Origin of the sequence: Cryobacterium sp. TMT2-17-1, from assembly GCF_004402765.1 — a bacterium.
GTDB classification, from domain to species: Bacteria; Actinomycetota; Actinomycetes; order Actinomycetales; family Microbacteriaceae; genus Cryobacterium; species Cryobacterium sandaracinum.
The window spans coordinates 1-46,164 of the sequence record NZ_SOGC01000005.1 but is presented as its reverse complement, the minus strand read 5'-3'; the positions used below and the strand labels follow the sequence as shown (position 1 = coordinate 46,164).

Genomic DNA, 46,164 nt, shown 5'->3' with positions numbered 1-46,164 from the left:
GCCGCGATCCTTGCATCGATCGAGCACGGCCTCTCCAACGGCCGGATCGAATCCGTCAATACCAAGATCCGACTACTCACCCGAATCGCCTTCGGCTTCAAATCACCCGGCGCCCTCATCGCCCTGGCCATGCTCAGCCTCGGCGGCCACAAACCAGTGCTCCCCGGCCGGGTTTAACCCACAGAAGCAGCAGGAGAGCCAGAATCTCCGTCGAATTCGTTCGAGGCCGTGCGGGCGGGAACTGTGGATCAGGCTGCGTGGACCTGGGAAATTGCCCGAACGTGTCACTCCGAAGCGATGTGCCGGGCATGAACACAGGCGGCGCCCAGAACCTGGGTTCTGGACGCCGCCGCTTGTGCCGGAAGCACGTATTCGGTTCGGATCAGCGAGCGAAATTGCCCCGATAGTACTCGTATACCCAGCCGACGAGGCAGATGACCCCGATGCCCAACGCGATGATCGAGATCCACACGCCGACAGCCAGCCCCATGAAGAGCAGAGCAGCACTGGCAGCCAAGAGGATGGGCCACCAGCTCCACGGGCTGTAGAAACCAACCTCAGGGTCGCCGTCGTCGATATTCGCGTCAAGACGATCTTCAGGAAGCTCGCCACCCTGAGCACTGTGCACCCGGCTCAGGTAGAACGCGACGAAGCTGAAGAAGATCGCGCACAGGCCGAGTGTGAACGTCCCCGCCCACTCGATCTTGTTCTGGTTAGGGTCCAGAAGACCCCAGACCACATAGGCCGTCGTGACCACCACGAAGAACCCGCTCAGAACCCAAAGGAGATTGACGTTGGCTCTCATTTACTTCGTCCTTTTCGACGCTACGTCGTACGTGGGGGCATCCGGGGCGTCCTTCGCCGGCCCGATTCCGACTGTCATGGGCGCCTCCGGGTGGTTCAGGTCAAACGCGGGGCGCTCGGACCGGATGCGCGGGATGGAGGTGAAGTTGTGGCGCGGCGGCGGGCAGGAGGTAGCCCACTCGAGCGAGCCGCCGTGGCCCCACGGGTCGTTCACGGTGACCTGCGGTGCCTTACGGGCGGTGATATAGACGTTCAGGAAGAACGGGATCATCGAGATCGCGAGAATGACCGAACCGACCGTGGACAACTGGTTCATCCAGGTGAAGCCGTCTTCGGGCAGGTACGACGCGTACCGACGCGGCATGCCGACGACGCCCAGCCAGTGCTGCACCAGGAAGGTGGTGTGGAAACCGATGAAGAGGAACCAGAAGTGCCACTTGCCGAGGCTCTCATTGAGCATCTTGCCGGTCCACTTCGGCCACCAGAAGTAGAACCCGCTGAACATCGCGAATACCACGGTTCCAAAGATGACGTAGTGGAAGTGCGCGACGACGAAATAGGTGTCCGAGACGTGGAAGTCGAGCGGCGGCGAGGCAAGGATGACGCCGGTGAGGCCACCGAAGGTGAAGGTGACCAGGAAGCCGAGGGCCCACAACATGGGCGTTTCGAAGGTCAGCGAGCCACGCCACATGGTGCCGATCCAGTTGAAGATCTTCACCCCGGTCGGAACGGCGATCAGCATGGTCATCAGGGAGAAGAACGGCAGCAGGACAGAGCCGGTGACGTACATGTGGTGCGCCCAGACCGCCACGGACAGCGCCGCGATGGAGATGGTCGCGTAGATGAGGGTCTTGTATCCAAAGATCGGCTTGCGGCTGAAGACCGGGAAGACTTCCGAAACGATGCCGAAGAACGGCAACGCGATGATGTACACCTCAGGGTGACCGAAGAACCAGAACAGGTGCTGCCACAGGATGGCTCCACCGTTGGCCGGATCGTAGATGTGCGAGAGGAAAATGCGGTCGGACGCGGCGGCCAGAAGGGCTGCGGCGAGAACGGGGAAGGCCATCAGGATGAGGATCGACGTGACCATGGTGTTCCACGTGAAGATCGGCATCCGGAACATGGTCATTCCGGGGGCGCGCATCGTGATTACCGTGGTGATGAAGTTCACGGCGCCGAGAATGGTGCCGAAGCCGCTCAGCCCAAGCCCGACCATCCACAGGTTGCCACCGACGCCTGGGGAGAACGTCGTACTGGCCAGAGGCTGATAGGCGAACCAGCCGAAGGATGCGGCACCCTGCGGAGTGAGGAATCCACCGACGGCGACGAGACTGCCGAAGAAGAAGGCCCAGAAGGAAAAGGCGTTCAACCGGGGGAAGGCCACGTCGGGGGCGCCGATCTGCAGCGGCATGAGGGAGTTGGCGAACCCGAAGAACAGAGGCGTAGCGAACATCAGCAGCATGATCGTGCCGTGCATTGTGAAGAGCTGGTTGTACTGCTCCTTCGTCTGGACGACCTCGAGGCCGGGGGCGAAAAGCTGTGCGCGGATAACCAGTGCCATGACACCGGCAAGACAGAAGTAGACGAACGACGTGATCAGGTACATGTACCCGATGACTTTGTGGTCAGTGGAGGTGATCCACCGGACGATGACGTTGCCCTTGCGCTCGACACCGGTGGGCCGACGCGGGGCAGTGGGGGCTGCCGGCGCGGAAGGTGCCGTAGTGGTAGTAGTAGTCATGGACTAGTTGCCCTCCTGCTCGGTTGGTGCTGTCGTTCCTGGCAGATTTTGGTTGCGTGCGTAATCGAGGCCGAGCTGGCCGTCCTTGCCTGCAGCACGCAGGGAGTCGATGTACGACTCGTAGTCTGCCTCGGACACGACCTCGACCGTGAAGAGCATCAGCGAGTGATTCTCGCCGCACAGTTCGGCACACTTTCCGTCATAGGTGCCGATGCGCTCCGGGATGATCGACATGTAGTTGGTCTTGCCGGGGATCATGTCTTTTTTGTACAGGAAGTCAACGACCCAGAATGAGTGGATGACGTCGCGGGCGTCGAGCGCCAGTTCAACCTTCTGGCCGACCGGCAGGACGAGCGTGGGGATCTCGGACTGAACCAGCGAACCGGCGGGGCCGTCGACGTCGGGCTGGCCCTGGATGCCGGCACTGTAGACGTCTTCGTTGACGTAGTTGAAGTCCCAAGCCCACTGCTTGCCGATGACCTGGATTTTGACCTCCGGCTCATCGAAACGAGCCTCGATCTCTGCCTGGTCCCGCGCGGTGAAGGCGAAGAAGCCGACCACGAGAATAAGGGGAACGACCGTGTAGAAAATCTCGATCGGCATGTTGTAACGAAGCTGCACCGGAAGGCCGGTCTGACCCTTGCGGCGGCGGTAGACAACGACGGCCCAGATGATGAGCCCCCAGGTGATGAGCCCCACAATCATCAGAACGATCCACGACGTGGTCCACAGCCCGGAGATGCGCTCCGTCTGGTTGGTTACCGCCGGCTCACCCTCGATGAAGCCGGGGAGGTAGCCATGAAGCTGGGCTTGCGAGCAACCTGCGAGAACGAGGGCCAACGACGCTGCGATCGGAATTGCAGCCCATCGGAGACGATGGTTTTTGCGCACCAGTAACCTTTCGGTGAGACTCGACGACACTTAACTGGAAGTGCTTCTATAGACTTCCAGCCTACTGCGGGTGGCACGTTCCGTTGTGCAAGAACCGGCCTCCGAGATAACGAATTCGCCGCCAGTCATAGTATTTGCGGAGATACGAGCCCGTCGCGCTTTGTCTGGCGCCGGTGGGTCAGCTGAAGGAATCTCCACATGCGCAGCTTCCGCCGGCGTTCGGATTGTCGATCGTGAACCCCTGCTTTTGGATGGTGTCCTCGAAGTCGATGGATGCCCCGTCCAGGTAGGGGACACTCATTTTGTCAACGACGATCTCTACCCCATCGAAGTCGACGAGAGCGTCACCGTCGAGTAGCCTCTCGTCGAAGTAGAGCTGGTAGATGAGGCCGGAGCAGCCGCCGGGTTGAACGGCAACGCGCAGGCGAAGGTCCTCGCGGCCTTCCTGGGCGAGCAGGGTGCGTACCTTGTCAGCGGCGGTGGCGCTCAGGCCAACGCCATGGGCGGCTGTGCTGGCGACGACTGTGTCGGTCATGGTGCTCCTCAGTGTTCGAGTCGTTTTCACACGGTTTTTCGCGGCGGCTGGATGTCCGGTGGTGGCCACGAAGATTGTACTGACCACAACCGGGAATACACCCTCTGCATTCCCGGATTTCTGCGCTCTCGGTCGGGTCAGCTCCCGGTGCGCTGATTCAGACGGCCGAGTAGGAAGGCCTCACTGAGGATGGCCCGCTTGAACACTCCGAGATGCAGAGATTCGTTGGGGCTGTGCGCCCTGGAATCCGGGTCCTCGACCCCGGTGACCAAGATCTGAGCATCCGGAAACACCCGCACCAGGTCGGCGATGAAGGGGATGGACCCGCCGACGCCGATGTCCACCGGGCTTTCGCCCCAGGCTTCGGCCATGGCGCTCCGCGTCTCAGCGACGGCCCAGCCGCCCGTGTCGACCAGGAAGGCCTCCCCCGTGTCGACGTCATCGATGTCGATTCGGGCGCCGAATGGAGCCTTGGCGTGCAGATGCGCCTCGAGCGCACGGAACGCTTCGTCCGCCGACTGACCGGGAGCGATCCGGGTGCTTAGGCGAACGGTGACGGCCGGGGTGAGCGTGTTCGACGCGTTGGCCACGGACGGCGCGTCGATCCCGGTGATTGTGATGGCCGGCTGGGACCAGATCCGGCTGAGCACCGAGCCGTGACCGATCGGGCCGACGCCGTCGGTGAGCCCGGTTTCCAGGCGGAGCTGCTCCACCGAGTAGTCCGGAGTCGGAACATCGATGCTCGTCAGCCCGCGGACCGCGACGGCGCCGTCGTCGGCGTACAGGCTGTCGAGCAGACGAACGACGGCCATCATTGCGTCGGGAACCGCTCCCCCGAACATGCCCGAGTGCGACGCGTGGTCAAGGGTGCGTACCGTCAGTCGGAACGTGACATTGCCGCGCAGCGCCGTGGTCAGTGCGGGGGTGTTGATGTCCCAGTTGTTCGAATCTGCGACGACGATGGCATCCGCGCGCAGGGACTCCCGGTTCTCCTCCAGGAAGGTGGTGAAGGACCGGCTGCCGAACTCTTCCTCGCCTTCGATGAAGAGCGCCAGGCCGAGGTCGAAATCGGGTCCTTCTGCTTCCACGAGAGCTCGGATCGACGCGATGTGGGCCATGACTCCCGCCTTGTCGTCCGCCGCACCGCGTCCGTAGAGGCGGTCGCCACGCACGGTCGGTTCGAACGGGTTGGAGTCCCAGTCCGCATCCTGGCCGGGGGGTTGCACATCGTGGTGCGCATAGAGCAGAACCGTCGGGCGCCCGTTGCGTGCCGCGCGGGTGGCCAAAACGGCCGGATGGCCGAGTTCGGCACCGCCCGGGATCCCGGCTCGCTTGATCTCGACCGATTCGAACACCCCGAGGTCGCGGACCAGGACCGCGACGGCATCCGCGCTGGTGGCCACCTGAAGTGCGTCGAAGGCATCCCAGGAGACGGAGGGAATCCGCACCAGGGAGCACAGGTCGGCAATGGTCGTGGGAAGGCCGCGTTCGACTGCCGCACGAAGAGCCGGGGCGGCCGGTGAGATTGCCGGGGGCGCTGTTTCTTGAATATCGGTCATCAGGTAATCTTAAGGCAACCAATTGCAAGGAACTGATGTGGCTAAGCCTGTGAACCCAGACGCACAACCATCCATGGAGACCCCGGACGAGACCAGGTCTCGCCTCGCGGCCACCCACCCTGTCGGCAAAGGGCAGGCGACGCCCAGCCGCAAGCAGCAAGAGGCTCTGAATCGGCGCCCGCTTGTTCCAGATGACCGCAAGCTCGCGGCCAAGCAGGCCAGAGGCAAGGCCGCCGAGGCTCGCGAGCGCGCCCGGGTGGGTATGGCTGCCGGAGATGAGAAGTTCCTCCCCGTGCGCGACCGCGGTGTGCAGAAGCGCTTCGTGCGCGACTTTGTCGACGCCCGCTTCAACGTGGGCGAATTCATGATTCCGGTGATGTTTCTGGTCATCCTGCTCAGCGTATTCCCCGACGCGGCCGTGCAGACGTACGGAATCCTGGGCCTGTGGGCCTTCGTCATCGTCGCCGTTGTCGACTCCGTCATCCTGGGCTTTATCGTCACGCGCAAGCTCAATGCCAAGTTCGGCGCTGAGAAAGCCGAGCGTGTGCGCTGGTACGCAGCGATGCGTGCACTGCAACTGCGTGTGCTTCGCCTGCCGAAACCACAGGTCAAGCGCGGCCGCTACCCCGCCTGACGCCGGAACTTCTCACGCGCTCAGGCGGAGAAGGTCCCCGACCTGATCAAGGGCACGCGGAGTTCCTCGTCCGTCAGCGATCCGTGCTGACCGACCATCGAACGTGCGGACTGATTCGGCTCGCGGGAGTCGTAGTAGGCGATGAGCTTGCGTGCGGCCACGATCACGTCGCCGATGCGAGGCAAAACCTCGGGTGCAACATCGCCGAACAGCCCGGACTCGACTGCTTCCGCGCGGCTGAAGACCCAGGCGCGGTGGCCTTCAATACCGCGCCACGTATCGGCGAGGGCCGCGCCTGAGTCGGAACCGAGTTCGGGTTCGAGGTAGAGGTGCAGGCACCGGGGATCCCCGCCGATGTGGCGGACGCCGCCGATGAGTTCGGGGACCGTGTCGAAGAGCACGTGTCTGGTCATCGGGACGTCGATGATTCCGTGGTCGGCCGTGACCAGGAGACCCTCATCGGCTTTCAGTGCGGCTGCGAAGCGGGCGGCCGCGCCGTCGAGGTTCTCCAGCGCGGCCAACCACCGTTCGGACTCCCAGCCGTGCGCGTGGGCGGCCACATCCAGCTCGGGGACGTAGACGTAGACGAGGGCGCGCGGCTCGGTGTCCAGAAGGTGTCGCGCGGCGGCAAACCTGTCGGACACGCTCTCCGCGGGTACGTAGTGCGCGCCGCGAAGCGCCGCCTGGGTGAAGCCGGATGTGGTGTACCGGCGGGGTCCGATGGCGAAACCGCGGATGCCGGCATCCGCGGCCCGTTCGAAGACGGTGCGCGCACGCTGCCAGGTCTCCGGTCGCATGTCGTCGTCCCAGCCGGTCAGCTGGTTCACCACACGGTCCCGGTCGGCGTCTCGGACCCGGTAGCCGACGAGTCCGTGCTGCCCGGGTGCGACACCCGTGGTAAGGGTCGTGATGCCTGCAGCCGTGGTGGATGGGAAGACGCCGTCGACCACGCTGGACTTGGTCAGTAGCGAGTTCAGGAATCGGGCGTGCCCAGGACGGGCTCGGAGGGAACTGACGCCGAGGCCGTCCGCCAGAAGGACGACCGCCTTGTTCGTCTGGCCGAGGTCCAGAATGTTGGAAAGGCCCTCGATCGATGACAGGGAACTTGTGAGAACGTCGGCAAGGCGCAGGGTGCCGAATTGGCGGGCCGGTAGCATGGGGGGCATCGTGCCAAGTCTGACATAGACAGGGCCGGATCGATCCAGCGCCTACCCGACAGCGCGCGTCCCTCAACGCACGCCTCACCAGAATTCACGAATGAGCCGTTCAGACAGCACCACGCCCGCCACGTTCACCGAGCGCATCGAAGACGTCGATGTCTCCACCGAGATGCAGGGCTCGTTCCTCGAATACGCCTACTCGGTCATCTACTCCCGGGCGCTCCCGGACGCCCGGGACGGGCTCAAGCCAGTGCAACGGCGCATCCTTTATCAGATGAGCGAGATGGGGCTCCGCCCCGATCGCGGCCACGTCAAGTCGGCGCGGGTCGTCGGCGAGGTCATGGGAAAGCTGCATCCGCATGGCGACACCGCGATCTATGACGCTCTCGTGCGCATGGCGCAGGCGTTCACGCTCCGGGTCCCTTTGATCGACGGCCACGGCAACTTTGGCTCGCTCGATGACGGGCCGGCCGCCCCGCGGTACACCGAGGCCAGGCTGGCCGCGCCGGCCCTGGCCATGACGGAAAACCTCGACGAAGACGTCGTCGACTTCGTACCCAACTACGACAACCAGCTCACCCAGCCGGACGTTCTCCCGGCCGCCTACCCCAACCTGCTCGTCAACGGCGCGAGCGGTATCGCCGTCGGCATGGCCACCAACATGGCTCCGCACAACCTGATCGAGGTCGTCGGCGCGGCGCGGCATCTGCTCGCCCACCCAGACGCGACCCTCGAGGACCTGATGGAGTTCGTCCCGGGGCCTGACCTGCCCACCGGCGGCACGATCGTCGGGCTGACGGGAATCATGGATGCCTACGCCACCGGGCGCGGCAGTTTCAAGACCCGGGCGCGGGTATCCGTCGAAGCCATCACCGCCCGCAAGGCCGGTCTCGTGGTCACCGAACTTCCCTATCTGGTCGGGCCCGAGCGGGTCATCGAGAAGATCAAGGACGGGGTCAATTCCAAGAAGCTCAGTGGCATCTCCGATGTCACCGATCTGACGGACCGCACCAAGGGACTCCGTCTCGTCATCGGGATCAAGACCGGTTTCAGCCCGGAGGCCGTGCTCGAGCAGTTGTACCGGGTGACCCCGCTCGAGGACTCCTTCAACATCAACGCGGTGGCCCTCGTCGACGGCGGCCCGCAGACACTGGGTCTGCGGGAACTCCTGCTCGTCTACATCGGACACCGAATCGAGGTCGTGACCCGGCGCTCGGCCTACCGACTGGCCCGACGAACGGAGCGTCTGCATCTCGTCGAAGGCCTACTGGTGGCAATCCTGGACATCGACGAGGTGATCCAGGTCATCCGCGCCAGCGACGACAGCGAGCAGGCGCGCGCCAAGCTGATCGACGTTTTCGACCTGAGCCAGATTCAAGCCGAGTACATTCTCGAGCTCCGCCTGCGGCGCCTGACCCGCTTCTCACGCATCGAACTCGAAACCGAGCGGGATCAGCTGCTGGCGGAGATCGCGGCGCTGAAGAAGCTTCTCGGCAGCAGGGCCTCCATCCGCACCCTGGTGTCCGACGAACTGGCCTCGGTGGCCGAGCGTTTCGGCACGCCGCGGCGAACCCTGTTGACCGAGGCCAAGGCGAATGTCGCCGGCGCCAACAGCGCCGCCGCCAAGCGGAAGGCCGCCATCCTCGAGGTGACGGACACCCCGACCCGGGTCTACCTCAGCGTGACGGGCAAGATCGCCCGGGTGGAGATTCCGGCCGGCACCACTGTCCAGCCGGAGCGGATCACGCCGGCTCAGAGGCGCAGCAAGCATGATGCCGTCCTGTCCGTTCTGGACACGACCAGTCGCACGGAGATCGGAGCGGTCACCAACCTGGGACGGCTCATCCGCTTCTCCCCCGTCGACCTCCCCTTGCTGCCGCCGACCTCGGTCCAGCTCGGGGCCGGCGTACGCGTGCGCGACTACCTGGCCCTGCCCAACACGGCGGAGAAGATCGTCGCGCTCGTCGCGCTCGATTCCAAGCATTCGATCGTTCTCGGGACCAGACAGGGCATCGTGAAGCGCGTCACCCCCGGCGACTGGGCAAACAAACCCGATTTCGAGATCATCGCGCTGAAGCTCAATGACATGGTGGTCGGCGCGGCGCAGGGTGCGGAAGACGACGAACTCGTCTTCATCGCCTCCGACTCACAGCTGTTGCGTTTTCCTGCCGGGTCGGTGCGCCCGCAGGGGCGCACCGCCGGCGGTATGGCGGGCATCAAACTGGCCGCGGACGCGCACGTGGTGTATTTCACCAGCGTGGAAACGCACGGCGCTGCGGCGCTCGTGGTTGCGACCGTCGCGACCGGCAGCCACACCCTGCCCGGAACAGACCCGGGCAGCGCCAAAGTGTCCGACTTCTCCGAGTACCCGGCGAAAGGCCGGGGAACGGGTGGGGTGCGCTCCCAGCGGTTCCTGAAAGGCGAGGACACCGTCTCCGTCGCGTGGGTGGGGCCTCTGCCGGCCCGGGCGGTCGCGTCGGACGGCACACCCCGCATGCTTCCTGAATCAGGGTCGCGACGTGATGCGTCCGGGGCCATGCTCGACTCCGTGATCGGCGCCATCGGCGCCCGGATCGGCTGACGCCCGAGCGCGATCTCCAGCCATGTGCGGAGGGTGGTGCGTTATGGTGGCCAGATGACACACCTCGACGATTCCGCCATTCTCGTCCTCGGCGCCTCGGGGGGTCTGGGAAGTGAAATTGCCCGACTTCTGGCTGCCGGCGGCGCCCGACTCGTCCTGAGCGGGCGCAACCAGGCGAAACTTGAGGCGCTCTCGATTCCCGGAACCCCGCTCGCCGCCGACCTCACCGATCCGGACGCAATCACGACTCTCGTCGCCGACGCGATCAGCGTGAACGGACGGCTCGACGGCATCGTCAACGCGTCGGGGGTCGTTGCCTTCGGACCGGCGATCGAGGTGAGCGATGAGACGCTCGCCGAGCTGTTCGCCGTGAACACGCTGGCACCGATCCGCCTGCTCCGTGCGGCTCGGGCCGCGCTGAGCGAATCCGCAGAGCAGGGGCGAGAGCCCTTTATCGTCACCCTCAGCGGCGTCGTCAGCGAGAGCCCCACTGCCAACCTCGCCGCATACTCGGCGTCCAAGGCCGCCCTCGCTGCCTTCGGCCAGGCCGCCGGCCGGGAACTGAGGCGTAGCGGCATCCGCATTCTGGACGCGCGGCCCGGTCACACCGAGACCGAACTCTCCACTCACCCGATCTCCGGAATCGCCCCCCGCCTGCCGGCCGGCTACCCTCCGGTCGTCGTCGCCCAACGCGTCGTCGACGCCATCATCAACGGCGAACGCGACTTGGCGAGCACATCGTTCCACTCGTAGCCCCCCCCGGTCGGGGCGTCACACGTCGATACGGTCGCGACTCAGTTTGTCCGAGCTCTCGATGATGAATTCCTTGCGCGGCGCGACGTCGTTGCCCATCAGAAGCTCGAAGACGTTTCCGGCCATCTCCGCGTCGGCGACCCGCACGCGGCGCAGCGTGCGATGCGCCCGCTCCATCGTCGTCGTCGCGAGCTGGTCGGCATCCATTTCGCCGAGGCCCTTGTAGCGCTGGATCGGATCCTGGTAGCGCTTGCCGCTTTTCTTGAGTCCGGCGAGCACGGCCTGAAGCTCCACCTCCGAATATGTGTAGATGGTCTCGTTCGGCTTCGTGCCCGGGTTCATCACCACGACCCGGTGGAGCGGCGGTACGGCCGCGAAAACGCGTCCCTCCGTGATCATCGGGCGCATGTAGCGGAAGAACAGAGTAAGCAGCAGCGTGCGGATGTGCGCGCCGTCGACATCCGCGTCGCTCATGATGATGACCTTGCCGTAGCGCGCGGCTGACAGGTCGAAACTTCGTCCGGACCCGGCGCCGATCACCTGGATGATCGACGCGCACTCGACGTTCGACAGCATGTCGGCAACGGATGCCTTTTGCACGTTCAGGATCTTGCCGCGAATGGGGAGGAGTGCCTGGTGCTCGCTGTCCCGGGCGAGCTTGGCCGTGCCCAGGGCGGAATCTCCTTCGACGATGAAGAGCTCGCTCGTCGAGACATCATTGCTGCGGCAGTCGACCAGTTTCGCGGGCAGGGACGAGCTCTCCAGCGCGTTCTTCCGGCGCTGGGTTTCCTTGTGGGCGCGAGCCGAGATTCGCGATTTCATCTCGGCCACGATCTTGTCCAGCACCACCGCGGCCTGCGTTTTGTCGTCGCGCTTCGTGGACACGAAACGCTCGTTCATGGCTTGGGCGACTACGTTGGCCACGATGGCGCGAACCGCGGGGGTGCCGAGCACCTCCTTGGTCTGCCCCTCGAATTGAGGCTCGGGAAGCCGCACGGTGAGCACTGCTGTGAGGCCGGCCATCACGTCGTCCTTCTCCAGCTTGTCCGACCCCATTTTGAGCCGTCGAGCGTTCAGCTCGACCTGCGCACGCAAGAACTTGAGCAGGCCCGCGTCGAACCCGGCCTGGTGCGTTCCGCCCTTCGGGGTGGCGATGATGTTCACGAAGCTGCGGACGACCGTATCGTAACCTGTCCCCCAACGGAGGGCGATATCCACGGCACAGTCCCGGACCAGCTCGGTAGGCACCATGGCACCCGTCGGGGTCAGCACCGGGACAGTCTCCCGGAAGGTCCCGTTTCCGGTCAGTCGCCAAGTGTCGGTGATCGGGCTGTCGGTGGCGAGGTGATCGACGAACTCCGAGATCCCGCCCTCGAACATGAAGGACTCGAGCACGTGCACGTCTGTGCGCTCGTCTACGATCTCGATCCCCAGGCCCGGGACGAGAAAGGCCGTCTGACGCGCTCGCTCGAGCAATTCCTCGGTCTGAAACGACGCACCCTTCGTGAAGATCTGACGGTCGGCCCAGTAGCGCACCCGCGTCCCGGTCACACCGCGCTTGACCTTGCCGATGACGCGTAGTTCGCTCTGCTTCTCAAAGGGCGTGAACGGCGCGTCGGGGCTCTTCTTCCCCGAGTCCGCGAAAATCCCGGGTTCGCCGCGGTGGAACGACATGGCCCAGGTCTTGCCGTCACGGTCGACCTCGACATCGAGGCGCTCGGACAGGGCATTGACGACGGATGCGCCCACGCCGTGGAGGCCACCGGACGCGGCATACGATCCGCTGCCGAATTTGCCGCCGGCATGCAGTTTGGTGAAGACGACCTCGACGCCGGTCAGTCCCGTCTTCGGCTCGATGTCAACCGGAACGCCCCGAGCCGTGTCGCGCACCTCCACGCTCTCGTCAGCATGGAGCACGATGTCGATGCTGGTGCCGAAGCCGCCCAGTGCCTCGTCGACCGAATTGTCGATGATCTCCCAGAGACAGTGCATGAGGCCGCGCGAGTCGGTGGACCCGATGTACATGCCCGGGCGTTTGCGAACCGCTTCCAGTCCTTCGAGGACTGACAGGTGGCGGGCAGAATAATCAGAAGAACTCACAACGATCAAGAATACCGAACCAACGCCCTCCCCCCGGTCATCAACACCCGATTGAAGTGCGCTACGCGGTGAGCGAAATAACGGGCAACCGACTCGATAACCTTGCCAGACCGTGTTTCCATTAGGTACAGGTTAAATTGGTATCAGTTGGTATCAGTCTGGAGGAGGAAACCATGTCCCAGATCGCAGCCGCAAATGGTGCCGTCAACAACGAGAAGGCTCCCCACCAGCTCACCGCGGCAGACCGCTGTGATGCATGTGGAGCCCAGGCCTACATTCGTGTGGTGGTGAACAACAGCGAACTGCTGTTCTGCGCGCACCACGGCCGTAAGCACCAGGAGAAGCTCGCCGCCATCGCGGAGAGCTGGCACGACGAGTCGAGCCGCCTCCTCGAGGACCAGCGCTCCTAGCGGTATCGGTCGGCCTCAGGCAGCTCTAGCGGTCCTGCGACCGGCCGATGGGCTTCTATTCCATGGGGAGTCCGAGCCGCACCGCAATCTGATTGCGTGCGGCTCGTGCCATGTCGTCGGCAGCCAGTGAATCGTCACCGGGCAAATACTCGTGACCGATACGAGCGAAGGCCGCACGCAGCAGGTGGTCGGCCAGTCCGGGGTTTTTGGCGAGAACGGGACCGTGAAGATGGGTCCCGACGACGCTACCCATGACCAGTCCCTCCGCACCCGCGCCATTGCCCGATCCGGAGAGCACCTGGCCGAGCGGCGCCGCCTCGCCACCGTCATAGCTGCGCCGATGATTTTCGAAACCGATCAGACGTCCGAACCGGGAGGCGACCACGATGTCATCCGTGGCCCGTGCCGACATCGGGACGGCGCGACCGGCCACGATGCCCAGCCCCTCGACAACGGATCCGTCGGCGAGTTCGATTCCCCAGCTCAGAAGTTCCCAGCCGGTTCCGACCAGGAGGATGGGGACACCCGCGGTGGCCCAGGTGCGTAGCTCCGTGGTCATCGTCCCGAGGATGTCCCTGGCGCGCACCATGTCGGAGTCGGAGCCCGATCCGACGACGACGGCATCGACTTGGTCCGGCAGATCGGCCGCGGAGCGCACCTCCACGACCGTGGCGTCGGCACCGGCCCATCGGGCCCGCTGGGCGAGAACGCGGGCGTTGGCGGCATCGCCGTTGGTGCCCAGGAGTTCGGGAAGCAGCGACACGATCGAGAGCGGACGGGTCATTCCTGCTCCTCCTTGTTGGTGACGAGCCCCAGATGCGTCCTGGTGCGTCGCATGGAGTCTGCGGAGAAGATGATCGTCTTCAAACCCGCCAGCGGTTCGGGCAGGGCCAGGAAATCGTCCAGGGCCAGGCCCAGGTTCGGCTCGATGCGGTCGACGATGACGTCGTCGTATACCAGCTGAAGGGCAATATCGTGCGCCTTCGAACCGGATGCAATACGGACCCGGCCCAGACCCGAGGTGTTGACGGGCCAAAAGTAGGACGGGTCGCGCACGTCTGACCCGATTGCGATGAGGATCTGCTCGGTCTTCGGCTCGAGGCTGTCGACGTTCAGCTGAAAACTGGCCGGGTTCTGCACCAGTACGAATTCCACCTGCTGGCCTCGAACCGTGACGATCTCACCACGGCCGAAGACCGGTGGGATGGCCGAGATGGCGTTGATGGCCAGCACCGGATCGAAGCGGTCGCCGAGCGCGGCCTGCGCCGTGCACAGCGCGGTCAGGGCGTCGACGGCATAGTGCGTTCCGCGGGCGGGCAACCCGAGCGGGTAATCCACACCCGCAATGCTTACGGTGGCGCGGCGGCCCTGCACCGAGGTGAGGAGCATCCCCTCCCCCGCGTCCAGCCTGGTGGCGGTGGTCGCACTGTAGCCTAAGCCCCGCGGATTGTCGGCGAGAACGTCGGCGGACACGCCGTAGCGCGCGACTGCCGAGGAAACGGGCAGGCGTGCGGCGAGGTCGGTCAAATACTGGTCGTCCGCGTTGACCACGACGGTTCCGGTGGCTCTGGCGGCGATCTTGGCGAGCATGGCCGCGACCATGTTCGAGTCATGAAATCGGTCGATCTGGTCGACCATGACGTTCGTCAGCGCAACGACGCGCGGCGTCAACGTACCAGAGATCAGGGCTCCGTGGCCCTCATCCATCTCCAACACGGCGATGTCGCCCGCGATATGACCGCTCAGGCTGGCCTGCTCGAGCAGCGCGGAGGTAAGACCCTGGCTGATGTTGGCCGTGGACTGGTTGGTGAAGACAACGGTACCGTGAGCGCGGAGCGCTGCGACCAGCATCTTGGTCGTCGTTGATTTGCCGCTGGACCCGGTGACGATGACCAGGCCGCCCGGAAAGCTGTTCAGGCTGCGCGGAAGGAATCCGGGTGCGATCCTGTTGACCACGAGACCCGGGATCGCGGATCCGCCGCCCGGCTTCCGCCACCGGGCCAATTTCCGTACGATGCGTCCCAGAAGAATCGCCGGTGCATAGCGCAAAACGAGCTCTACTCGAGGTAGTCGCGTAGGGACTGCGACCGTGAGGGGTGACGCAGTTTGGCCATGGTCTTCGACTCGATCTGACGGATGCGCTCACGCGTCACGCCGAACGTGTCGCCGATCTGGTCGAGGGTCTTCGGCATGCCGTCCCCGAGGCCGAAGCGCATGCGGATGACGCCGGCTTCTCGTTCGGAGAGCGAGTCGAGCAGGCTTTCCAGCTGCTTCTGCAACATCGTGAACCCGACGGCGTCCGCAGGCACAACGGCTTCCGTGTCCTCGATCAGGTCGCCGAACTCGCTGTCGCCGTCCTCACCGAGCGGAGTGTGCAGGGAGATGGGTTCGCGGCCGTACTTCTGGACTTCGACGACCTTCTCCGGGGTCATATCCAGTTCGCGGCTCAGCTCTTCCGGGGTGGGCTCCCGGCCGAGGTCCTGAAGCATCTGGCGCTGGACGCGGGCGAGTTTGTTGATGACCTCGACCATGTGCACTGGAATACGGATCGTGCGGGCCTGGTCGGCCATCGCACGCGTGATCGCCTGACGGATCCACCAGGTCGCGTAGGTGGAGAACTTGAAGCCCTTGGTGTAGTCGAATTTTTCGACGGCACGGATGAGGCCCAGGTTGCCCTCCTGGATCAGGTCGAGGAATTGCATGCCGCGGCCCGTGTAGCGCTTGGCGAGCGAGACGACCAGGCGAAGGTTTGCCCCCAGGAGGTGGCTTTTGGCGCGGGCGCCGTCTTTGGCGACCCACATGAGCTCGCGTCCGAGGGCGCTCTTCTTCTCGGCGTCGCTCATCTGGGACATCTTGTCTTCGGCGAAGAGCCCGGCTTCGATTCGCATCGCGAGCTCGACCTCTTCGGCGGCGTTCAGCAGGGCGACCTTGCCGATCTGCTTCAGGTAGTCCTTGACAGGGTCGGCCGTCGCGCCCGTGATTGCACTGGAGTAAACCGGCACCTCGTCGTCGTCGTCGACCAGTGACAGTACCAGGGCGCCGCTCGGGAGCGCCTCGGTGGATGCTGCGCGCTTCTTTTTGGCCTCGTCGGAGTCGTCGTCGGCATCCGCGTCATCTCCGCGGGCGGCCTCATCGTGTTCGTCAGATGCCGGCTTGGCCTTCGCCTTCGTGCTGGCGGCGCGCTTGCGCGGCGCGGGCTTCTCTTCACCGCTTACTGCGGCCGCTGCCGCAGTAGCGGCCTTGGCCAGAGCGGCCTTGGTCGGCTTCTTCGCGGCGGCCTTGGCTGCCGGCGCAACTGCGTCTGAAACCTCAGTGGTGCTCACGGTGAGTTCTTCGGTCTGCTCGATTTTTTTGCGGGTTGCCATTCGAACACCTCTCATGCCGTGGCGCGGGAGCCTGCGGCGCTGCCAAGCGGGTCCCGACCGGGTGGGTCTAGCGGGAGAGGAGCCTGGGCAGTTTGGATTTTGGGCAGTACTAGGACCCATGTCAAGTCCCGGGCTATTCACACCGACACTGCTGTCGTTGCTCCCAGGACCAGAACGGGCCCTATTGACAATTATTGCATGCTTTGTGTAGGAGACAAGCCAGGCGCGCAGCTATTCAGGCTGCTGCCTCCGGCGCCATGCCCGCGCCACGGCGACCCAGAGCGGCGCGACTTCCACTCCCTCGTCGCGGGACAGCTGGCTGCGGGTGCGGGCCCGGGCGTGCAGCAGGAAAATCACGCCGAGTCCCACAACCAGGAACTGCACAGAAAACGCAACCCGAAAGGAGTCGAGCGAATACAGATCGCTCACCTCCCCCCTGGCGGTGCGCCAGCCGTCCTGCAGGTCAAGCAGTAGCCCGATGAGGTAGACCATCACGAAACTGGCGGTGAAGCCGCCCACGTTCACGACGCCGTTCGCCGAGCCGTGGCTGCGCTGGGGGTTGAAGGTGCGCGCGAAATCGAAGCCGATCAGTGAGCCGGGTCCCCCGATGCCAAGTGCGACGAGCAGCACCAGCATCAACCAGAACGGCGGCTGCTCCGGCCACAGCAGCACCGCGGCCCAGGCCGCGCCCATCAGCGCGACGACGCCGAGCACGATGGTGCTGCGGCGCAGCGGAAAGCGCGCCGTCAGGATCCCCAGGATCGGCCCGCACACCATGCCGGCACCCACCAGGACCATCAGCATCGCCGCGGCGAGGGACGGGTCGTAGCCAAGTCCGTACACCATGAAAGGGAATCCCCAGAGCAGGGTGAAGACGGTTCCGGAGGACTGTGTGACGTAGTGCGACCAGAAGCCGAGCTGGGTTCCAGGCCGCTTGAAACTGTGTGTGAGCTGCAGTAGCGCGCCACGCCAGCTGGTGGTCCGGTTCTGCATGGATGCGCGCTCCGGCTGGTCCGTCACCACGACGATGACCACGATCAGGGCCAACACGGCAACCGAGGCGGCGGAGAGGAACGTCGGCGTCCACCCCCAGGTGTGCAGCACCCACGCCAGCGGTAGGGCGGACAGCACCTGGCCGAGCTGACCGATGTTGCCCAGCCACTGCGAGAGCTGAGGAACGATGCGTCCGGAGAACCACGAGGCGATGAGACGAATCATCGAGATGAAGATGGCGGCGTCGCCGGCACCGACGAGGATGCGCCCGAGCACGGCAATCGGGATGTCGGGGGCGAAGGCGAGCGTGGTCTGGCCGACCACCATCAGCCCTGTCCCGGAGGCCACCAGCACGCGAGGCCCGTACCGATCGATCAGGACGCCCACCGGAATCTGTGCCGCCGCATAGACGGCGAGTTGCACGACGGCGAGGCTCGACAGCAGCGCGGCAGACCCGCCGAACCGTTCGGTGGCGGCGACACCGGCGATCCCGAGGGAAGAGCGCTGCAGGACGGCGGAGAGGTACGCGAACGATCCGACGTAAAAGATCAACCAGGATCGGCGCGAGTTCATTGCCCCAAACTTACCCGCGCCGAAGCATCCGGATTCACGGCGACGCGCGGCGGATCAGGCCGGCGAACCGTCGTCTCTGCTGCGCCGGGTGGCGAGGAAGTTCTCCAGTTCGGCGGCGATCTCATCGGCGCTGGGCAATTCGCCGGCCTCGTCGGTCAGTGGGGAGCGCAGCGTGCTGCCCTCCATATAGGCGTCGTAGCGCTCTTCGAGCGTGCCGACGAGCTTGCCCAGCTCGGGGTTGTCCCGCACTTGCTCGTCGATGCGGGCGACGAACTCGCGGTTCTTCTCTCGCACCCGATCGGTGGGGAAGATCAGCCCGGTGGAGGCACTCGTGCTGTCCAGGGCTGCGAGGGCGGCGAGGGGGAATTCCGTGTCGGCCAGATAGTGCGGGATCAGCAGTACGAACCCGACGACGGAGGCGCCAGCCTCCTGCAGCCGGTATTCCACCAGGTGCAGCGCGTTCGCCGGAACCTGGGTGTTCGGACGCCAGACCGACATGCTCTCGACCAGATCGGACCGGTTTCCGCTGACGGTCACGCCGATCGGACGGGTGTGCGGGACCGGCATCGGAATCGCGTGCACCCAGGTTGTGGAGGCCACCTTGAAGCGGCGCTCAAGCTGCAGCACCGCGGCGGTGAACTGTTCCCAGCGGAAATCCGGCTCGAAGCCGGTCAGAAGCAGGAACGGCTGGCCGATCTCGTCCCGGGCCTGGTACACCCTCAGGGCGGGAGGCTGATAGTCGGTGAGGTGGTCCTGGTCGAACTGGATGATCGGCCGCCGCGCCCGGTAGTCGAGCAGCACGTCGGCGTCGAAGGTCGCGACGACGGTGTGGTCAAGGGTTTCCAGAAGGTATTCCGTGAATTGCGAGACGGCGCCACCGGCATCCGCGAAGCCCGTCAGACCCGCCACAAGGTGGAGCCCCTCCGGGACGTTTTGCGCGTCCGCAGTCAGCTCGTAAATGTCGCCAGAATCCCGCATGACATTAACTGTAAGCGCCAAATTCCGGGCGGTGCGGGAATCGACGACCCCGCCGTGATGCCGAGAGCGAACACACCCGGAGCGTACGATCGGGGGATGAACGCACCCCGTCTGACCATATCCGCAGCACCCGCCCTCGAATCGGAGGTGGACGTTCTCATTGTCGGGGCGCTCCAGTCCGGCGACTCCGCCGCCCTGTTCGCTGACGCCGCCTTCGCCGGCCTCGCGGACCAACTCGCCCCCCTGGGTATCACGGGTGGTCGCGATCAGGTGGTGCGACTGCCTGCGTCGATCGGCAACGCCCGCAGCATCGCCGTTGTCGGAATCGGCAAGGAGGTCACGGTCGATGCGCTGCGCCATGCTGCCGGGTCGGCCGTTCGCCAGCTGACCGGCGTGACCTCGGTTGCCTTCGCCTTCCCCATGACCACGGATGCCCAAGCGGAGGCCGTCCTTGAGGGTGCCGCGCTCGGTGCGTACTATTACACCGCGTACCGGCAGAACTCGCTCGCCGCGACCAAGATCCCGGCGCAGGAGATCACGGTGCACACCGCCGCGGAGGCGGCCGGAGCCTCCACCCGCGTCGGAGTCATCGCCGAGGCCGTCAACCTGGTCAAGGACCTGGTCAACATGCCGCCCTCCGACCTCTACCCGGAGGCACTCGCGCGCCTGTCCATGGACGCCGCCGCGGGCCTTCCCGTCGCCGTGCGCGTCTGGGACGAGGCGGAGCTGGCCGCGGATGGTTTCGGCGGGATCGCGGGCGTCGGCCAAGGTTCCAGTCGGCCGCCGCGCCTGGTCAAGGTCAGCTACACGCCGGAGGGCGCGACGCAGCACATTGCCCTGGTCGGCAAGGGCATCACCTTCGACACCGGCGGACTCTCACTGAAGCCGCCGGCATCCATGGTCGGTATGAAATACGACATGACCGGCGCGGCGACCGTGCTGGCCGTGACCCTGGCGGCCGCCCGCCTGGGGCTCAACGTGCGCATCACCGCCTGGCTCTGCATCGCGGAGAACATGCCGTCCGGCTCGGCCATCCGACCCAACGACGTGTTGCGGATCCGCGGAGGCCGCACGGTCGAGGTGCTGAACACGGATGCGGAGGGTCGCCTGGTTCTTGCGGACGGTCTCGTCGCGGCCGGCGAGGAGTGCCCGGATGCGATCGTGGACGTGGCGACGCTGACCGGCGCCGCCCTCGTCGCACTCGGCACCCGCTACTACGCCGCCATGGGTGAGGATGCCCTGGTCGCCCGGGTGCTCACCGCCGGCAAATCGGTGGGTGAGCTGGTGTGGCCGATGCCGCTTCCCGAGGAACTGCGCCCTCTACTCAACTCGGATGTCGCCGACATCGCCAACGCGAAGATCGGCAGCACCCACGGCGGCATGCTGCTCGCCGGAGTATTCCTGCAGGAGTTCATCGGAACCCGCGGCAACGGGGACGGCACCGAGACGATCCCGTGGGCCCACCTGGACATCGCCGGGCCGGCCCACAACACCGGCAGCGGGTGGGGATTCACGAATGCCGGGCCGACCGGAATCTCGGTTCGGACTCTGCTCCGACTGGCCGAGGACTTTTCGCGCCCGTAGTACAGTCGAGTGGGCGAGAAATCTCGCCCACTCTCGCCTGCCCGGATGCGTATCCTCGCTGCGGGCAGACCGGGTTGTGATGTATGAGGGAGTATCTGGGTGTCGGAACAGAATTTTGACCTTGTCGTTCTCGGCGGCGGAAGCGGTGGCTACGCGGCCGCATTGCGTGCCGTTCAGCTGGGGCTCACCGTTGGCCTGATCGAAAAAGGCAAACTCGGCGGAACCTGTCTGCACCTCGGTTGCATCCCGACCAAGGCACTTCTGCACTCGGCCGAGGTGGCCGATTTCAGCCGCGACGCCGCGAAGTATGGTGTCAAAACGCAGTTCGAGGGCATCGACATGCCCGCCGTGAACGCGTTCCGCAAGAGTATTGTGGCGTCGAAGTTCAAGGGGCTGCAGGGTCTGATCAAGTCGCGCGGCATCACAGTGATCGAAGGTGAAGGTCGACTGATTTCGCCGAACACCGTGCAGGTCGGTGCCGACACCATCGTGGGTAAGAACATCGTCCTCGCGACAGGCTCCTACTCCCGCTCCCTGCCGGGGCTCGCCATCGGCGGTCGAGTCATGACCAGCGAGCACGCCCTCGAGCTCGAGTTCGTCCCGAAGAAGGTCGCCGTGCTCGGCGGCGGCGTCATCGGCGCCGAATTCGCGAGCGTCTGGAAGTCCTTCGGTGCCGACGTCACCATCATCGAGGCACTTCCCCACCTGGTTCCCAACGAGGAAGAGTCCATCTCCAAGCAGCTGGAGCGCGCCTTCCGAAAGCGTGGCATCGAATACTCGCTCGGCATCCGGTTCCAGAGCGTCACTCAGCACGAGAACGGCGTCGTCATCACCCTGGAGGACGGCACCGTCATCGAGGCGGAGATTCTGCTCGTCGCCGTCGGGCGTGGCCCGTCGACCGCCGGACTCGGCTTCGAGGAGGTCGGCGTCACCATGGACCGCGGCTTCGTCCTGACCGACGAGCGCCTCGCGACCAACATCCCCGGCGTCTTCGCCGTGGGCGACATCGTCCCCGGCCTGCAGCTCGCGCACCGCGGATTCCAGCAAGGCATCTTCGTCGCCGAGGAGATCGCCGGTCTCAACCCGATCGTCGTCGACGACCTCAACATCCCCAAGGTCACCTATAGCGACCCGGAGATCGCCTCCGTTGGCTACTCGGAGGCCAAGGCTGCCGAAAAGTTCGGCGCCGACCAGATCTCCACCGTCGAGTACAACCTGGGTGGAAACGGCAAGAGCTCCATCCTCGGCACGAGTGGCTCCATCAAGCTCGTCCGGGTCAAAGACGGCCCCATCCTCGGTGTCCACATGATCGGCGCCCGCGTCGGCGAGCTGATCGGTGAGGGACAGTTGGTGGTGAACTGGGAGGCCTACCCGGAAGACATCGCCCCGTTCCTGCACGCGCACCCCACCCAGAACGAGGCACTCGGCGAGGCCTTCCTGGCGCTGGCCGGCAAGCCGCTTCACGCGTAGCCGTCGAACCTCTGCATTCAGACACTCAGTACTCTAATTACAGACAATTCGTTTTGAAGGAGACAATCGCATGAGCGAATCCGTTAACCTCCCGGCACTCGGTGAGAGTGTCACAGAGGGTACGGTCACCCGCTGGCTGAAGAACGTGGGAGACCGCGTCGAAGTCGACGAGCCGCTGCTGGAAGTATCGACCGACAAGGTGGACACGGAAATCCCGTCCCCCATTGCCGGCGTGATCGAGGCCATCCTGGTTCAGGAAGATGAGACCGTCGAGGTCGGAACTCCGCTGGTCACGATCGGTGACGGTTCCGGTGCCTCCGCTCCCGTCGCGGAAGCGCCTGCGCCGGTGGACGCTCCCGAGCCCGTCGCGGAAGCGCCGGCACCGGTGGCCGCCCCCGCACCCGTGGCGGCACCCGCACCCGTTGCAGCACCCGAACCGGTCGCGGCACCCGCACCGGTCGCTGCACCCGCACCGGTGTTCGCGCCCACACCGGTCGCGGCACCCGTTGCTGCTGCGGCTCCTGTCGCTGCCCCCGTCGCCGCCCCAGCACCTGCCGCTGCCCCCGTGGTCGCGCCGGAGCCGGCCGTCTCCCGCGGATCGCACGCGGGAACATCCGGCTACGTCACCCCCATCGTCCGCAAACTCGCGAACGAGGCCGGTGTCGATCTGTCTCGCGTGGTCGGAACCGGTGTCGGTGGACGCATCCGCAAGGAAGACATCGCGCTCGCCCAGGTCAGCGCTCCCGTCGGGACGACTGCAGCAACAGCTCCGGCCGTGGAGGTTTCCGCCCTGCGCGGGACCACCCAGCCCATGTCGCGTCTGCGCAAGGTCGTCGCCGAACGCGCCGTCATCTCGATGCAGTCATCGGCTCAGCTGACCACGGTGGTCGAGGTCGACGTGACCCGGGTCGCGATTCTTCGCGACCAGGTGAAGGCCGATTTTCACGCCAAGACGGGTAACAAGCTGTCCTTTCTGCCGTTCTTCGCTCTCGCTGCAGCCGAGGCACTTCAGGCCAACCCAATCATCAACGCCACCATTAACGGCGACACGATCGTGTACCCGAGCCAGGAGAACATCAGCATTGCGGTCGATACCGAACGCGGCCTGCTGACCCCGGTCGTGCGCAACGCGGGCGAACTCGATCTGGCCGGATTCGCCGCTCAGATCGCCGATCTCGCTCAGCGCACCCGCGACAACAAGCTCAAGCCCGACGAACTGTCTGGTGGAACGTTCACGCTGACCAACACCGGTTCGCGCGGTGCGCTCTTCGACACCCCGGTCGTCTTCCTGCCGCAGAGCGCCATCCTCGGCACCGGGGTTGTCTACAAGAAGCCCATCGTCGTCAGCCAGGGTGGCCTCGACGCGATCGCGATCCGCTCGACCGTGTTCCTGGCTCTGTCCTATGATCACCGCATCATTGACGGCGCGGATGCTTCACGCTTCCTCGTCACCATGAAGCAGCGTCTCGAGGCAGGTGCCTTCGAAGCAAACCTCGGCATCTAGTCGATGTCGTCCGTGAGACCGGACCTTGACTAGTAGTCGAAAATATCCCTGATTCGCCAGCCGGCCTCGCCCTTGATCACAAGGACCGAGGCCGGCTGTCGTTCTGCATCCGGGGCCTGAAGCGACACGAGCGCGACATCCCCCATTCGCTCCACCAGAACCGCCGCCCACGACGACCAATCCTCGAATTCGGCGACCTCGCCGCCCTGTTGCATCATGCGCAGGGTGTAGCTGTCGGCCGCCAGAGCCGCCGATTGCGCCTGGTGCACGGCATCGAGGCAGACCACCGAAACCTCCGCAAGGCACCGGCTGCGGACCCGCAGCAGGGCCGGAAGCGCGACCACCGGGTCGTCACCGGTCACCACGGCTTCCTCTCGGGGAGACCCGTCGCCGCCTACTTCGTCGCCGTCAGCGGTGGTCGACCCGGCCAGCTTTGAGGAGCCCTCCGGCCGCGCTCCGTCGGTGTGTGCGGATCCACCCGCGGCCAGCGCCATCACCGCCAGTCCCGTACTCAACAGGGCCACGAGGGCCACGAGGAGCAGCGGCCCACGGCGGAGGCGGAACCGCCGGCCCAGCAGCGACTTCAGCCCACCGGCCGGGTGACCTTCCCACAGCCGGCCAACCGCCGTGCGAGCACGCGAGACCCGGCTGCCGAGCATCCGTTTGGCCCGGGGATCCTCTGCGGCAAAGCGGACCTTCTCCGTGGGAGCACATCCGACGAAATCGTCACTCAGAGGTCTCCGGAGCCAGTCGACGGCCGGTTGCGGCCCGCTGACGGCCTCGGGGCTCCGACCCAGCCTCACCGGCCTGGCCTCGGCCCAGGCGAACAGGAGATGCTCGACCTCGCCCCAGGTGCGGGCCGCCGAGCCAGCGGCCGGCACCGCACACCACCGTTCCAGGTCGCGGAGGACCGTCGGGACCGGCACGACGGGATCGACGTGGTCGAGCACCGTCCGGATGACCTGCGCGAGCCGGCCGTGCACCAGGGCGAGCGCCTCGGACCGCCCGCGACCGGCCTCGGGCAGCGCCCGGAGCTCTCCCAGCCCGGTCAGGACCGGGCGCCCGCTGGAGTCGAAGAGAATGCTCGCGAGGCTGACGGCCGGATGGATCAGGCCGATGGCCTGCAGCTCCGCCAATGCGGCCGCGATCGGCGCCAGGATCGTGACCGCCTCCCCGGGAAGCAAGTGGCTGCGGCCCTCCAGAAAGCCGCTCAGCGACCCGCCCGTGAGCTGTTCCAGTACGAGGCAGGTGCGGCCATCGGCCAGGGTGCCGACATCGACGAGCGTGGTCAGCCGTCCGACCGTCAGGGTGGTCAGGGCTTGGACCTCCCGTTCGATCGAGAGGTCATCCGTTCCCGGATGGAAGACCTTGAGCACGACGGACGTCGTGGAGCCACCCTGCTCCCACCCCCGCGCCTCATCCCCGGTCGAGGTCGACGGGGACGGCGCCACGCCCACATACAGGTCGGCCCGGTCGGTTGACGCCAAGCGCCGCAGAGCGCGGTAGCCTGCGACCAATGTGGGGCCGCCGCCGGGTACCGAGCCGGTCGAGTGCGGCGGGGACGCGGGCCCCGGATTGCGGACGCGTCGACCGCGAGTTCTCATACCGGACATGCTGGCCTCGCCGCTCCCCTCCCGGCCGACCCGGACTCGGTTCGGGGACAACCGGGCCGCCAACCCCGTGGGGAGGAGCGCCGGGGTTTAGGATGAGGGCATGCTCGACTTTGTCGTCGCGGGGCTAAGCGCCAACTCCGTGCCGTATGTTGAGGGCCTTGAGCTCCAACGCGCAGTCCATCGTTCCGTCGTCTCCGGGGAGAGGTCGGACACCGTCATCTTTCTCGAACATCCGAGTGTGTATACCGCCGGGAAGCGCACAGCTCCTGAGGAGCGTCCCCGAAACGGAACCCCCGTCATCGACGCGGACCGCGGTGGGAAGATCACCTGGCACGGCCCCGGGCAGCTGGTCGGGTATCCGGTTATTCGCCTCCGGGAGCCCGTCGACGTCGTCGGCTACGTGCGCCTCCTCGAGGGGATCCTCATCGACGCCCTCCTGGGCTTCGACATCGTCGGCTGCCGAATCTCGGGCCGTTCAGGAGTCTGGGTCGGCCCGGAGGGCCGGGAAGACAAAATCGCCGCCATCGGAATCCGCGTCGCGGAAGGAGTGACCATGCACGGCTTCGCCCTCAACTGCAACAACTCGCTCGAACCCTACGACCACATCATCGCCTGCGGGATCAAGGACGCCGGCGTCACCACCATCTCGAGAATGGTCGGCCACGACGTGAAACCGGCCGACCTCATCGCCCCCATCACGGCCCAGTTCGAGACCGTCTGGGCGGTGTCCGCATGAGCGCGGCGCCCGAGGGACGCAAGATGCTCCGCCTTGAGATCCGCAATATGGAAACGCCGATCGAACGTAAGCCCGCCTGGATCAAGACGGTGGCGAAGATGGGACCGGAGTACCGCAAGCTCCAAAACCTGGTGAAGGGCGAAAACCTGCACACCGTGTGCCAGGAGGCCGGCTGCCCTAACATCTTCGAATGCTGGGAAGACCGCGAGGCGACCTTCCTGATCGGCGGGTCACAGTGCACGAGGCGGTGCGACTTCTGCCAGATCGATACCGGCAAACCTGCCGAGTACGACACTGATGAGCCGCGCCGTGTCGCGGAATCCGTCGTCAAGATGAATCTGCGCTACGCCACGGTGACGGGCGTCGCCCGCGACGACCTGCCAGACGAGGGCTCCTGGCTCTACGCGGAGACCATCCGGCAGATCCATCAGCAGAGTCCCGGAACCGGCGTCGAGATTCTGGTCCCGGACTTCTCCGGCAACCCGGACCACCTCGGCGAGGTTTTCTCCGCCCAGCCCGAGGTCTTCGGCCACAATGTGGAGACCGTCCCGAGAATCTTCAAGCGAATCCGGCCGGCATTCCGCTACGAACGGTCCCTGGACGTCCTCACCCAGGGCCGCGATGCGGGACTTATCACGAAATCGAATCTGATCCTGGGCATGGGCGAGGAGCGCGCGGAGGTCAGCCAGGCCCTCCAGGACCTGCACGACGCCGGGACCGACATCATCACGATCACCCAGTATCTGCGGCCGAGCGCGCGTCATCTGCCCGTGGCCCGCTGGGTGAAGCCGGAGGAGTTCGTCGAACTCAAGGAGGAAGCCGAGGCCATCGGTTTCCTTGGTGTGCTCTCCGGCCCGCTTGTGCGCTCGTCCTATCGGGCCGGCCGGCTCTGGGCCCAGTCCATGCTGGCGACCGGTCGCGAAGTTCCGCCGCAACTGCGCCACCTGGCGGACGCATCCCTCGGGTTCGCGCAGGCGGTCTCCTGATCAAAAATCGGTCACGAGACATTCGGGTGACTGGGTAGTCTTGGAACCATGGCACGCAGCAAGGACAAGACTCCCCGCCCCCCCAAGAAGCCCGGCCGCATGAAGCAAATGTGGCAGGTGTTCCAGATGACACGCCGCTACGACAAGAAGATCGTGTTGTTCATGGTTCTCGGCTTCGTGGTGCCCGTCGCGGTCGCGCTGGGACTTGCCCTTATTCTGTCCCCCGGAAGCATCCTCAACATCGTCTTGTGGACGATTTCGGGTGTGCTCACCGGAATCCTCGTCATGCTCATCATCCTGGGCCAGCGGGCCGAGAAAGCCGCATACACGCAGATCGAGGGCCAGCCCGGCGCCGTCGGCGCGGTGCTGCGCGGTTCGCTGAAGCGCGGTTGGGTGGGAAGTGAGATGCCCGTCGCCGTCAACGGCAAGACTCAGGATGCCGTGTACCGGGCTGTCGGCCGCGGCGGCGTGGTGCTGATCAGTGAAGGGCCGCGCACCCGAACGGCCCGCATGCTCGAGGAAGAGCGCCGGATGGTGACCAGGCTCGGCGGCAGCATCGCTGTCACCATCATCAGCGTCGGCCCCGACGCCGATGCCGTGCCGCTGCACAAACTGGCCCGGCGCCTCACCCGGATCAAGCCCACCCTGACCAAGGCCGAGGTGCTCGCCGTGAACAACCGGTTGAATTCCATGACCAAGAAACTGCCGATCCCCAAGGGCGTCGACCCGATGAAGGCGCGTCCGCAGCGCGGAAACTAGGCTCTTCCCCTCGCGGCTCAGGCTAGGAGCGGATGAGCACCGTTCCCGCGACCTTGTCGTGGAAACCGCGCTGGTCCGAGTCCCAGACCAGAGCGGGGACCGCCAGCCCGAGCAGCAGGGACCGCACGACGGGGCGCCACAACCCCACCCAACCCGGCTGGAGCGGAACGACCCGGAGCCCGACCAGACGGTGGCCGATGCTGCCGCCAATGGTCGGGATGAACACGATCTGGAGCCCCACGAAAATGGCGGTCACAGCGAAGCCGTTGACCACGCCGCTCGTGCTGAAGAACAGTGCCGCCGCCCCGTAGGCCAGGGCCCAGTCCAACGCGAGGGCGCCGATCCTGCGGCCGACGCGCCCCACGGAACGGGTTCCCTCGTTCGGCAGGCCGAGGCGCTCCCCCGGCCAACGGCTCGGTGGAAGTTGTCCAAAAGTGGTCGAATTCGAGGCTGCGGCAGACACGGGCTGAGTCTACCGATCGGGCCCCGCTGTAACATGTGTGAAACATAAGCGTCACTGCCGGGTAATGGCATCCCAGTAGCCTCGAAGAAGCCGCAGCGCGCGACTTACACGTTCTATGCCCACGTCATTTGGAGAAAAAACCGCATGTTCCGCGATTCGTCAGAAGTGCTCAAGTTCATCAAAGACACGGACGTCAAGTTCCTTGACATCCGTTTCACCGATTTGCCGGGTGTTCAGCAGCACTTCAACATCCCCGCGTCGACCGTCGATGAGGAGTTCTTCACGGTCGGGCAGATGTTCGACGGTTCGTCGATCCGCGGTTTCGCGTCGATCCACGAATCCGACATGCAGCTGATCCCGGACGTGACCACGGCCTACATCGACGCGTTCCGCACCGAGCGCACCCTCATCATGCTTTTCGACATCTACAACCCGCGCAACGGCGAGATCTATTCGAAGGACCCGCGTCAGGTTGCCAAGAAGGCCGAGAAGTACCTGGCTTCGACCGGGATCGCGGACACCGCATTCTTCGCTCCGGAGGCCGAGTTCTACATCTTCGACGATGTTCGCTACGAAGTGAACCAGCACTCCAGCTTCTACTCCGTGGACTCCAGCGAGGGTGCCTGGAACTCGGGCAAGGAAGAGGTCGGCGGGAACCTCGCCAACAAGACGCCTTTTAAGGGCGGCTACTTCCCCGTCAGCCCGGTCGACCAGCACGCCGACCTGCGCGACGACATCTGCCTCAAGCTGATTGACGCCGGACTCATCCTGGAACGCAGCCACCACGAGGTCGGCACCGGCGGCCAGGGCGAGATCAACTACCGCTTCGACACCATGGTGCACGCAGCCGACGATCTGCTCAAGTTCAAGTACATCGTCAAGAACACCTCGGCCGAGTGGGGAAAGACGGCCACCTTCATGCCGAAGCCTCTGTTCGGCGACAACGGCTCCGGCATGCACACGCACCAGTCACTGTGGGCCGACGGCAAGCCCCTTTTCTACGACGAGTCCGGCTACGGCGGACTGTCCGACGTCGCCCGCTGGTACATCGGCGGTCTGCTCAAGCACGCACCGGCCGTACTCGCCTTCACAAACCCGAGCGTCAACTCCTACCACCGTCTGGTGCCGGGGTTCGAAGCTCCCGTCAACCTCGTCTACTCGGCGGGTAACCGCTCGGCGTCCATCCGGATCCCGATCACGGGCACCAACCCGAAGGCGAAGCGCATCGAGTTCCGCGCTCCCGATGCCTCGGGCAACCCATACCTCGCCTTCGCCGCCCAGCTGATGGCCGGCCTCGACGGCATCAAGAACCGGATCGAACCGCACGAGCCGGTCGACAAGGACCTCTACGAGCTGCCGCCCGAAGAGGCCAAGAACATCCCGCAGGTTCCCGCATCGCTCGGCGAGGCCCTCGTAGCCCTCGAGAACGACCACGACTTCCTGCTTGCCGGTAACGTCTTCACGCCCGAACTGATCGAAACCTGGATCGACTACAAGCGTGAGATGGAAATCAAGCCGCTCGCGCAGCGTCCGCACCCGTTCGAGTTCGAGCTCTACTACGGCGTCTAGACCGTAGCCCCGGCAACCGGCTGGGTATAGGCAGGAGGACCTCATCCCCTCGGGGATGCGGTCCTCCTGTCTGTACCGGACCTACCCGCCGAAGGGGCCGGTGCGCTCCACCGGCCCGTAGAACAGGCGCTCGAACACCGCGCGGGCGCGGCGGGTCACCGAGAGGTATTCCTCCTCGAGCTGGTTGGCAGAGCCCGGCGGGTATTCCATCACCCGGGCGACGCCCTCGAGCTGCACGCGGTCGGTCGGGAGGACATCCGCGGTCTTGTTGGTCCAGAGGGTGATCGCGGACCGGCAGCGGGACGCGAAGAGCCACGCGGTGGTGAGAGTTTCGGCATCCGTCTCGTTGACCAGGCCCGCGGCGACGGCCGCGCGGAGGGCGCCGAGCGTCGACGAGGTACGCAGCTCGGCGATGTCGGCCGCATGCTGCAGCTGAAGCAGCTGCACGAACCACTCCACGTCGCTCAGCGACCCTCGGCCGAGCTTGAGGTGCCGGTTGGGATCGGCGCCCTGCGGCAGCCGTTCGTTTTCGACTCTGGCCTTGATCCGCTTGACCTCACGGATCGCCTGTTCGCTGATCGATGACGGATACCGCACCTCGTCGGCGACGGCCTCGAAGTCGGCCAGGAGCCGGGCGTCGCCGGCGACTCCTCTCCCCCGCAACAGCGCCTGTGCCTCCCAGGTGAGCGACCAACGCCGATAGTAGGCCTCGTAGGACTCGAGGGACCTGGCAACGGAACCGTTCTTCCCCTCAGGGCGCAGCCCGATGTCCAGGTCCAGAGGCAGGCGGTTGTCATCGGTGAGCCGCGACAATTCCTTGACGATGAACTTCGCCCGGTCGTGGGCTGCCTCGCCGGTGAGGGTGCCCGGGCGAAAGACGTACATCACGTCGGCATCCGAGCCGAACCCCAGTTCCGAGCCGCCGAACCGGCCCATGCCGATCACGGCGAATTCGATCCCGTCGGCGTCCTGACCGTCTTCGGCACCGTCGAGCGTGGTGCCACGGATGGCGGCGAGCACCCCCTCGATGATGGTGGCGGTGACGTCGGTGAGCCCCGTCGCCAGCTCGTCGATGCTGACCTGGCCCAGGATCGCCGAGAACGCCAGCCGCAGCATTTCGCGGCGCCGGGCCGTGCGCAGGATCGAGGCGGCCGCCTCCGGGCTCTCGTGCCGTGCCAGCACGGCGCGGGCCTCCTCACGGAGGGTGGCCGCGCTGCGGGGCCGCAGGTCGTCCTCGTCTTCCAGCCAGGCCACGGATTCGGGAATCGTCTCCAGGAGCTCGCCGACGAAACGGGATGAGGACAGCACCCGGGTGAGTCGCTCGGCGGCCCCGGATGAGTCGCGGAGCATGCGCAGGAACCAGTAGGTCGTACCGAGACTGTCGCTCAGGCGCCGGAACGCGAGCAGCCCGTAGTCGGGGTCGGGTCCCTCGGAGAACCATTGCAGCAGCACAGGCAGTAGATTGCGCTGAATCGTCGCCCGTCGGGACACCCCGCCGGTGAGGGCCGCGATGTGACCGAGGGCGCCCTTGGTATTGCGGAATCCGATGGCGGCCAGCCGGGCCTCGGCCTGGGCGCTGGTGAGGCCCAGCCCGTCCGCGGGAAGCGCGGCCACCGCCGACAGGAGAGGGCGGTAGAACAGGCGCTCATGCAGGCCGCGCACCCGGTGCTTGGTGTTCAGCCACCGGACGCTCAGCTGGGCGGCGTTCGGGGCGAGCCCGGTCGCCCGGGCGAGGACGCGCAGGCTCGACTCGTCGCGCGGGACAAGGTGGGTGCGCCGGAGCTTCTCCAGCTGCAGGCGGTGCTCCATCAGCCTCAGGATGCGGTACTCCTGAGCGAACTCGGCCGCTTCAGCGCGCCCGACATATCCGCTCTCGGCCAGCGCGGTCAGCGCTGGCAGGGTGCCGGCCTGCCGAACCGCCGGATCCGCCTGACCGTGCACGAGCTGCAGAAGCTGCACGGTGAACTCGATGTCGCGGAGGCCGCCGGGGCCGAGCTTCAGCTGCACGGCGACTTCGTCCTCCGGAATGTTCTTGGTGACGCGCTCGCGCATCCGCTGCACGGACTCGACGAAATTCTCCCGGCTGGCACTGGTCCACACCTTCGGGGACACCGCCGCCACATACCGGCCCCCGAGCTCGAGGTCGCCCGCCAGCGGTCTGGCCTTCAGCAGCGCCTGGAACTCCCAGCTCTTCGCCCAACGGTCGTAGTAGGCCAGGTGAGACTCAAGGGATCGCACCAGGGCGCCGGACTTGCCCTCGGGACGGAGGTTCGGGTCCACTTCCCAGAGCTCGGGTTCGACGGCGGGCTGATTCAGGCCCCGCATCAGCAGGATCGCGAGCCGGGTGGCGATATCGACCGCGCGCGGCGCTTCCAGGCCGGCGGCCGGGTCACCCTCGGCGACGAAGATCACGTCGACATCACTGACGTAGTTCAGTTCGCCGGCGCCGGCCTTGCCCATGCCGATCACCGCGAGCCGGGTGGCGCGCACCTCTTCCTCCGGGAATACGCCTCGCCCCGCGACCAAACCGGTGGACATGCTCCGCGCGACGGCTAAGGAGGCCTCCAGCGCGGCGGCCGCCAGGTCGGCGAGCGTGCGGGCGACGGCGTCCAGGCCCGCGACCGGGTCGGCCTGCTCGAGGTCGTAGGCGGCCAGCTGCGCCAGGCGGCGCCGGTAGCGCACCCGCAGGGCGACCCAGCCCTCATCGTCGACGAGGCTGGCGAACCCGTCCCGGGTACCGACCGCATCCAGCAGGTCCTCGATCAGTTCCGGCAGGTCGGGAAGGGTCGTGAGCGGCTGGGCGAGAACCGTCAATTCCTCCGGATGACGCAGGAAGAACTCGGTCAGTCCGCTCGACGCGCCGACGACCCGCAGCAGCCGCTGGGTCTGCTCCGGGTGCAGCAACAACGCCCGCACCTCGTGCGGTGCCTGGCGCAGCAGCGAAACGAGGGCCGCGAGGGCGGCATCCGGGTTGGCAGTCTTGCCGAGCAGCGGCAGCAGTGCGGCCGATTCGGGTCCGCCCAGGTCACCGACCTCGTCCAGCCGAAAACGCACCTCTCGTAGCTCGACGAAGCCTACCCGGGCGAGCTCGGTCAGGGTCAGCTGTTCCCGTGCCATCGGGTCTCGTCTCCCGCTGTTAGAGCATCTCGAGGTTCTTGTCGAGCTCGAAGGGAGTGACCTGCGAGCGGTACTCCTTCCACTCCTGGCGCTTGTTGAGCAGCACATAGTTGAACACGTGCTCGCCCAGCGTCTCGGCGACCAACTCGGACTCCTCCATGTACTGGATCGCGTGGTCCAGGCTCGCTGGAAGCTGACGGTAGCCCAGGGCGCGCCGCTCGGTGTCGCTCAGGCCCCACACATTGTCCTCGGCCTCGGGGGGAAGCTCGTAGCCCTCTTCGATTCCCTTGAGCCCGGCGGCCAGCATGAGGGAGTACGCGAGGTACGGATTCGCTGCCGAGTCGATGGCCCGGTACTCGACGCGGGCGCTCTGCCCCTTATTAGGCTTGTAGAGTGGCACCCGGATCAGGGCGGACCGGTTGTTGTGACCCCAGCACACAAAGCTGGGGGCTTCGTCCCCGCCCCACAGGCGCTTGTAGGAGTTCACGAACTGGTTCGTGACGGCGGTGATCTCCGGGGCATGCTTGAGCAGCCCGGCGATGAACTGGCGGCCGGTCTTGGAGAGCTGGTATTGCGCGCCCGCCTCGAAGAACGCGTTGGTGTCGCCCTCGAACAGGGACAGGTGCGTGTGCATTCCTGACCCGGGGTGCTCCGACATCGGCTTCGGCATGAACGTCGCGTAGACGCCCTGCTCGATGGCCACTTCCTTGATGACCGTGCGGAAGGTCATGATGTTATCCGCCGTGGTCAGCGCATCCGCGTACCGCAGGTCGATCTCGTTCTGACCGGGACCTGCCTCGTGGTGGCTGAATTCCACCGAAATTCCAAGGTCTTCGAGCATCCGCACCGACCGGCGGCGGAAGTCGTGGGCTGTGCCGCCGGGAACGTTGTCGAAGTAGCCGGCGTGGTCCACCGGCACGGGGCCGTTCTTGCCATACTTGGACGACTTGAGCAGGTAGAACTCAATTTCGGGGTGGGTGTAGAACGTGAAACCGCGGTCGGCTGCCTTGGCCAGCGTGCGCTTAAGCACATTTCGCGGATCGGCGACGGCCGGCTGACCGTCCGGCGTCATGATGTCGCAGAACATGCGGGCGGTCGGGTCGATCTCACCGCGCCAGGGCAGGATCTGGAACGTGGTCGGGTCCGGGTGCGCGAGCACATCCGCCTCGAACGACCGGGTGAGACCCTCGATCGCCGAACCGTCGAAACCGAGACCCTCGGCGAATGCGCCCTCAACCTCCGCGGGTGCGATGGCCACCGATTTGAGGGTGCCGACGACATCCGTGAACCAGAGTCGGATGAACTTGATTCCCCGCTCCTCGATGGTCCGAAGAACGAAGTCGCGCTGCTTGTCCATTCACGCCCTTTCTTGTCGCTCCCTAGGCTACTGTCTGGCGCCGGCTCTCGGGCGAAACCGGCCGCCGATCGGCCTGAACGCGCCCTGACTACACTTGAGGCATGCCAGAGTCGACCGTTCCGGATGAACCCCAGCCCGTCAGCGAGCTGAATCCCTTCGTTTCCGTGCAGTCCGGACCCAAACGGGTGCGCACGCGCCATTTTCACAACGCCAAGCAGCAGGGCATCCCGATAACGGGGCTCACCAGCTACGACATGCTCACGGCCCAGATCTTCGATCAGGCCGGCATCGACTTCCTGCTCGTGGGCGATTCGGCCGGTAACAACGTGTTCGGCTACGAGACCACCCTTCCGGTGACGGTCGACGAACTCATCCCGCTCACCCGGGCCGTCGCGCGCGCCGTGACCCGCGCACTCGTCGTCGCGGACATGCCCTTCGGTTCGTACGAGACTGGCCAGAGCGAGGCCCTGCACACCGCCGTGCGTTTCATGAAGGAAGCGCAGGCCCACGCGGTCAAGCTTGAAGGCGGGGTTCGCAGCCACAAGCAGATCAAGCGCATCGTGTCATCGGGGATCCCCGTCATGGGGCATGTCGGCTTCACCCCTCAGAGCGAGCACGGGCTGGGCGGACACATGATCCAGGGCCGCGGCGAGGCCGCGGAACAGCTGATCGAAGACGCCCTCGCGGTGCAGGACGCCGGCGCCTTCGCGGTCGTGCTCGAGATGGTCCCGGCGACGGTCGCGGCACTGGTCACCGCACGGCTCGACATCCCCACGATCGGGGTGGGTGCTGGGCCCGACGTGGACGGCCAGCTGTTGGTATGGACGGATTTCGCCGGCATGACCGAGGGGCGGGTGCCCCGATTCGTTCGGCAGTACGCCAACCTGCGCGGCGTGCTGACGGATGCTGTGCACCGGTTCAAGGACGACGTCGGCTCCGGCGCGTACCCCGGGCCGGAACACAGCTACGAGTAAAACTCGCCGCTCGCGGGACTAGCGGTCGTTCTCGGCCTCTTCCGCGGCCCATTTGGCGCTGTTCGCGCGCAGCTTCTCCAGCGCGTGGACGGCCTCCTCCCGGGTGGCGAACGGCCCGACGCGGTCCGTGGAGGGGGACTGCATCCCCTGTTCGACCGCGCCCGTGCGCATGTTGTACCAGAACTGATGATCGGTGCCTTCGGACATAAGCTTGATCCTATGCCTAAGGATTCTGTTGGTCACCTCCTCCCGGGCGCGGTTTCTCCGCTCCGCTCCGTTCCCCGCCACATCGTGCGCCCGGAGTACGTCGGCAAGGGGATGCCCTCGCCCTACACAGGATCGAATCTGTACTCCTCCGAGCGCATCGAGCTGATCCGGGAATCAGGCCGGATTGCGGCCGGGGCCATCGAAGCGGTCGCACAGGCCATCCGCCCCGGCGTGACGACAGAGGAACTCGACCGGATCGGCCACGAGTTCATGATCGAGCGTGACGCCTACCCGTCGACGCTCGGCTATCGGGGGTTTCCCAAATCACTGTGCAGTTCCGTGAACGAGGTCATCTGCCACGGCATCCCGGACGACACCGTTCTTGAGAACGGCGACATCGTCAACATAGACATCACCGCCTACAAAAACGGTGTGCACGGCGATACGAACGCCACCTTCATCGTCGGCGAGGCACGGGACGAGGTCAGGCTTCTCGTCGAACGCACCCGGGAGGCTCTCGCCCGCGGTATCAGGGCCGTCGCTCCCGGACGCCAGGTGAACGTGATCGGCCGCGCCATCGAGTCCTACGCCAAGAGGTTCGGCTACGGGGTCGTTCGGGACTTCACCGGACACGGCGTCGGCGAGGCCTTCCACTCCGGCCTCATCATCCCGCACTACGACTCCGCTCCCGTCTACGACACCGTAATGGAGGTCGGCATGGTCTTCACGATCGAACCGATGCTCACCCTGGGCGGGACCGACTGGGACATGTGGGCGGATGACTGGACCGTGACGACCCGGGACAAGAGCATCACCGCCCAGTTCGAGCACACCCTCGTGGTGACCGACCGCGGCGCCGAGATCCTCACCCTCTCCTGACAACCGGTAGGTTTTGACTATGAGTTCAACCATGGCCATCGGCATTGACATTGGCGGCACCGGGATCAAGGGAGCGGTGGTCGATCTGTCCACCGGCAAGCTCCTGTCCGATCGTGTGAAGCTTCCCACGCCTAAAGGCGGCCGACCAGCCGACATCATCGAAACGACCAGGACCCTCCTGACAACCGTTTCCGCCGAGGAGGGTGCCGGCGCGCTGCCGGTGGGCATCTGCTTCCCCGCCGTCGTCAAGAACGGCCACACCATGTCGGCCGCCAACGTCTCGGACAAGTGGATCGGCCTCTCCGCCGAGAATCTCTTCCAGAAGGGTCTCGGCCAGCCCATTCACTTCGTGAACGACGCGGATGCCGCCGGCTACGCGGAGGCGCAGTTCGGCGCTGCGAAGGGGGTGAAGGGAGTGGTCATCATGACGACCCTCGGCACCGGAATCGGAACCGCACTGCTCAACGACGGTTTGCTGGTGCCGAACACCGAACTCGGCCATCTGCAGATCGAGGGCGTCGACTACGAAACCAAGGCCGCGTACTCCGCCAAGGAGCGGGAGAACCTGAGCTGGGAAAAATGGGCCGGTCGGCTGCAGAAGTACTACTCGACCTTGGAAGCACTGTTCTCGCCGGACCTCTTCATCGTTGGCGGCGGCGTGTCCAAGCACCACCAGGACTTCCTGCCCCTTCTGCGACTGAAGACAGCCATCATCCCGGCCGTGCATCGCAACAACGCGGGAATCCTCGGGGCCGCCGCACTCGCCGTCAAGCATCAGGACTGACCTGCCCGGGGCGGCAGAGCACCCCGGCGCAGAACCCGGCGGCCGGAAGGTGGAATGGGCCGGCTATTACGCCGGGTTCTGTCCCGATGCCGTAGCACCCTGGACGGCCATCTATCTCGGGACTACGTTGCCGCAGCCCTCTAGCGGTCTACCCGGAAACTCGGCGAGCCGCCTTGGCGTTTCCTGTCTGACCTTGCTCCGGACGAGGTTTACCTAGCCGACCAGGTCACCCTGGCCTCTGGTGGTCTCTTACACCACCGTTTCACCCTTACCACCGGCCGAAACCGGAGGCGGTCTACTTTCTGTGGCACTGTCTCGCGGGTTACCCCGGGTGGGCGTTACCCACCATCCTGCTCTGCGGAGCCCGGACGTTCCTCGGCATCCGCTGACCCGAAGGTAGCGGATGACGCGACCGTCTTGCCGACCCATTCCACAGTCCAGAATACAGGCCGCCGGCGGGGCCCGGCTCCACCTAGATCCCGGACTCCTCCGTGCGAACCAGGATCGCCCCGCAGTCCGGGCAGAACAGGACCTCGTCGGCCGGCGAGGAACGCACGGCATCGAGGTCGCTGCCGGTGAGCGTCATCGTGCAGCCGCTGCAGGTGCGCGCCCGCAACAGGGCGGCAGCGTTGCCCCGCCCCGTCACGAAGCGCTTCTCGTACAGCGTGGCGAGGTCCTCGGCGACGCTGCCGGCGACGGCGGCCCGGTCCCGGCGGAGTTCGCCGAGCTGCCGGTTCAGATCGGCGAGGCTTTCGTTGCGCGCCTGCTCGGCGTCGTGGATCCGGAGCGCGATCGCGTCCCGCTCCGCCTCCACCGCGGAGACGGTCGCATCGCTCTCCTCGAGCCGTTCCATCACCGCGATCTCGATCTCCTCGAGCGCCAGGAGGCGCTTGCGCAGCGCCGCAAGCTCCGTCTCCAAAGCCTGCACGTCTTTCACCGAGGAAGTGTGCTGAACCCGGTCGGTGTCCCGCGCGATGCGCTTCTCGACCACTTCGACGTCGGATTCGATCCGCGCCAGCTCGGTGCGCACGTCATCACGTTCGCCGACGCGGGTGCCGAAGGCCATCCGAGTGGTGTCGAACAACGTGGTGAGTTCCCGGATCTCGGCGTGCTGGGGCAGGGCCTTCGTCTGATGCTCGACCTGCTGCAGCCGGATGTCGAGGGCCTGAAGCCGGAGAAGCTCTTTCTGTTCTACTGGGGATGCCTTCACGATGTCCTGACCTTTGCGAATAGAAATATGAACGAGCGTTGGGGGTGGATCCGAACTTCATCGGCAGGCTACTGCACGATCGCGAAGTCCCAGGGATCCGTGCGCAGGGAACTGCTGGTGATGCGCACACCGGGCAGAAGAGCCCGCAGCTGTTCGGCGGCCGGCTCGATCCAGAGCCATTCACTGGCCCAGTGCGACACGTCGATCAGGGCAGGGGTGCCCCCCGACAGCCCGGACTGCTCACGGGCCTCCGACGCCGGGTGGTGACGGAGGTCGGAGGTGATATAGACGTCGGACGCCTGCACGGCGGGATGAGGGAGAAGGGAATCGCCTGCACCACCGCAGAGCGAGACGGTTTTGACGACACTGCCGTACTCCCCCGAGACCCGGACGCCGGTGGCGGTCGCCGGCAGGAGCTGGGCGAGCCGGTGGGCCAGTTGGCCCAGGGTGGTCGGGTGCGCGAGCCGGCCGACCCGGCCGATTCCCGTTCCCGCCGCGGCGCCCGCCGTGATGGGGGTTGCGTCAATGAGGCCGAGTCGGGTGGCGAGGATGTCCGAGACGCCGTCTACGACGACATCCGCGTTGGTGTGGGCCGCAAGGAGAGCGCAATTCGCTCGGATCAGACGACCGATCAGGGCGCCCTTGTAACGGTCTTCGGCGACCGACGTGACGCCGCGCAGCAGGAGCGGATGGTGCACCAGGAGCAGGTCTGCGTCATGTCCGACCGCCTCGTCCACGGTTGCGGAGACGGCGTCCACGGCCAGGTGGATCGATTCGACGGGCTGGCCGGGGTTGCCGCAGACCAGACCCGGGGCGTCCCAGACTTCGGCACCGGACAACGGCCACAGTTCATAGATGATCCGACTGACATCGGCGAGTGAGACGGGCACCTCGTCAGCCTACCGGTGACGAGGCGGTGCGCCCTCCTGACGACGGTTGACCGGAATTCCGAGGAACTGCAAGCGCGGTCACCGCCACCAGAACCAGCCCGAGCCCGGCCCAGCCGGACGGTGGCAACCGCTCGCCGACGATCAGGACCGCCAGCAGCGTAGCCACGAGAGGTTCGACCAGGGTGAGGCTGGTCGCCGTGCTGCCGCAGACCGTGCGCGGGCCGCGGCCGAAGAGCAGATAGGCGGCGAACATGGGCCCGATCGCGCGAGCAGCCCGAGCAGAACGCCCAGAGGAGCGGACCCGGCGGCCTGGTCCGACTGCCGGCCGGTGATCAGCAGAATCGTGCCGAGCAGAGCCACCAGTGTGCACAGTGTCCAGAGCCGTGTGACTGCCCTTGGTCGCCAGCGGGCTGGCGCTGACGGGCAGGAAGTGCGCGGCCGTGCCCGTCGTTCCCCAGAGCAGCGCAGCCAGAAAGATGGGGGCCACGCTGAGCCGGCTCGTGACGGTTCGCGGCGGCGTCACCATCCGAGAGTGCCGGGAGCCCCCTTGAACGGTCCGACGACCCGGGAGGTGATCCAGCCGCCGTAGAAGTCGCCCGGCTGAGGCAGCACCGCTTCCCCGTTCACGGTAACGAGGTCCATCCGTCCGGGGTACAGCGCGACGCGGTTCGCCAGATCCTCGAAGCCCCGCGTCGGCGACGGGTAGTACCACCCGGCCGCCTCCTCCACACGCCCCGGGGTGACCACGCTCAGGTACGACGCCTCGCCCTTGTACTCGCAGTACGATCGGCCGGTCACCGGTTCGAGGCTCCCCGCCCGGAACGCGGAGCGCGGCAGGTAGTAGACCGGCGGATGGCTGGTCTCGAGCACCCGGACGGCATCGTCGGTGTCGACCAGGACCAGGCCACCGAGGGTGACGACGACCCGGTCGGCACTCGTCTCCACGCGAGGCGGTCGCGGGTAATCCCAGACCGATTCCTGGCCGGGTCCGGGCACAACCCGGTTAGTGCGAAACGGCTTCATCCGGCCAGCGTACCGGGAGCGGCCGGGTGAATTCGAACATTGGACGAACCCTCCTGGCGCTGCAACTCCACCCCGAAGACGGCGGCCTGGGTGCGGCGCTCCATGCCGAGTTTGCTGAGCACCCCCGACACATAGTTCTTCACCGTCTTCTCCGCCAGGTCAAGGTGCTCGCCGATCTGGCGGTTGGTGAGGCCCCGGGAGATCAGATCGAGGACTTGCCGTTCCCGCGTCGTCAGCGCGCGGGCGGCAGGGTCGCCTCGGTCCAGCCCCAACGAGGTTGCCACCCGGCCGGCCAGCAGCGGGGTGAGCAGCGACTCCCCCCCTGCCACACGCCGGATTCCCTGCACCAGGCGATCACCGCGGATGTCCTTCAAGACATAGCCGGACGCCCCAGCCAGGACGGCGGCGCGGCTGGCCATGTCGTCGTCGAACGCCGTGAGCATCAGGCACCGGATGCCGGGATCCCTCCCCCGGATGTCCCGGCAGGCGTCGATGCCGCTTCCGTCGGGCAGCCTCACGTCAAGGACCACGACGTCCGGCCGGGTGGCGGCGACCCTCGCCACGGCCTGCCGCCTCGTTGCCGCCTCCCCCACCACTTCCAGGTCAGCTTCGGCGTTGATCAGGGCAGCCAGGCCGATACGGACGACGTCGTGGTCGTCGACCACGAACACGCGCGTCATCGGGAAGTCTCTGCGGAAGCGTCGCTCACGCGCGCCGTCCAACGCAGTTCGGCACCGCGCGGCGCCCGGTCGCGCAGCGACACCATCCCCTGCCAGCGTTCGGCTCTGACCGCCAGATTAGCGACGCCGCTGCGCCGACTTGCGCCGGTCAGACCGACGCCGGTGTCGCCGATCTCGACCGTGAGGATGTGCGCTGCGACCGAGACGCGCACTTCAGCCTCCCGGGTTCCGGAGTGCCGGACCACGTTGGTCAGCCCCTCGCGCACGACCGCCACGACATCATCAGCCAGCGAGGTGGAAACGAGCAGATCGATCGCCCCGGAGAACACCACCCGCGGCGGGTGCGCAAAGAGAGGTCCGACCTCGTCGAGCAGGTCGACGATGCTGCGGCGAAGCCCGTGCCGGTCGGGGTCCGCCTGCGTCGACAGCCCGAAGATCGCGGTGCGGAGGTCGGCGATGACCGCGTCGAGCGCTCCCACCTGGTCGGCCAGCCGCCGCCCGAACACCGGGTCGGCGGTCATCCCGCCGAGGGCGCGCACGGCGAGCCCGACAGCGAAGACCCGCTGAATGACCCGGTCGTGCAGCTCACGTGCGATCCGGTCGCGATCGGTGAGCACCGCCAGACGCGCCCGGTCCGTGCTGCTCCGCTCGAGGTGGCGGCCCGCATATGCCAGTCGGGCGAAATCGACGGCCGAATCGAGGTCCACGGCAGTGAACGGGGGCGCCCCGCTGGGCCGGGAGGCCGTGAGCACCACTGCGGACGGGCCGGTTTCCCCGGCTTTGCCCAGCGGGACCACCAGGGTCGACCCGAGTATCAGGAGCGACTCGGGGCCCGCAGCCTCGCGCTCTTCCCGGCCGACAAGGACCGGCCGGCCGGTGGCCATCGCCCGGCCGCACAGGCTCCCCGCTACGGGGAAGGCCAGGCCGTCCAACGGTCGAATGGCGCTGCCATGAGCCGCGTGGACGACAAAACCGTCCCCCACTCCCGAATCAACACCAGGCGGCCCGATGACGCAGACTAGGTCCGCATCCGCAGCCGACGCGAAGATGTCTGCCAGCAACATCAGTGGGTCACCCGTTCGCTCACCCCGCAAACCCTCGATGAAATCGGCGGATGCGGCCACCCACCGCGACCGGCGCGGGAGGGGCAGGTGCGCCGGCAGGTCGATCACTGTCTCCGAGCGAGCCTCGGGACGTTCGTTCAGGGTGACCGGGATAGTTTCGTGGGGCATGACCGAGGACCGCCTCTCGTCTGGTAGCGGGGATACTACCCGCACGGGACCTTCGGCCCTGTCCCGGTCCGGCAGGCACTGCGATCATAACCTGGGGCGGACTGTCCGGTGCGATTCCACCCCAGAGCAGGAGTCACACCCATGGTTGAAAAAGTGATCGTCGCCATTGACGGTGGGGCCGCGAGCAAGGCGGCCCTGGAGTGGGCCCTCGACCGGGTCGTGACGCTCGAACGGATGCAGGGCACGCCCGTGCAACTCGAACTCACCACAGTGGTGGAGCTGGGCTGGTACCCCGCTGAGGGATCGGACTATTCCAGTCAGCCTGCCTACGAGCGCCCGCTCGCGGAAGCCCTTCGACGGGTCGAACAGGTGGCACCCTCCTGCCGGAAGACGAGCTACATCCGCCATGGCGTCCCGGTCGATGAGCTGGCGCGGGCATCGGCGACCGCCGACCTTCTGGTCATCGGCACGAACAAGACCGGTGTTCTCGCCGGGACGGTCTTCGGCACCCTTCCCCTTCGCCTCGCGGCCCACGCCCGTTGCCCTGTCGTCGTCGTCCCCGTCAACTGGCAGGCACGTGGCGGCCACATCGTCGTGGGCATGGAGAACGACGTCACGGCCCTGGTCGCCGTTGACTTCGCGGCCCGCGAAGCCGAGCGTTACAAACTCCCTCTCGATATCGTCCACGCCTGGACCATTCCCGCGACCGTGGCCGTCGAATACGGTGCCGTCCTGCCCTACGAGGAGATACGGGACGCCCACGCGCGCATCCAGTCGGGGGCAACGAGGAGGGTTCGCGACGCGCATCCGGCGCTGCATATCGCCGAGGTTCTGAAACAGGGCACCGCGGCATCCGTGCTCGTGAATGCCTCCCAAACGGCGTCCCTCGTCGTCGTCGGCACACACGGCCGGGGTGCCGTCGGCAGCCTCTTTCTCGGTTCGGTCAGCCACGACGTGCTGATGAACCTGCCGTGCCCGGTCGCTGTGGTCCCCCGCCCGGCCGGTGAACGCGCCGAGTCCCGACCGGACTCCACGGAAGGTGTGAAGAAGCGGTGAACACCTCCTACATCGGATTCGACGGGTCGCCCGTGGTCCTGGTGCACGTCGTCGACGATGAGTGGGGGCTGCTGGGTCCCGACTACGCGCGGGAGGCCGAGCGCCGGGCGAGCAGTCTGCTCACGCAGGAGATCACCGCGGCGAAGACGCATCCCGGGCTGGACATCGGCGCGCTCGTCCTGCACGGGTCTCCCGCTTGGACGCTCGCCGCGGTGCCGACATCCGACGATGTTTTGGTCGTCGGAACCCACAAGACCGGTTCCCTGAGCGGACGCGTGCTCGGCTCGCGCAGCGTTCAGATCGCCGCGGCGGCCGGCTGCACCGTCGCCGCGGTGCCGGAATCGACCACAGACAGCCGAAGCGGAGTCGTCGTGGATGTCGACCGTTTCGAGGGATCCACCTCGGCCGTCATTATCGGCGCCCAGGAGGCGCGCCGCCTTGGCCACGAACTCATCCTCGTGCATGCGCCCTCGACTTTGCGTGCGGAGCCCAGAGCTCGCGACTGCCGCGACCCCCGGCGCGTTCGTGAATCCCCGGCTGGTGCACCGGCCGCCGGCCGAAGCTCTGCTCGATGTCGGCAGCGAGGCTGCCATACCGTGCTCAGAGTTTCACATCCGAGGCCCGTGACCCAGTCGGTGATCGATTCAGTCACCCACGACGTCCTGATGAACATCAACGTGCCTGTGCTGATCGCCCGGTCCGACTGACACCCTCCGATTCGCACGCTCCGATGCGAGCGCTGTGGATAACTTAGACGGGTTCGCTGATCGGTCCGGTCTCGGTGCCGGCGACCCTGATCACGGCGACTGGGCAGGGCATGGTCAAAACGATCACATGACTGACCGAACCCAGCCAGAAGCGAGCGAACCCGTGGCGACCGTGGCTGCCCACAACGAGAAGCCGCGCACCGGTCGCCGCCGACACAAGTGCGTCCACCGGCAACCCGAGGTCGAGCCGCAGGTCGAGCACCAGGTCCGGATAGCGTTCGGCCAGTCCCACCACCGCTTCGGAGAGGACCAGGCGGTCCGCCTCATCGGGCACCATCGGCCAGTCGATCATGGCGCGCTCTTCGGTCCAAGGGGCCGGCGCACTCCAGCAGTACAGCGCCGTCAACCGCTCGCCCGGGCGGTCCGCCTGATCCGCGGCGAATGTCACAGCGGCGAGGGATGCCTCGGAACCGTCCACCCCGACGACGACGCCGGTGCCGCGCTGTTCCTCCCGCTCGGGCACGACGACGACGGAACCGGCGGCGTAAGCCGCGATCTGCGCGGCTTGGGTGCTGAAGACATAGTCCCGAAACCGGACCAGGGCGTGCGAGCCCACGACGAGGAGTTGCGCGCCGACGGCCCAGTCGGTGAGGGCCCCGGTGGGCGAGCCCTCGAGGACCGTCGTGCGAAAAGTCAGGTCAGGAGCGACACTGCGGGCCTCCTCACCCTCACGGGCGAGCAGCAGTTCGGCCTGCTCGCGGGCCGAGTGCAGAAACCCGGCTGGGGTCGTGCCGAAGGTCGCGTCGACGACGTGCACCAACTCGATCTCCAGGCTCCGGGGACGCGCATAGTCGAGCGCCCACTGGAGCGCAGCCCGAGCCGGCGGCCGACCGCTGACGCCCACTACAACACGGTTGTCCACGACGACCTCCTCCGCTCCCCGTCACAGCGGGCAGAACGGGGTCTACGATGTCGCGCGCCGATCCGACAGAACAGGGCCGAAAGTCCCGGCGTCGGTCAGGACGTCAGTAGTCGAACTCGTCGAACTGTGGCGAATCCAGCCCGTCGCCCGTCCACGAGGCTCGGCCCGAGGCCGTGCCGACCAGGGCCTTATGGCGGAGAGTGTCCACCGTCTCCGGCTCCAACAGCTCTGACCGTGCGGAACCGGCAGTAACGCAGACCAATCGGCCGGATCCGCCGATCAGGATCTGGATGCGACCCAGCAGGCCCGTCTCTTTGACGATCGGGATGTCGACGACATCGACCTGGGGACGGAGACTCAACGCCTCGGCATAGTGCATGACGGCATCCGCAAGGTCATCGCCCGTGATGACCGATCCGCCGGGGTGAAATAGACGCTTCATGGTAGACCCCTGATTGTTCACGAAATGGACATGTGCAGCCAAGGTCTGGGGCATGTTCCGATTCTAGACCGTGCGGGGTTTACAGGTCGAGAGTTCGGTTCACAACCTGTTCGGCAACCTCGACCAGCCACTGGCCGTTGTCGCGGGCATATTGACGCAGGGTCGCGAAGGCCTCTTCCATGTCGACGGTGTGGGTGAAAGCGACGACGCCCTTGGCCTGCTCGATCAGAACGCGGCGACTGAGCGCGCGTTGCAGCTACGCCCGAGCCACGCCGCTCTCCCTGATGGCGCGTTCCTGAAGAATGCCGATGGTGGCGGTGTCGGCCAGCGCCTGGACCGTGCGCAGGTCCCCCGCTCCCAGACCGCCGAGGCGATCCCAGAAGACATTGAGCGATCCGATGGTCGTCGCTCGCAGCCGCAGGGGGACCGAATGCATCGACTTGAAGCCAAGTTCGAGCGCTCCCGCCCGGAACCGTGGCCACGCCGGGGCGAGGACATCGAGGTCGGGAATGGCCACGGGTAGCCGGTCGTGTAGCACTCGACGCACGGCCCATTGCCGGCCCGCAGCTGCGATATTTCAATCAGGCGACTTCGTTCGTCGGTTGAGGCCACGACCTCGAGATCGTTGTCGTTGTAGGCGGAGAGGATGATCCCGACCGCGGACGCCCCGAAGAGTGTGGCGCAGGTCTCTACGAGTGTGTGCAGCAGGTCGACGACGTCGTACCCGACGACAAGCGGGTCGGCCAGCGTGACGAAGGTCTCAACCAACTGACCTTCACGTGTTCTGGTCACCATAATTCCATCCCAATACCGGCTCTCCTGCTGCTTCTGTGGGTTAAACCCGGCCGGGGAGCACTGGTTTGTGGCCGCCGAGGCTGAGCATGGCCAGGGCGATGAGGGCGTCGGGTGATTTGAAGCCG

44 protein-coding genes and 1 other RNA gene are annotated in these 46,164 nt (G+C 66.1%); 17 read left to right on the top strand and 28 right to left on the bottom strand.

The features are described 5' to 3' along the window. Window positions 1-177, top strand: a 177-nt coding sequence (locus E3O47_RS01080; RefSeq protein WP_166785298.1) for a transposase, incomplete at its 5' end; no start/stop codon positions are given. Between the two features lie 205 nt (window positions 178-382). Here E3O47_RS01080 and E3O47_RS01075 read toward each other — a convergent pair. The 5 genes from E3O47_RS01075 to E3O47_RS01055 form a co-directional block, all read right to left on the bottom strand. After that, window positions 383-805 (bottom strand): cytochrome c oxidase subunit 4, encoded by a 423-nt coding sequence (locus E3O47_RS01075; RefSeq protein ID WP_104102028.1) that lies wholly within the window; start codon window positions 803-805, stop codon window positions 383-385. Next, entirely contained in the window at window positions 806-2,548 is a 1,743-nt protein-coding gene (gene ctaD / locus E3O47_RS01070; protein ID WP_104102025.1) for a cytochrome c oxidase subunit I, read from the bottom strand. It abuts the gene before it with no gap. 3 nt (window positions 2,549-2,551) lie between these two features. Then, the gene (gene coxB / locus E3O47_RS01065; protein WP_134419341.1) at window positions 2,552-3,439 is read right to left on the bottom strand and encodes a cytochrome c oxidase subunit II; all 888 of its coding nucleotides are present in this window, start codon (window positions 3,437-3,439) and stop codon (window positions 2,552-2,554) included. Between the two features lie 178 nt (window positions 3,440-3,617). Continuing rightward, window positions 3,618-3,974: an iron-sulfur cluster assembly accessory protein gene (locus tag E3O47_RS01060; protein WP_104102019.1), complete on the bottom strand. Its 357-nt coding sequence runs from the start codon at window positions 3,972-3,974 to the stop codon at window positions 3,618-3,620. Window positions 3,975-4,111: 137 nt separating this feature from the next. Next, the gene (locus E3O47_RS01055) at window positions 4,112-5,533 is read right to left on the bottom strand and encodes a dipeptidase (RefSeq protein ID WP_134419340.1); all 1,422 of its coding nucleotides are present in this window, start codon (window positions 5,531-5,533) and stop codon (window positions 4,112-4,114) included. A 73-nt stretch (window positions 5,534-5,606) separates the two neighbouring features. Between E3O47_RS01055 and E3O47_RS01050 the strand changes: the two genes are divergently transcribed. Beyond that, complete coding sequence (locus tag E3O47_RS01050; RefSeq protein ID WP_104102013.1) at window positions 5,607-6,167, top strand: DUF3043 domain-containing protein; 561 nt, start codon at window positions 5,607-5,609, stop codon at window positions 6,165-6,167. A gap of 20 nt (window positions 6,168-6,187) precedes the next feature. Here E3O47_RS01050 and E3O47_RS01045 read toward each other — a convergent pair whose 3' ends face one another. After that, window positions 6,188-7,333 carry an alkaline phosphatase family protein gene (locus tag E3O47_RS01045; RefSeq protein ID WP_198416282.1) on the bottom strand — a complete coding sequence of 382 codons (1,146 nt, stop codon included), beginning with the start codon at window positions 7,331-7,333 and terminating at the stop codon, window positions 6,188-6,190. Between the two features lie 91 nt (window positions 7,334-7,424). Here E3O47_RS01045 and E3O47_RS01040 point away from each other — a divergent pair, with 91 nt between their 5' ends. After that, on the top strand, window positions 7,425-9,908 hold the full coding sequence (locus E3O47_RS01040; protein ID WP_104102007.1) for a DNA topoisomerase (ATP-hydrolyzing): 2,484 nt from the start codon (window positions 7,425-7,427) through the stop codon (window positions 9,906-9,908). A gap of 54 nt (window positions 9,909-9,962) precedes the next feature. Continuing rightward, on the top strand, window positions 9,963-10,661 hold the full coding sequence (locus E3O47_RS01035; RefSeq protein WP_104102004.1) for an SDR family NAD(P)-dependent oxidoreductase: 699 nt from the start codon (window positions 9,963-9,965) through the stop codon (window positions 10,659-10,661). An 18-nt stretch (window positions 10,662-10,679) separates the two neighbouring features. Here the strand turns inward: E3O47_RS01035 and E3O47_RS01030 are convergent, their stop codons facing one another. Then, window positions 10,680-12,761: a DNA topoisomerase IV subunit B gene (locus E3O47_RS01030; protein WP_134373798.1), complete on the bottom strand. Its 2,082-nt coding sequence runs from the start codon at window positions 12,759-12,761 to the stop codon at window positions 10,680-10,682. A gap of 173 nt (window positions 12,762-12,934) precedes the next feature. Here E3O47_RS01030 and E3O47_RS01025 point away from each other — a divergent pair, with 173 nt between their 5' ends. Next, window positions 12,935-13,171 (top strand): hypothetical protein, encoded by a 237-nt coding sequence (locus E3O47_RS01025; RefSeq protein WP_104101999.1) that lies wholly within the window; start codon window positions 12,935-12,937, stop codon window positions 13,169-13,171. A gap of 55 nt (window positions 13,172-13,226) precedes the next feature. Here E3O47_RS01025 and E3O47_RS01020 read toward each other — a convergent pair whose 3' ends face one another. The 5 genes from E3O47_RS01020 to E3O47_RS01000 all read right to left on the bottom strand — a co-directional run bounded on the left by E3O47_RS01020 (window position 13,227) and on the right by E3O47_RS01000 (window position 19,080). After that, complete coding sequence (locus E3O47_RS01020; protein ID WP_134419338.1) at window positions 13,227-13,955, bottom strand: cobyric acid synthase; 729 nt, start codon at window positions 13,953-13,955, stop codon at window positions 13,227-13,229. Further along, the gene (locus E3O47_RS01015; protein ID WP_134419337.1) at window positions 13,952-15,127 is read right to left on the bottom strand and encodes a MurT ligase domain-containing protein; all 1,176 of its coding nucleotides are present in this window, start codon (window positions 15,125-15,127) and stop codon (window positions 13,952-13,954) included. The genes E3O47_RS01020 and E3O47_RS01015 overlap by 4 nt, the downstream gene beginning before the upstream one ends. A 101-nt stretch (window positions 15,128-15,228) precedes the next feature. Beyond that, window positions 15,229-16,536, bottom strand: coding sequence for an RNA polymerase sigma factor (locus tag E3O47_RS01010; protein ID WP_134570218.1), 1,308 nt, complete (start codon window positions 16,534-16,536; stop codon window positions 15,229-15,231). 231 nt (window positions 16,537-16,767) lie between these two features. Beyond that, on the bottom strand, window positions 16,768-18,102 hold the full coding sequence (locus tag E3O47_RS01005) for an MFS transporter (RefSeq protein WP_104101987.1): 1,335 nt from the start codon (window positions 18,100-18,102) through the stop codon (window positions 16,768-16,770). Between the two features lie 54 nt (window positions 18,103-18,156). Further along, window positions 18,157-19,080, bottom strand: a complete 924-nt coding sequence (locus tag E3O47_RS01000; protein ID WP_134419336.1) for a PAC2 family protein — start codon at window positions 19,078-19,080, stop codon at window positions 18,157-18,159. Window positions 19,081-19,176: 96 nt separating this feature from the next. Between E3O47_RS01000 and E3O47_RS00995 the strand changes: the two genes are divergently transcribed. The 3 genes from E3O47_RS00995 (at window position 19,177) to E3O47_RS00985 (ending at window position 23,638) form a co-directional block, all read left to right on the top strand. Then, window positions 19,177-20,664: a leucyl aminopeptidase gene (locus E3O47_RS00995; RefSeq protein ID WP_134419335.1), complete on the top strand. Its 1,488-nt coding sequence runs from the start codon at window positions 19,177-19,179 to the stop codon at window positions 20,662-20,664. A gap of 99 nt (window positions 20,665-20,763) precedes the next feature. Further along, window positions 20,764-22,134: a dihydrolipoyl dehydrogenase gene (gene lpdA / locus E3O47_RS00990; protein WP_104101978.1), complete on the top strand. Its 1,371-nt coding sequence runs from the start codon at window positions 20,764-20,766 to the stop codon at window positions 22,132-22,134. A 70-nt stretch (window positions 22,135-22,204) separates the two neighbouring features. Next, window positions 22,205-23,638 carry a 2-oxo acid dehydrogenase subunit E2 gene (locus tag E3O47_RS00985; protein ID WP_134419334.1) on the top strand — a complete coding sequence of 478 codons (1,434 nt, stop codon included), beginning with the start codon at window positions 22,205-22,207 and terminating at the stop codon, window positions 23,636-23,638. A gap of 29 nt (window positions 23,639-23,667) precedes the next feature. On the opposite strand, the gene E3O47_RS00980 is transcribed toward E3O47_RS00985, so the two are convergent. After that, a complete protein-coding gene (locus tag E3O47_RS00980) occupies window positions 23,668-25,242 on the bottom strand; it encodes a protein kinase (RefSeq protein WP_166785297.1) in 1,575 nt (524 codons plus the stop codon). 109 nt (window positions 25,243-25,351) lie between these two features. Here E3O47_RS00980 and lipB point away from each other — a divergent pair, with 109 nt between their 5' ends. The 3 genes from lipB to E3O47_RS00965 are packed head-to-tail and all read left to right on the top strand — an operon-like array spanning window position 25,352 to window position 27,732. After that, window positions 25,352-25,987 carry a lipoyl(octanoyl) transferase LipB gene (lipB, locus tag E3O47_RS00975; RefSeq protein ID WP_104101969.1) on the top strand — a complete coding sequence of 212 codons (636 nt, stop codon included), beginning with the start codon at window positions 25,352-25,354 and terminating at the stop codon, window positions 25,985-25,987. Further along, on the top strand, window positions 25,984-26,973 hold the full coding sequence (lipA, locus tag E3O47_RS00970; protein ID WP_104101966.1) for a lipoyl synthase: 990 nt from the start codon (window positions 25,984-25,986) through the stop codon (window positions 26,971-26,973). Before lipB ends, lipA begins: the two co-directional genes overlap by 4 nt. A gap of 48 nt (window positions 26,974-27,021) precedes the next feature. After that, entirely contained in the window at window positions 27,022-27,732 is a 711-nt protein-coding gene (locus E3O47_RS00965) for a DUF4191 domain-containing protein (RefSeq protein ID WP_134419331.1), read from the top strand. Between the two features lie 22 nt (window positions 27,733-27,754). Here E3O47_RS00965 and E3O47_RS00960 read toward each other — a convergent pair whose 3' ends face one another. Next, window positions 27,755-28,195, bottom strand: coding sequence for an RDD family protein (locus E3O47_RS00960; RefSeq protein WP_104101960.1), 441 nt, complete (start codon window positions 28,193-28,195; stop codon window positions 27,755-27,757). 144 nt (window positions 28,196-28,339) lie between these two features. On the opposite strand from E3O47_RS00960, the gene glnA reads away from it, so the two are divergent. Further along, window positions 28,340-29,764, top strand: a complete 1,425-nt coding sequence (gene glnA, locus E3O47_RS00955; protein ID WP_104101957.1) for a type I glutamate--ammonia ligase — start codon at window positions 28,340-28,342, stop codon at window positions 29,762-29,764. A gap of 81 nt (window positions 29,765-29,845) precedes the next feature. Here the strand turns inward: glnA and E3O47_RS00950 are convergent, their stop codons facing one another. Next, the gene (locus E3O47_RS00950) at window positions 29,846-32,881 is read right to left on the bottom strand and encodes a bifunctional [glutamine synthetase] adenylyltransferase/[glutamine synthetase]-adenylyl-L-tyrosine phosphorylase (protein ID WP_134401670.1); all 3,036 of its coding nucleotides are present in this window, start codon (window positions 32,879-32,881) and stop codon (window positions 29,846-29,848) included. 19 nt (window positions 32,882-32,900) lie between these two features. Next, the gene (locus E3O47_RS00945) at window positions 32,901-34,238 is read right to left on the bottom strand and encodes a glutamine synthetase family protein (protein ID WP_104101951.1); all 1,338 of its coding nucleotides are present in this window, start codon (window positions 34,236-34,238) and stop codon (window positions 32,901-32,903) included. 101 nt (window positions 34,239-34,339) lie between these two features. Between E3O47_RS00945 and panB the strand changes: the two genes are divergently transcribed. Next, window positions 34,340-35,212 carry a 3-methyl-2-oxobutanoate hydroxymethyltransferase gene (gene panB, locus E3O47_RS00940; protein WP_134419330.1) on the top strand — a complete coding sequence of 291 codons (873 nt, stop codon included), beginning with the start codon at window positions 34,340-34,342 and terminating at the stop codon, window positions 35,210-35,212. Window positions 35,213-35,230: 18 nt separating this feature from the next. Here the strand turns inward: panB and E3O47_RS00935 are convergent, their stop codons facing one another. After that, window positions 35,231-35,419 carry an SPOR domain-containing protein gene (locus E3O47_RS00935; RefSeq protein ID WP_134419329.1) on the bottom strand — a complete coding sequence of 63 codons (189 nt, stop codon included), beginning with the start codon at window positions 35,417-35,419 and terminating at the stop codon, window positions 35,231-35,233. Window positions 35,420-35,431: 12 nt separating this feature from the next. Between E3O47_RS00935 and map the strand changes: the two genes are divergently transcribed. Continuing rightward, complete coding sequence (map, locus tag E3O47_RS00930; RefSeq protein ID WP_134342908.1) at window positions 35,432-36,298, top strand: type I methionyl aminopeptidase; 867 nt, start codon at window positions 35,432-35,434, stop codon at window positions 36,296-36,298. A gap of 19 nt (window positions 36,299-36,317) precedes the next feature. Next, the gene (ppgK, locus tag E3O47_RS00925) at window positions 36,318-37,082 is read left to right on the top strand and encodes a polyphosphate--glucose phosphotransferase (protein ID WP_134419328.1); all 765 of its coding nucleotides are present in this window, start codon (window positions 36,318-36,320) and stop codon (window positions 37,080-37,082) included. A 51-nt stretch (window positions 37,083-37,133) separates the two neighbouring features. On the opposite strand, the gene rnpB is transcribed toward ppgK, so the two are convergent. From rnpB to E3O47_RS00890, 7 genes are all read right to left on the bottom strand, one after another. Further along, window positions 37,134-37,510: RNase P RNA component class A (gene rnpB, locus E3O47_RS00920), an RNA gene on the bottom strand. Between the two features lie 44 nt (window positions 37,511-37,554). Then, the gene (locus tag E3O47_RS00915) at window positions 37,555-38,292 is read right to left on the bottom strand and encodes a C4-type zinc ribbon domain-containing protein (protein ID WP_104101937.1); all 738 of its coding nucleotides are present in this window, start codon (window positions 38,290-38,292) and stop codon (window positions 37,555-37,557) included. A gap of 68 nt (window positions 38,293-38,360) precedes the next feature. Next, entirely contained in the window at window positions 38,361-39,182 is an 822-nt protein-coding gene (locus tag E3O47_RS00910) for a Nif3-like dinuclear metal center hexameric protein (RefSeq protein ID WP_134419327.1), read from the bottom strand. A 4-nt stretch (window positions 39,183-39,186) separates the two neighbouring features. Beyond that, window positions 39,187-39,705 carry a DMT family transporter gene (locus tag E3O47_RS00905; RefSeq protein WP_241972947.1) on the bottom strand — a complete coding sequence of 173 codons (519 nt, stop codon included), beginning with the start codon at window positions 39,703-39,705 and terminating at the stop codon, window positions 39,187-39,189. Further along, window positions 39,702-40,205 (bottom strand): DUF427 domain-containing protein, encoded by a 504-nt coding sequence (locus tag E3O47_RS00900; protein WP_104101929.1) that lies wholly within the window; start codon window positions 40,203-40,205, stop codon window positions 39,702-39,704. The genes E3O47_RS00905 and E3O47_RS00900 overlap by 4 nt, the downstream gene beginning before the upstream one ends. Continuing rightward, a complete protein-coding gene (locus E3O47_RS00895; protein WP_104101926.1) occupies window positions 40,202-40,885 on the bottom strand; it encodes a response regulator transcription factor in 684 nt (227 codons plus the stop codon). Before E3O47_RS00895 ends, E3O47_RS00900 begins: the two co-directional genes overlap by 4 nt. Beyond that, window positions 40,882-42,117: a histidine kinase gene (locus tag E3O47_RS00890; RefSeq protein WP_134419326.1), complete on the bottom strand. Its 1,236-nt coding sequence runs from the start codon at window positions 42,115-42,117 to the stop codon at window positions 40,882-40,884. Before E3O47_RS00890 ends, E3O47_RS00895 begins: the two co-directional genes overlap by 4 nt. Window positions 42,118-42,258: 141 nt before the next feature. Here E3O47_RS00890 and E3O47_RS00885 point away from each other — a divergent pair, with 141 nt between their 5' ends. Both E3O47_RS00885 and E3O47_RS00880 read left to right on the top strand, forming a co-directional pair. Continuing rightward, the gene (locus E3O47_RS00885; protein WP_104101921.1) at window positions 42,259-43,173 is read left to right on the top strand and encodes a universal stress protein; all 915 of its coding nucleotides are present in this window, start codon (window positions 42,259-42,261) and stop codon (window positions 43,171-43,173) included. Next, window positions 43,170-43,880, top strand: coding sequence for a universal stress protein (locus E3O47_RS00880; protein ID WP_134419324.1), 711 nt, complete (start codon window positions 43,170-43,172; stop codon window positions 43,878-43,880). Before E3O47_RS00885 ends, E3O47_RS00880 begins: the two co-directional genes overlap by 4 nt. Window positions 43,881-43,923: 43 nt before the next feature. On the opposite strand, the gene E3O47_RS00875 is transcribed toward E3O47_RS00880, so the two are convergent. From E3O47_RS00875 to E3O47_RS16335, 4 genes are all read right to left on the bottom strand, one after another. Next, complete coding sequence (locus tag E3O47_RS00875) at window positions 43,924-44,802, bottom strand: universal stress protein (RefSeq protein WP_134419323.1); 879 nt, start codon at window positions 44,800-44,802, stop codon at window positions 43,924-43,926. Between the two features lie 103 nt (window positions 44,803-44,905). Then, window positions 44,906-45,244, bottom strand: coding sequence for a hypothetical protein (locus E3O47_RS00870; protein ID WP_134342915.1), 339 nt, complete (start codon window positions 45,242-45,244; stop codon window positions 44,906-44,908). A 79-nt stretch (window positions 45,245-45,323) separates the two neighbouring features. Further along, window positions 45,324-45,470 (bottom strand): ANTAR domain-containing protein, encoded by a 147-nt coding sequence (locus tag E3O47_RS16340; RefSeq protein ID WP_233191471.1) that lies wholly within the window; start codon window positions 45,468-45,470, stop codon window positions 45,324-45,326. A 30-nt stretch (window positions 45,471-45,500) separates the two neighbouring features. Further along, window positions 45,501-45,761, bottom strand: a complete 261-nt coding sequence (locus tag E3O47_RS16335) for a GAF domain-containing protein (RefSeq protein ID WP_241986036.1) — start codon at window positions 45,759-45,761, stop codon at window positions 45,501-45,503. Window positions 45,762-46,164 lie beyond the last annotated feature (403 nt).

Coding starts and splice junctions, on each gene's coding strand:
- E3O47_RS01045 (WP_198416282.1), bottom strand. CDS start 7,333: ATGCCCCCCATGCTACCGGCCCGCCAATTCGGCACCCTGCGCCTTGCC.
- E3O47_RS01020 (WP_134419338.1), bottom strand. CDS start 13,955: ATGACCCGTCCGCTCTCGATCGTGTCGCTGCTTCCCGAACTCCTGGGC.
- E3O47_RS00900 (WP_104101929.1), bottom strand. CDS start 40,205: ATGAAGCCGTTTCGCACTAACCGGGTTGTGCCCGGACCCGGCCAGGAA.
- E3O47_RS00870 (WP_134342915.1), bottom strand. CDS start 45,244: ATGAAGCGTCTATTTCACCCCGGCGGATCGGTCATCACGGGCGATGAC.
- E3O47_RS01035 (WP_104102004.1), top strand. CDS start 9,963: ATGACACACCTCGACGATTCCGCCATTCTCGTCCTCGGCGCCTCGGGG.
- panB (WP_134419330.1), top strand. CDS start 34,340: ATGCCAGAGTCGACCGTTCCGGATGAACCCCAGCCCGTCAGCGAGCTG.
- E3O47_RS01055 (WP_134419340.1), bottom strand. CDS start 5,533: ATGACCGATATTCAAGAAACAGCGCCCCCGGCAATCTCACCGGCCGCC.
- map (WP_134342908.1), top strand. CDS start 35,432: ATGCCTAAGGATTCTGTTGGTCACCTCCTCCCGGGCGCGGTTTCTCCG.
- E3O47_RS01075 (WP_104102028.1), bottom strand. CDS start 805: ATGAGAGCCAACGTCAATCTCCTTTGGGTTCTGAGCGGGTTCTTCGTG.
- E3O47_RS00995 (WP_134419335.1), top strand. CDS start 19,177: ATGAACGCACCCCGTCTGACCATATCCGCAGCACCCGCCCTCGAATCG.
- E3O47_RS01050 (WP_104102013.1), top strand. CDS start 5,607: ATGGAGACCCCGGACGAGACCAGGTCTCGCCTCGCGGCCACCCACCCT.
- E3O47_RS00950 (WP_134401670.1), bottom strand. CDS start 32,881: ATGGCACGGGAACAGCTGACCCTGACCGAGCTCGCCCGGGTAGGCTTC.
- E3O47_RS00935 (WP_134419329.1), bottom strand. CDS start 35,419: ATGTCCGAAGGCACCGATCATCAGTTCTGGTACAACATGCGCACGGGC.
- E3O47_RS01060 (WP_104102019.1), bottom strand. CDS start 3,974: ATGACCGACACAGTCGTCGCCAGCACAGCCGCCCATGGCGTTGGCCTG.
- ppgK (WP_134419328.1), top strand. CDS start 36,318: ATGAGTTCAACCATGGCCATCGGCATTGACATTGGCGGCACCGGGATC.
- E3O47_RS01005 (WP_104101987.1), bottom strand. CDS start 18,102: ATGAACTCGCGCCGATCCTGGTTGATCTTTTACGTCGGATCGTTCGCG.
- lipA (WP_104101966.1), top strand. CDS start 25,984: ATGAGCGCGGCGCCCGAGGGACGCAAGATGCTCCGCCTTGAGATCCGC.
- E3O47_RS00980 (WP_166785297.1), bottom strand. CDS start 25,242: ATGAGAACTCGCGGTCGACGCGTCCGCAATCCGGGGCCCGCGTCCCCG.
- E3O47_RS00895 (WP_104101926.1), bottom strand. CDS start 40,885: ATGACGCGCGTGTTCGTGGTCGACGACCACGACGTCGTCCGTATCGGC.
- E3O47_RS00945 (WP_104101951.1), bottom strand. CDS start 34,238: ATGGACAAGCAGCGCGACTTCGTTCTTCGGACCATCGAGGAGCGGGGA.
- lipB (WP_104101969.1), top strand. CDS start 25,352: ATGCTCGACTTTGTCGTCGCGGGGCTAAGCGCCAACTCCGTGCCGTAT.
- E3O47_RS01040 (WP_104102007.1), top strand. CDS start 7,425: ATGAGCCGTTCAGACAGCACCACGCCCGCCACGTTCACCGAGCGCATC.
- ctaD (WP_104102025.1), bottom strand. CDS start 2,548: ATGACTACTACTACCACTACGGCACCTTCCGCGCCGGCAGCCCCCACT.
- E3O47_RS01010 (WP_134570218.1), bottom strand. CDS start 16,536: ATGGCAACCCGCAAAAAAATCGAGCAGACCGAAGAACTCACCGTGAGC.
- E3O47_RS00885 (WP_104101921.1), top strand. CDS start 42,259: ATGGTTGAAAAAGTGATCGTCGCCATTGACGGTGGGGCCGCGAGCAAG.
- E3O47_RS00965 (WP_134419331.1), top strand. CDS start 27,022: ATGGCACGCAGCAAGGACAAGACTCCCCGCCCCCCCAAGAAGCCCGGC.
- E3O47_RS00890 (WP_134419326.1), bottom strand. CDS start 42,117: ATGCCCCACGAAACTATCCCGGTCACCCTGAACGAACGTCCCGAGGCT.
- glnA (WP_104101957.1), top strand. CDS start 28,340: ATGTTCCGCGATTCGTCAGAAGTGCTCAAGTTCATCAAAGACACGGAC.
- E3O47_RS01000 (WP_134419336.1), bottom strand. CDS start 19,080: ATGCGGGATTCTGGCGACATTTACGAGCTGACTGCGGACGCGCAAAAC.
- E3O47_RS01025 (WP_104101999.1), top strand. CDS start 12,935: ATGTCCCAGATCGCAGCCGCAAATGGTGCCGTCAACAACGAGAAGGCT.
- E3O47_RS00985 (WP_134419334.1), top strand. CDS start 22,205: ATGAGCGAATCCGTTAACCTCCCGGCACTCGGTGAGAGTGTCACAGAG.